This window comes from Levilactobacillus yiduensis, assembly GCF_024718525.1.
GTDB lineage: Bacteria > Bacillota > Bacilli > Lactobacillales > Lactobacillaceae > Levilactobacillus > Levilactobacillus yiduensis.
Genome location: NZ_JAMXAZ010000021.1, coordinates 1 through 47,906 on the forward strand (window position 1 = coordinate 1; position 47,906 = coordinate 47,906).

A 47,906-nucleotide genomic window follows, 5' to 3' on the forward strand; every position below is an offset into this window, starting at 1 on the left:
ATCAAGCTTCGATTGATAATTCCATGGTAAATAAGCTTCCAGATCTTCTTTTTTCGCAAAATCTGGGAGTTGTGGCACTTCATTTAATAGGTAAGTCACGTAGTCGCGTGGATTGACGCCATTAGCCTTAGCGGATTCAATTAGCGTCATCCAAATTGCCGTAGCTCCGGCAGGACTAGTACTAAAACATTGTTAAATTAACAAGTAACTTCTCTCTATAAAAAATTTTACTTAACTCGATAATAGTAAGATACAACTGGTTTCTCACCAAATGATTTGTATGCCCACCCGTCATCACGCAAGGCTTGACGCTTCTTGTGGGTGACCCGCTTCAGATGCCAACGCTGACCCATTACATTTCTGCCGATAAATGTATATCCCTTTTTATCTTTCTTAATGTACATTGGTTTCCCGTTAAATGGATTGGTTGAGTGTTTATCTTTCTTGTCGCCAACCATCCAGCCACTACCTTCTACCTTTCCATTTTTGTAGTCGTTCACGCTAAAGGTGTACTTCGTGATTTTAAGTTTCTCAACTCTATTTTTTCCAAGACGAGTTTGCCAAGTTCCGCGCATGGACTTAGGTGCAACTGCCCGTTTAGCTGCCGCGTTAGTTGTCGGCGTGACCACGGTAATGCCCGTAATTGCGAATACTGTTAGTGTGCTGATACAAATTTGCTTAATATTCATCGTTTTCTTCTCCATTTCAAAATTCGTAGGTAAGCTTTCCTAATTCGTAACTTATTCGTTAGACACCGACTTACTTAACTCTCCCCGCGTAATAAGTAAGCTTTAACCATTTATGTTGACCCTCCTTAAAGTGTAGCTTCATCGTCAACTTATGATGCCCCCTCCTGGTAAGAACCATTCGATCGGCCCCTAAGTACCATTTATTGTTTTCTTTCTTAGTTGCTTTGAAATAGTATTTATGATGTCCAATCACTTTATAGCGGATGGAACCATTGTATGAGTTAGATGGATTAAATGGACCGTTTTTCCACCGACCATTAACTTTTCCATACATATCGGTATCTTGAACACTTTTAGTGTAGTGATACTGCATGGCCAAAGCCGAAGTTCCCTTCCCCATATACATATGCCAATATCCACGAACAGCTTTAGGAAAACTCCCATGATGCCAAGCTGACGCGTTCGCAGTCGTCCCACCGGCCAAGCCAAAGGTCGTAGCCAGTACTAGTAATAACCACATTTTTCTCATATCTTTCCTCCTTTATTTATTTAATTCACAATGTTATCGAATAACCACCGCCCGCGCATGCCGGTTCTTATACACAGACATGACTTTCTTAGTGGCGAACCACTTAGTCTTGCCTGGCCAACTTTGCTTCATATAGGGATCTGCGACCAAGAAATGCCCCTTCTGATAGCCAACCAATGCCAAGACGTGATACGGGCGATAACTATCCATATTCCACGCACCAGAGAAAACCACCGCATTACCATGCTTTACTTCACTAATGAGCTGATTCTTTGAAGCTCCCGTGATGTTTGCCACCTCTTTATCATAGGTCTGCGCATATTTAATCAATGGCTTAGGATAGATTGTCCATACGACTCCCTTAGGACTGTCCTTGTAAGGATTTCCTACAAATCCCTTATTCGGGTCATTCTTACTCTTAGGCATGTCAGTAATGATCTTCTTGAGACTTGTATTCAATGCAATCCCTTTTACAGACAGTGCCATCTTGAGACTTGCTGCTTCACAAGCAGTAGAATGATACACAAATAACTGACGATAATAATGTAAATTTAACCAAACTTCTCTTTTTCATTAAACCGCTCCTCACTTAAACTCAATGCAAATACCCCCGTTAAAGTTCTCCAACAAAATCCAACAAGTAATTATGCAACGTTTTCAACCTATTAATGTCAGATGACCTTGCACTAATTCTATGATTTCGTCCAGATGAAGTTTCAAACATAAGACATCCATACGTCCCCTTCTTAAACCATGCGTATACCCTGTAGACACCAATTCCCAATAATACTATTCCAACCAAACTAACCATCCCTGATATACCAAAGAACAGGACTACAAGAGCTATTAGAATACTCCAGACACTTCCTTTGGGAAAAGGAGTTCTAAAAAAGCTGAAGATCAATAGCATTAACTTTTCTCAAAGGGATGCTTCCATCATCAAACTGAATAAATCTATCAGTTACTTGAATTATTTGTTCATGTCCATCAGCACCTAGAATTCTATCATTATAAAATTGTTTATCCACGTATTTTGACCCCCTGTAATATTAAATCCATTACGTTTAAGTACTTGAATGTAGTATCAAGACATACCTAACTTAAACAAACAAAATTATACCACATGAAAATCACATTATTAAATCAACTCAATATAAGTATGAACTGATTTAATTAATATAAGTTGTTAAACATTGCACTAAAAGTACCTATATTCAGGATATCAACATCACTATATAGTGGGGTACTGTGAACATGGATATTAATTTCGTTATTGGAGAAAACATTAGAGCCAGACGTAAACAATTAGGTCTAAGCCAAGAAAAACTGGCAGAATATAGTCATCTTTCCACTAACTTCATTTCAAGACTAGAACACACCAATCATCAAAATATAAGCATTCAAAAACTCAATCAGAACGCTCATGCACTTGATACTGACGTTTCACAACTATTAACAAACACAAGTACTGAACAAGATTCTGCTTCACTTCCACCCAATGTAAATTATTTGCTTAAACAGCTTGGAAATATGAATCCAAGTAAGGCCAATAGATTCGCAAAACATTTTTCAGACATTCTAAATGAAATATAAAAAGTGCCTCGTATTTTTCATATTGATCTTCTCCTTTAAATTACTTTTGCAATGGAGCATCTGAAGAGATGATCACAACGTATGCTTCATTTTCACCATTGATGTTCTTTCGACTAGAAGTTCCAACAGCATAATACTTTAAATCATTATTCAATAACATGTCTTTATGACCATCACCATTAGGTTCATCATAAGTAATCATACTATATAGTCCGTTGACCAATCCACTCTCAATTGAATCATCAGTAATCTTTCCATATCCATCTTTGAGGTCTCCTAATTCACCAACTGATTCATTAGAATGAGTTAACATCGAATTTTTCCAAGGATTATTAAGAAAACCTAGATCATTTTCAACTTTATTGAACATTGGCATCTTAGTAGATGAATTTGGATAATAGACAAATTCATCTGTATCAGGATTTGTATAATGACTTTGATTATCTAATTTAGCTAACTGTTCAGCACGAATATCAGCAACTTGTTGATCACCACTATCATGAATCCAAACTGGAACTCCAGCCTTAGCACGCTCACTATTCACAAAACTGATGAATTTACTCTTGGCAATATCTACACCTTTTGAATAACTATAAGATTTGATATTCTTATCAGGATTATCTTGAGAAACAATTGAATCAATGTAGTCTTGACCTTCTAATTGTTGTTGGTTATCATTTGCTGTTGAATTGTCCTTATTACTCTTCTTGTATTTCTTCAGATTAGAATTATGAATCCAACCACTCTTTTTAGAATGACTGATATCTTTTACGTATAGATAACGAGAATTATACGCCTTACCACTCTTCTTGTGCTTACGGACAGTTTCTTGTTTTGTCACATACAACTTATCTTTCTTGATCTTCTTAAGTGTGGTCCGCTTCTTAGAAAGATTTGCTTTACTATAAACTGGACCATTATGTTTATAGGAAACTCGATACTTCTTTAGTTTCTTAGTCTTAATAACTTTATACTTCTTAGCAGCCATAACTGTTGTTGTGGCTGTTTCATTTACAGCGGTAAATCCAACTCCTAAAGATAACGCAGCAACCGAAATCAATAACGATTTCTTCAGTCTTTTGTTCATATTGACCTTCTCCTTTAAGTATTTTCACCCCTGATTAGGTGAATTATATAACTGACTCAGTTGAACCTTCGTGTATGCTGTTCTTCAAATACTACCCCACAATATAAAAGCCTATGACTGCCCCATACATGGCGTATGAACTCTACAGCCTAGTCTCTAACCACATTCCTTTAATAAAGCTTTCATACTCAAATAAGGGATAACAGAGGCCTTTAGGGCTCATGAATTGTCTTCTTACATATTCACTGCTAAAGTCAATTGTATTAATATTTTTCAAACAATATCATACAAACAAAATTATACCACACCGCAAGCAATTATATTCAAAAAAATCGAATATATATGTTCGATTTCAATCAGGTACTATAAGTTGTTAAATAGTGTATTGAAAGCAACTATATTCAAGATATACACATCAATTTATAGTGGGGTATTGCGAATATGGATATTAACCTTATCATTGGGGAGAACATTCGAGCTAGACGAAAGGTGTTGGGATTAAGCCAAGAAAAATTAGCAGAATATAGTCACCTCTCCACTAACTTCATCTCAAGATTAGAACATACGAATCATCAAAATATTAGTGTTCAGAAGTTAAATCAAATCGCTCAAACACTTGATACCGATGTCTCTCAGTTGTTAAAAAGTACAGATGTCGAAAACATAACCCCAGAGCTTCCACCCAACGTAAATTATTTGCTTAAACAATTTGAGAACATGAATCCAGTTAAGGCCGACAAAATTGCAAAATCCTTTTCCGACATTCTAAATGAAATATAAAAAATGCTTCGTATCAAAATAAACGATACGAAGCATTTTTACGTCGACATTGGTTTGTCTTTGGCAAACATTTGGCAAACAACTATGTCGTTTTATCTATCTTTTCGGTGTATTAACACCCAGTAGAATCCTTGATTCTCAACAATCTCTATCTAAGTGGGATATAAAATCTATTCCCATTCAATAGTCGAAGGCGGCTTACTCGTAACATCATAAAGGATGCGGTTTACATGATCCACTTCATTTACGATACGGACAGAAATGTCCTGCAAGACGTCCCACGGAATGCGGGCGAAGTCGGCGGTCATGCCGTCGATGGATGTTACGGCACGGATGCCGACTGCGTAGTCGTAGGTCCGGCCGTCGCCCATGACACCGACACTCTTGATGTTTGGTAAGACCGTAAAGTATTGCCAGATATCGCGGTCGAGGCCGGCCTTTTTGATTTCTTCCCGCAAGATCAAGTCACTATCGCGAACGATTTGTAACTTCTCTGGGGTGATTTCGCCTAAGACCCGAATGCCCAAACCAGGACCCGGGAACGGTTGCCGCCAAACCAAGTCGCTTGGCATCCCCAGCTTTTCGCCCAGTTCCCGCGCCTCATCCTTGAACAAGGAGCGCAGTGGTTCGATCAATTGGAAGTGCATGTCTTCTGGCAACCCACCCACGTTATGGTGAGACTTGATGGTTTGCGCCGTGTCCGTCCCACTTTCGATTACGTCGGTGTAGAGCGTCCCTTGGGCCAAGAAGTCGATACCATCGAGCTTTTGGGCCTCGTCGTTAAAGACTTGGATGAACTCGTTGCCGATGATCTTCCGCTTCTTTTCGGGCTCCGTGACGCCAGCCAGCTTGCTCAAGAAACGTTCCTGAGCATCCACCTTGACGATGTTCAAGCCGAACTTGCCTTCCAGGCTGTCCATGACTTGCTTGGCTTCACCCTTACGCAACAGGCCATGATCAACGAAGATGCTGGTCAGTTGCGTCCCAATGGCCTTGTGCAAGAGCACGCCCACGACGGAGGAATCGACCCCACCGGACAGACCGAGGAGTACGCGCTTGTTACCGACCGTTTCACGGATGTGTTCGATCTGCAGATCAATGAAGTCATCCATTGACCAGTTGGCTTCTGCGTGGCAGACGTCAAAGGCAAAGTGCTTCAAGATGTCGTTACCAAATTCCGTGTTGCGGACTTCCGCGTGGAATTGGATCCCGTAGAAGTTCCGGTCAACGTCTTGCATGGCAGAAATCGGGCAATTTTCGCTCGTTGCCACGCGTTCGAACCCATCCGGCACTTGGGTGACCAAGTCACCGTGGCTCATCCACACCGTTTGTTCCTTGGGTGTGCCGGCAAAGAGCTTGGCGTCATCACTTAACACGGTGATGTCCGCGCGGCCGTATTCCCGGTTATCGGCGGATTCAACTTTCCCACCGGTCAAGCTGTGAGCCATCAGTTGCATCCCATAACAGATGCCCAAGATTGGAATTCCCAGCTTGAAGATCTCAGGGTCGACGTTAAAGGCCGAGCTATCGTACACACTGTTTGGTCCCCCGGAGAAGATGATCCCCTTGGGGCCCCAAGCCTTGATCTCGGCGGCACTCATGGTGTGCGCCTTTAATTCAGAGTAAACGCCCATGTCACGAATCCGGCGCGTAATCAATTGATTGTATTGACTTCCGAAGTCCAAGACGATAATTTTATCGAATTTGGACATATCAACGTTTGCCAAGCCATTCACCCTTTCTTTTCTTTTCAACATTGGTTATATCATACAGATTTCTGCCACGCTGGTCAATGCCATTTGGCCCAAATCGCACCAGAATCAGTTCACCCGGTTAGTTAATTTGGGGCGTCAGCTTTAAGCGTAAATGGTAGTACGTCTGCCGGTCCAAACGCCGACGGGCAGTGGCCACGAAGCCAAATTCGGTGGCCAGACTGGCCAGGGCACTCCCCGGGCGGACGTCCATCCCAATGACGGGTGCCCCGCTCAACCGGGCGCGGTGAATCGCGTCGCCCAGCAGCCATTCATCGAACCATTTCTGCTGGTAGGTCTTGCCCTTAGAGCGGTTACGGACCGTTAACAAGTCCAAATACCACTCGTCTGGTAAGGCCCGTGGGGTCACCACGTCCTGTTGGGGCGGCGTCAGCTGTTGGCGGGCAAATAAATTGGCCCACCGGTTATCCAGCGTGGCCTCGACCGCAGCCGGGTAGCCATACGCCACGCCCACCGCGACACCTTGGTTTTGGTACACCCGCGCCTGCGGATAGCCGTAGCGAAAGGCCGGCTGATGGTAGCCGACAAATAACATTTGTGAGAGTTGTTCCTTACTGACGCGGCGTAACCGGCGCAGCTGTCGCCGTTCCAGTTCATGGAGCACCAACAGCGCCACGGCATCCGCATCAACGCGCGTCGCATCCCGCAGCATGGTTCCACCCCCTAGTATTTCCGCAGCAACAACCGATCAATGCGGTGATGGAACGTCTTATGCAGAATCATATCCGCCCGGTTGCGCGTCGGTAAAATGTATTCTTCCAAATTCTTCAGGTCAATGTCGCGCCAGACCTGCTTGCCCTTGGCAATGGCCTCGGCGTGGTCGACGATGGTATACGGATAATAGTAGTTGGTCGGGTCCTGAAAGGCCGTCTCTAGCAACAACTCAAACCGTTCCAAGAACCAGCTCTCAATCAGCGTCGGGTCAGCGTCGACGTACAACGAAAAGTCCGTGAAATCACTGACATAAATTTGTTCATTGGTCGGCAATTGCAAGGTATTGATCCCCTCAACGATCAAGACGTCCGGGTGCACGATGTACTCGAACTGGTCTGGCACGATATCGTAGACCTTGTGGGAGTATACGGGGGCCTTAATCAGCTCCTGGCCGGCCTTAACGTCGTTTAAGAACTGAATCAAGGCTGACATGTCATAACTCTCCGGGAAGCCCTTACGCGCCATGAGATTGCGTTTTTTCAGCTCCTCATTGCTGTACAGGAAGCCATCGGTCGTAATCAGCTGAATGCGTTTGCCCTCAAAATAGTGATTCAACAAGACTTCCAGTAGCCGGGCCACGGTACTCTTGCCGACCGCCACACTCCCAGCAATACCAATGATGAAGGGCACTCGCCGCGGCCGCTGCTGCAAGAAACTGGCCTTGTCGCGCTGGAGCTGGCGATAGTGGTCGAATTCTAAGTGTAATAAATGCACCAGCGGAATGTACACGTCTTGAACATCTTGCAGGGAAATGCGGTCGTTAAACGCTTTGATCTGCCGCAAACTCTCCTGGGTCAGCGGCAACGTCGCGTCATCGGAAAACGCCCGCCACTGCGCCCGGGTAAATGCATTGTAATTGATGGGATCACTCATGGAGACACCTCTACTTTGATTTCTAAGTACACAGCGTTGTGGCCCCCGCCCGCGCCGGCAAACTCACGGCGCCGCGATTTGTTGTGGTCCACAACCTCTGACACAATTAAGTCCTATTATACCGCAGATAAGGCTACGGCCAAATAAGTTTTCTGCGGCGGACGATTGTGGTTACTGGCCGCCTACCGTTCGTCAACTATGGGACTGGAACGCGGTGGGCGGACCGGTCGAGCCACAGTGCGGTCTCGCCCTCGCTTTGAGCCGAAATGCACGTCTCAAAGACGCCAGTTTCCTAAGCGCCATGGCCCGCGCCGCTAAGGGAACTCCCACGGCTGAGCCCATAGTTGACGAACTCTCGGCTACGATTGGTGATTGCCAAGCTAATTTGGCTATCCCTACCGTTATACTGTTCCAGGGGAATATGTGACTACCACTAACCAGTGAATTTCTTGACGAGTCAATGACTCTAGCTAGCTTGATGGTCAACAATAGTGTCAGCTTCGCGCTAACGTACAGAACCTTTAGCCGCTACTACACAAAAGGAGTAGCCCGGTCACTGACAAACGTGACTAGTAGCTACTCCTTGAGACTCGTTAAGGTTCAAGCGACTCGTATTAGCGGTCACACACCCCAGAGACGGGCACGACTCCTGATGTCAGCCTAAACCATCTCATACTCATTTTCTGGGACATCCGCCAGCAACGGTGACAGCTCGCCCACGCCGATTACGCTCAAGCGGTGCATGGCCCGTGAGCAAATCGTGTAGAGCAACTGCCGTTCGTCTTCGGCGTGGTAACGACTGGCCGAAGCGTGCCAGACGATGACGCCGTCGAATTCCAGTCCCTTGGCCAGGAAGGACGGCACCACGATGGTCCCTGGTGCCAGCCGCTGGTTTTCGGATTGAATCAGCGTCACGGCGACCCCGGCGTCCTTCAGGCGCTGCGTCAACTCACGGCAATCCGCCAGGTCCTTGCCGATGATGGCCGTCGTTTCGTCCTCTTCTTCGTTTTGCTTGATCTGGGCAATCACCTTTTGCAGGGCCGCTTCTTCGTTTTCCGCGACCGCCATGGTTGGCAGTTCCCCTTCCCGAGCGAAGGCCGTGACCGCCTCACCGTTCTTCAAGATGTGCTTGGTGAAGTCGGTGACCTGTTGCGTCGACCGGTACGACTGGGTCAACTGAACGACCCGTGTCTTGTCAGGATCGAACATGGTACTCAATTCCTGCAGCAGCGTACGGCTATTTTCTTTGGTGAAAATGGCCTGGTTCAAGTCACCCAACATGGTGAAACGCGCCCGCGGGAAGCTGAACTTCAGGAAGGCCAGTTGAAAGGCGTTGTAGTCCTGAATTTCATCCATGAAGACGTAGCGCATGTCGCGTTCGCCGGATTTCCCGGTCATCTTGTCGTACAAATACAGGTACGGCGTGGTGTCGACCAGTTGCATCCGGTGGTCGCGTAACTTGGCCACAGATTCTTCCACGCTGGCGTTCCAGTCGGCCGCCGTGATGTGATACTCACTGAGGTCAATGCGGTTCGGCATATCGCGCAGCATGTGAACGTATTGGTTATTGATACTTAGGAACCGCGCCCGCACAATGGCCTTACGAATCGGTTCGAAGGCCTTCATGACGATCTTGCGCGACAGGAATTGCGTTTCCTTTTCGGACGAGTCGAATTCCCGTGGGTCATCCCCGTAGAGCGAATCCAACTCTTCCTTACTCAGGTCCTGGATGGCGTCTTCCACCCAGCGCGTCTTCATTTCACTACTGATGCGCCGGTTCAAAATGCGAATCAGGGCTTCTTTGGTAGCCTGCAGGCGGTTCCCCAAGTGGTAGTTGCGGTTGAAGCTGTAGTAAATTTCTTGAATTTTTTCTTTAGTGATGAAAATCTCACCCTGGAACTTGATATTCCGGAAGACCATATCGGTGCTTTCCAAATGGTCCGCATAGGCCGTCACGGCATCGAAAAATGCCAGGCTGCCCTTCATCTGGTTGATCTTCTTTTGTGCGGGCGTGTTGGTCTCGCCAAAGCGTTGGGCCAACGTTTCCACTTCAATCTTCGGTAAGCGACGACCCGCGTACTGGTAGTAGGTCATCTGGACCATGTTGTGCTCGCCCAATTCTGGGAGCACCTGGTCGATATAGTCGTTGAATAATTGGTTCGGCGAGAAGAGCATGACCTGACCCGCGTTCAAATGGCCCCGGTAGCGGTACAGCAGGAAGGCGACCCGTTGTAAAATAGCCGCCGTCTTCCCGGAACCCGCGGCCCCCTGCACGAACAGGAGGTCCGAACCGGTGTCCCGAATGATTTGGTTTTGTTCCTTTTGAATCGTGGTGACGATGCTCTTCATCTTGGTATCAGAATGTTCACTCAACGCGGACAGGAGCATTTGGTCCGTCACGGTTTGGTCGGTATCGTAGAGGGTCACGATCGTCCCGTCTTCGATTTGAAATTGCCGTTTTAATTTCACATCCACAGTCTGTTCGCCATCGGGTGTCTGGTAGCTGACATTGCCCAGTTCACCGTCGTAATAGATACTCGAAATGGGTGCCCGCCAGTCGTAGATCAGGAAATGGTCTGGCGAATCGGAAAATGAGCCCAGCCCAATGTAAATGGTCTCGACCTTGGCCTTGGGGCCCTCTTGAAAATCGATTCGGGCGAAATAAGCCTTCTTCTCCAGTCGCTGCAACGTACTCAGTTCCGTGGTGGCGTGTTGCCAACTGTTCTGCCGTTCAGCCAACAACTGTTGCTGCTGCCGCACGGACAGGGCTGTTTCCAGCAAGCCTTCGTAACTATCCGTCTTGATGCGCAAATCGTTGACGAAGTTCTTGCGGATCCCGGCTTCGTCACTTTCGGCAACGTCGATCCGTTCCTTAGCTTCCTTTTCGGCGGTCTTGATCTTTGCGACCACCGCGTCTAAATGTTCTTGCTCGTGGGCCTTGATTGAATCTGGCAAGCCAATCCCTCCTCAAATAACTGGGCAAACTACCCTGCTGCGAATTATCAGTCTTGTGCTAACCTTTCACCGTTCTGTCACGGTTGGTTACACTGTCCGTGCTGGCCGCCTTGCCGTTCGCGCGAGCCAGTCGCCTACGGCTGCCAGGGGTTCCGCCTGCTATGGGGGACACCTTCAGCCTGAGAAACGGGCTTCCGGTTCGCTTCAAAGCCTCGCCAAACCCGCGAGTCTTCGAAGTCGCCCCACGCTGTAGGCTGGTAAAAAACACCAGCCAACACCGTCGACACAGCTGGCTACACTCCTGGCCTCCTCCGGCACGATTGTGGCTCACCACAACACAGTAGCCAACTCTCACAATTCACGCCAGCGTTGGTGGTGATCACTACCGGAGCCGATAGTTCGCTAGGTATGAGTTCAGCCGTGGGAGTTTCCTAAGTAGCGGTCTTTGCTGGTTAGGAAACTGGCAGCTTGGAGACGCGATTTACCGGCTCCAAGCTGAGGGTCGAGACCGCACTTTGGCTCGGCCCGTCCGCCCACAGCGTTCCGACTCATATCTAGCGAACGGCAAGGCGCCCAGTACTGACTACGTTGCCAATTACAATGTGCAATCAATGGTGGCGGTAACAGGTTTTAGCACAATAATTCGACTTACCATTCTACACTCATTCAGCCTATAAATAAAGTAAAGTGCCCGTCGTCAAATCACTTATTTACCAGCATCTTTGCTATAATGGAGGGGACTTTTTGCGGGGGTGATTCTATGGATCAATTTTCCTTATTAATTATTTTAACTGCCGCCCTGGTGACGCCGTTAGTGATGGCCAAATTCAAGCTGACCGTCCTGCCGACCGCCGTGGTGGAGATTCTCGTGGGTATCCTGTTAGGGCCCAGTGTGCTCAACGTTGTTCACGCCAATTCGACGCTGTCCTTACTGTCGAACACCGGCGTGATCTTCCTGCTGTTCTTGAGTGGGATGGAGATCGACTTTAGTCTGTTCAACCGGCGTAAGAAACCGCAGACGCCCCTGGCCGCCAAGGTGGCTGGTAGTGCGCCGAAGTATTCGCCAGTCTTTCTGGCGGTCACCAGCTACGTGGCCATCATGGTCACGTCCCTGCTACTCGGCTTCATTTGCCAATGGACTGGGCTGTTCAAGGATCCGTGGTTAGCAGCCATCATCTTCATGACCATTTCGTTAGGCATCGTGATTGCCACACTCAAGGAAAAGGAACTGTTAAGCAAACCCTTTGGCCAGACCGTCTTGTTGATTGCTGCTCTGGGTGAAATCGTGCCGCTGTTTTCCCTGACCGTCTACGCATCAATCTTTGGCAACAACAGCCAATCCCTATGGCTGCTGTTACTGGTCTTCCTGGCGGCCGGTGTGTTATTCCGCCGGTTCAAGCCATTCTTTACCTTCTTTGAAAGCATCAACAAGTCCACGACCCAACTGGACATTCGCCTGGCCTTCTTCCTGATCTTCAGCCTGGTGGTCATCGCCGAATCCGTGGGAGCCGAGGGTATTCTGGGTGCCTTCGTGGCCGGCATCGTGATGAAATTGCTGCAACCGCACGAGGACACCATGGTCCGACTCGACGGCATCGGCTACGGCTTTTTCATCCCCATCTTCTTCATGATGAGCGGCGCCGAGTTGAACCTGCGCACCCTGCTGGCCGACCCGGCAACCCTGTTGCTGATTCCCGCCTTCTTCGTGGCCTACCTGTTGGCCAAGGCGGCCGTTTACTTCGTGCTACGCTTACGTTTCAAACGGGGCAACGCCTTTGCCGGCACCGCCATTTCCGCTGCGACCATCACCATGGTCCTGGCTGTCTTGCAGGTCGCCAAATCCATGAAGGTCGTCACCAGCCAACAATCCGGTGCCTTTCTGCTGGCCGCCATTTTGACCTGTGTCCTGGGTCCACTGCTGTTTAACACGGGCTATTCCGCCGAAGCCGAGGACCTGAAGAAATCGACGGTCCACTTCATCGGCACCAACTTGCTCACGGTGCCCGTCGCCCAACAGTTGGCCAAGAGCTGGTACGATATCACCATGTACACCGACAAACCGGCTAATTTCAAAACGTACAACTCGGAGGTCAATGCGAAACTATTGGATTCCTTAGATGCCGATTACGTCGAGGATCAAAACGCCTTCGATGCCGACATCGTGGTCTTGGGACATTTCAACGCCACCAAGAACTACGAGTTGGCCAAGGCGGCTAAAGCCTATGGGGTCAAACGCGTCATCGTGCGCTTCGAGGACCGCAACGTCTTGGACGCCCGTGAAGACGAGCTGACCGACCTGGGCATCGAGGTCTACAACACGCCAAACGTCAACATTGCCATGCTTCGGAGCCTGATCGAGGCACCAACGACACTGCGCCTACTGACGTCCTCGACCTCGGCCGTCTACGAAGTGGCCCTGCGCAACCGCCGTTACACGGAACAGGAGATTCACAGCCTGCCGTTCGTGCAAGACATCACCATCAGTCAGATTTTCCGCGAAGGCCATTTTGTCCGGCCAACCGGCAGTACCACCTTAAAATTCAATGACCGCATCATTTTCACCAGTAGTCCCGAAACCGCTCGTGAAATTCGGCGCGAACTAGGCATTCTGAATTAGAACTGTTACACTGGTGAAGACCGTTAAAACGGTAAGATCCTTATGAGAGTGGGAAAAAAGGCGATTAGCTGGCGAGCATTAAGGCTGATAATCAAATAATTCTGAACTTGGATTGTTTGATTATTAGTTTTAAGCGGAACCAGCTGCCTTTTGTCCCAGGTTTCAACACCAGATATCCGGAGACACAAAGGGTCCGAAAATTTTGTCCCAGACCCGCGTATTTTGGTTTTAAGCAAAGGAGAGATTGAGTGATGGCAACAGTTGAACTTTATTTGGTGCGTCACGGCCAAACGTATTTGAACAAGTACCACCGGATCCAAGGCTGGTCCGACTCCCCACTGACCGCGAAGGGAATCGCCGATGCCAAGCGTGCCGGCGAGCGGTTAGCGCACGTGAAATTTGCGGCCGCCTACGCCAGTGATACTACGCGGGCCCAAAACACGGCCAAGAACATCTTAGCCGCCAACCAAGCCCCCGTATCACTGACCACGGAACCCGCCTTCCGCGAAGAAAACTTTGGTTACTTCGAAGGACTCGACACTGGCTTCACCTGGCACACGCTGGGCACACCGGTGGGCCTGGACTCTTTCAACGCCATGATTGCCAAATTGACGATTGAAAAGACCAAGGACATGTTCCACGCCCAAGATCCATTTGGCGACGCGGAAGACAATGACGCTTTCTGGGCGCGCGTTCAACCCGGTTTGGACCGCGCAATCGTGGCAGCCAGTGACGGCGACCGCCTGTTGATTGCGACCCACAGTACGACCATCCGCAGCATCGTGTCCAAGTACTCGGACATCGACGTTTCCGTACCGGTCGACAACGGCAGTATCACGAAGATCACCGTGACCGATGGTAAATACAAAGTTAATGATTACAACAACACGACGGGTAAAGTGAAATAGCCTAGCCATTGCTGGCAACGAGATTGGGGCGCGTCCCTGGTCTCGTTTTTTTGAGGACTCACTATTACTAACGAAACTTTCTGGTGATTTGTAACCCCTCCAGAACTTTTTTTTACGAAACTTTTAGAATCATAGGTACTGTCGCCTATAATTATTTTTGTTAAGCCTTCTGTTTAGTCTCCCGCCAAGAATGTGCTATATTAAGCATAGCAAAAGCCGGCGCTAGAACACCGGCCTTGCAAACCGCTTTATGAGCGGAGACAGTTACGACAAATGGGAGTCGCCCGACTATCAAAGTTGTGAGGGGCGGCTTTTTTAATTACTTTCTATTGTGATGGCAATCGATTAAAATCATCAACGCGGCGAATACCAGCGCTAGCCGACCCCACGCACAAAAGTACCTTCCCCAGAACAACCGGGAAGGTACTTTTTTAATCTCTCAATTTTTAACTGGCAGTTTATCAACGGCCACAGGACACAGGCAATTACTCACGCCTGAAACCCGGCAAAGAGATCCGCAAAGGCGCTGTCGGCGCGGTAGAACACCGGTGGCATCCCCACTGGTGCGGCAACCGTGACCGTTTGCTGGCCGTCGAAGCGCTCACCGCTCCACAGATGGAGCCACTCGCCGCCGGGCAGATAGAGCTCGCGGGTCGTTTGGTTCGGCGCTAAGACTGGTGCCACCAACAGGTCACTGCCCAGCGTGTAACTGGTCTGGTTCTCCCAGGTCTGGGCGTCTTCTTCATCGCTCAAGACCAGCGGCCGCATCACGGGAAGCCCAGTCGCGGTATTTTCCTGCATGACTGCACGCAAGTACGGCGCCAATTGTTGGTGCACGCGCGTCAGCCAAGCGACCTGGCGCATCGTCGCCGTGTCGTCATAGTACTGGAAATTTTCACTCGGCCGATTCCCCTCATGCGTGCGCATGACTGGGGTAAAAGCACCGAGTTCTAGCCACCGCAACCACAGTTCCTTGGTCCGGTCGTTGCCAAACAGGCTGGTGTAACCCCCGATATCCGGGTGATTCAACCCGCTACCGGTCAAGCCCGCCGTCAGCATGCCCGTCAGCGCGGATGGCAAGCCATCGTCTGGCGTCCAGTCGACGCTTTGGTCACCGGCCCACAACAGGGGTGCGTACCCCTGGCTGCCAGCGCCACCAGCGCGGAAGAACGGCACGACCTCGCCCAATTTGCCCGTATGCTCGAGGGCATCCCGGTTGAGCTTAGCCCAAAGCACGGGCCATTGGTTGTGCGCCAGCATGGGGTCGGCCTTGCCGTAGAGCTGGACGTCCGTCGGCAAGTACTCACCGAAATCAGCCATCCACCCACTCATGTCAAAGTCGATCAACCGCTCTTCGACGATGCCTTGATACCAGCTGTAGGCTGCGGGATTCAAGAGGTCCACGACCCCACAATTGAATTCGCCAAAGTCGACCAGATAGACGCTACCATCGGCCTGAGTAGCCAGGTAACCGGCATCCCGTGCCGTCGCAAAGAGCGGTCCGTCATCGACCACGTAAGGATTGATGTAGCCCAGGAAACGAATCCCCTGTTGCCGCCACTCCTTGATCAATTGGTCCAAGCCGGGATAAAAGTCCTGGTCCCAGTGCCAATCCCAGTGGAGGCGTTTGCCAAAGCTCGTGATCAACGGGCCTTCCCAGTCCTGGAGCCAGACACCGGCCACGTTGATGCCGGCGCGCTGGGCAGCCGCGACACGTTGCCGAACCACTTCGGTACCGCCCTGTAGGCCCAGCACGATACCGTCACCCAGCCATTCTGGCAAGACTGGTTGGGTACCGAACCAGTCTTTGGTCAGCCGCACCAGCCCGGTCATTGTCGGGGCTGAGGCCAGCCAAACGGCGGTCGGAATCGCCCAGGCACTGAGCTCGGTGTAGCGCTGATCCGTGAAGTCCAGTACCGCGTAAGCCGTCGTGTCCAAATGTACCAGCTGATGGCGACTCGTCAGATACGTTGCCTGCGGGAAGTTCGAGGTGTAATAGTCCCCACCCCCACCGTTGTTGCGGTCCGCCGCCTGCGTAATGGCCGTTTGTTTGTTGCGGCCAACCCCCGGTTCGGAGGTCCAGATAGGGAATTTCCGCCCGGCCAAGTTGAGGTAGCTCATTTGCTCGCCCCCACCGTAGAACCGGTCGCTGGGTTCGGCCACTAGTCGCAACCAGAAGCGGTTGAGGTTCGCTGCCAACGCCGTGAATTGTAGACGCCAGGCCTGATTCACGTAACGGAGCGTCACCCGCAGATAACTGGGGCTATCGCTAGTCGGGGCCAGTTCCAAGGTCGCCGAGTTCGTGGTATGGGCGAATTTTTTAACGTGGGGCAAATCGATCCGTTCCACCTGTGTATCGTGGAGCTGGAAGTTCCCCTGATTCATTTTGACTTGGCTCTGCCCTTCCCCGACCGCAATCGCCGGGTGTTGGGGCGTGCTGTGCAGACTGGCATCCGGCTGATGAGCCCAACGTAAGGACCAATCCGCCGTCACCGCTGCATCGCGCACGCTCAGGTGATCACCGTCTAAACAGATTTGCATGCCTAACCTCCTAGTATTGGGTCACGGGTAACCGGAGCCATTGCCCCAACCACTTGATGGCCGTGGTGTAGTCACCGTAGACCAGCGCAAAATGCGATTCGGCACCACTTTGGGCCAGGTCGTTGACCAATTCGGTGATTGGTAAGTCGACCTGCACCTTGCCGGAGAAGCCGTTGTATTGGTTCTCAACGGGCAAGGCTTTCCCGTGAATGCTGATCAAATGGTAGCCGTCCGTATCGTAATGGACCCGTAGTAACGTGACCTCGCCGGGCTTCAAGGAGCCATCGACACTCACGCCGATTTTGCGGTTCGGGTGAACGCCCGCCGTAGCCGGATAATCCGGGTTGGCCAGGTCGTATGGGCCGTAATCGTGCCAAATGGTCAGACTGTTGTCGGCCTCATCTAAGCGGCACAGGTCACCCAAGAAGACTGGTTGTTGATGCCCGTTCAAGGCTTGCAGGGCGTACATGGAAACGGCCCCGTGGATGTCGCCTTCTTCGGCCACCGGTGTCTTTTGGTTAGTCAGTTGTGAGAAGACACCACCGGGCGCACTGTCAAACTTCTCAAAGAAGTCTGGCCAGCACCGGGAAGCAAAGGCCCCCAGCCCATCGGTGTGGACGTGGTCTTGCATCACCGTCACGTATTGCGCCATCTTGATGGCCCGTGGGTCGGCAGGATCCAAGTCCTTCAGGTGTTCCTGCGCGTAGGTCAACTGGTCTTGGTATTCAGCTGGCGCGACCTTAGCCGCCGTCTTGAAGGCTTGATCGATACTGTAGTGTTTCAGCGAAACCCCGAGTTGGTCACGCAACTCTTGCGGATTGGTCCCGGAGAAGTTGAAACCAGGTGGGAACGTCCCCACCACGCCGACCGTCAAGTGTTGCAGGTCTTGATAAGCATCGACCGAGCTGATAAATTGCCGTACGGCCTTGGCGCCGGCTTCTTCGTCCACGCCACCAATGAATTGTTGGTAGACCTGGCCGTGCATGTGCAGGTAGTTGGCCGTACTCAACAGGCCGGTCATGGCGTTCAGATGCAGCCAGCCGTGTACGCTAGGTTCTTTTTCAATCAGTAAGAAGACGGGAACCGAGTAGCGCTTGACCAATTCAGTCACGAATTCTTGGCCGGTAAAGGTCAGTTGCTGGAAAATGATGGCCGTGGGTTCTTCTGCCAAGTTTTCAATGAAATCCAGCAGCTCGTTGGGTTCGCCCAACGGTGCTTGGGGAGCCACGATGTCGGGCGCAATCAGTTGTAGCGTCGCCAATGTGGTCTCAAAGCGTTTCTGAGCCAGCTCGGCGTCAAACTTCCGCCGGACGACTGGAATATAAACTAAACTCATGGCCTACGCCTCCTTTGGGGTGTTGTCCCAAGCGTTTTGGAACCGTTTCAACCCAAGATCCGTGTATGGGTGGTAGAAGCTATCACGGTAAACGTCTAAACCGGCCGTGACGATGTCGGCGCCGGCCTTGGCCGCTTCCACGATCTGATGACCACTGCGAACGGCGGCCACGATGATTTCCGTTTGATAACCGTAGTTGCGGTAGATCTGAGCGATGTCCTTGACGTAACCCATGCCGTCTTCGCCGTTGAGTTCCTTCCAGTTCACGAATGGTGAGGCGTACTTTGCCCCAATCTTAGCGGGCATGATGGCCTGGGCGGCGGAAAAGATCAGCGTGACGTTGGTCCGGATGCCCTCTTGTTCCAGATGACGGGCGGCAATGATGCCGTTTTCCGTGGCTGGAATCTTGATGGCGAAGTTAGCCGATAACTCGTGAATCTTTTCAGCCATGGCAATCATGTCGGCTGATTCGGTCAAATGCGGATTGATTTCAATGGAGATGGGAAAATCCGGCTTGTCGGCCGCAAAATCCGCCAACTTATGCACGGCAACCATGAACGGCTGGCCGCTCGCTTGAATGTGCTTGGGATTCGTGGTGACCCCGTCGATGCCGTAGTTTTCGTAAGCATAGGTAATTTCGTCCATTTTGGCACTATCTAAAAAATATTTCATCGTTCAATGACATCCTTTCAATTTTCAACAGAAGTGGCTTCGACCACGGCATCCTTGTCGCGGCGTTTCAACAGTTGGACCAAGACCTCGTGGTAACGTTTTTCGGTCAGTGGGTAGAGGTAATGCATGATGATCACGGTCATGATGGCCATGGCAGCTGAGTAGAAGAACATCAGCCCCCGGATCCCCAGTAAGGCCGTGGCGGTCTGTTGCTGGTTAGGCACGTAGCCGACCCAGGTCAAGATGATCCCGGGAATGAAGCCGGCAATGGCTTGGGATAATTTCCGGAAATACGTGAAGGCCGAGTAGACCATCCCTTCGGAACGAATCCCACTTTGCCATTCGCCGTATTCCACACAGTCGGAGACCAGCGCCCAGTTCAAGGCACTCGTGAAACCATTCCCCAGGTAGGCGATGCTGGTGAAGATGACCAACAGTAGTGTGTTGCTGGCGAAGAAGAAGCCGAGAATATCGGCGGTAGCCCAGATGATGCAGCCCATCGAGTAGACGGTCTTCTTGTCAAAACGCTTGGTCAACAGTGGCACCAAGGCGACCGCGACGAAGACCATCCCGATACTAAAGAAGCCCAGGTAAGAGACAGCCGTACTATCTTTCAAAATATACTGGCAGTAGTACACTTGCACGGCCAGCTTGAGGTTAAAGGCTGAGAAGGTAAAGAGGTTCACGATACACAGCGTGACCAGCGGCCGGTTCTTCAGTAAGGCCTTGAAACTCTTCTTCAGGTCTTCCTTAGTTGCCTTGGGCTTTGGTGCTTCCTTGTAGACTTCTTTGATGTTGAAGTAAGAAATCCACTGGCAAGCGACCCCGACAACGGCAAACCCAATCACGGCGACCGTGTAGCCCTCATGATCGGTCGGCAACATGTTCACGATTGGCATGAACCCAATCGTCGCCAGCATCAGCCCCAGGTTGGAACCGGCTTGCCGGAATGATGCTAGTTCGGAACGTTCCTGACTGTTTCGCGTCATCGTGGGAATCATTGACCCGAATGGCACGTTTGAGATCGAGTACACCGTCCCAAAAATCATGTAGGAGATGTAGGCCCAGATCATCTTGCCGGTTACCGAAAAGTCGGGAACGGAGAAGTTGGCAATCAACAATAAGGCTAAGGGAATCGCGGCCCACAGAATAAATGGCCGATACTTCCCCCGTGGGCCGATATTTTGTCGATTGTCGATCCAGGTCCCCACGCTCATATCCATGAACGCATCCCAGACTTTGGCAACCAAGAAGACGGTCCCGGCTAACGCTGCCGGTAGTGCCAGCACGTCGGTAAAGTATTTCAATAAGTATAGTTGTCCCATGTCAAACAGGAAGTTGTTCCCAACATCCCCGATGGCATAGCCCAACTTGTTCCGGAGCGTCGTGGTCCGAGGCGCAACCTCTTCAGTAAATGTTTCCGTGGTGCTTGCGGCGTTATCACTCATTCAACCGCCTCCTTATTTTGGATACACAACGATCTTGGCATTCATGAATTCCATGATGCCCATATCGCTCATCTCACGGCCGTAACCCGAGTTCTTGACCCCGCCAAATGGCAGTTCTGGAATCCCGGTCGACCCCTTGTTGATAAAGACTTGGCCAGTGGCCATCCGACTAGCAACGCGGTGAGCCCGTTCTTCATCAGCGGAGAACACGGCACCGGCCAGTCCAAATGGTGTGGCGTTGGCAACCTGCACGGCTTCGTCATCGGAATCGACCACGTACAGCTGTGCCACCGGCCCGAAGAATTCTTCTTGGCTAGCTGGGTTGTCAGGCGTGATGTCACCCAGCAACGTTGGCATGAAGCCAGTTGCATCGCCCACGGGGCCACCGGCAACAATCGCAGTGGCGCCATTTTGCACGGCCAAATCAACCTGTTGGGCTAACTTTTCCTGACCGCGTTTCGACGCCAATGGTGCCAACGTCGTCTTGGGGTCCATCGGATCACCCACGACCTGGGCCGTGAAGATTTGCTTAAGCCCCGCAACAAATTCGTCAGCGACTTCCCGGCGAACGATGAACCGCTTGGCCGAGGTACACGTTTGTCCAGAATTCCGTAACCGAGAAATAGCAGCCTCTTGAATGGCGTTGTCCATTTCGGCATCGTCTAAGATCAGACAAGCATCACTGCCGCCGAGTTCCAACGTACTCTTGGTCAGATTTTCCCCAGCTAAGCCAGCCAATTGCCGACCAACGGGTTCTGAGCCAGTCACAGCCAACCCTTGGACCCGGGGATCCGCAATCACGCGGGCCACTTGGTCATGGGTCAAGCAGAGGTTTTGGAAGGCTCCCACTGGCATCCCTGCCTCACGGGCGGCCTGCTGAATCAAATCAGCGCAGCCGGCAACGGAGCTAGCATGCTTCAAGATGACGGGGTTGCCCGCCAAGTAGTTCGGTGCCAGCACCCGAATCACCTGGGTGTACGGGAAGTTCCACGGCTCCACGCTCATGATGATACCGGTCGGTGCGTATTCCAATTGCGCGTGCGCGTCGTTGGGCCCGTACACGTAAGGCTTCGGCGTTAAGAAGGCCGCGCCGTTGTTGGCGTAGTAGCGGGTGATATTTGCTGCCGCATGGGATTCCCCCTGTCCTTCCTTAAAGAGTTTCCCCATATTGTGGGCCGCCTCTTCGGCAAATTTATCGGCTTGATCGTCGAAAATCTGCGCGAATTTTAAGAGATGTTGTGCCCGTTCAAAGCGGGTAGTTGGTTGTTCCTCAAAGTATTGCGCGCTCGTGGCCAAGGCTTGGTCGACCTCAGCATCAGTTGCGTCAGGATAAGACCGGTATTCGGCGCCGGTCAGTGGATCGATTACATGGTAAGACATAGCAGACACCAATCCTTTCAAAATTCGAAACTATCCCCATTATGCGAGTTGAATTTGTGAAAATTGTGAAGATAAATCCAATATAATGTTAAGGAATCTTCACATTTGCTTACGAAAGCTTATCGCCAACTTAAGGTAACCCTAATGTAAGCTTAAAGGCTGGTCTACAAGTTATGAAAGCGGTGCAGGTCGACGCACCCAATGAACCAGTCAAGCCCTAACCTTTATGCAAAAACCGAACTATGCCAGCCTATTTACCGGTCACCTTGTGCACAATTTATCATATCCTGCTGCCTGGCAACATGGTGGGCGCTGGCTGCCTTCCGCGGCGTCCCATATGAGCCGGAACGCGGTGGGCGGACGGGCCGAGCCACAAAGCGGTCTCGACACCTCGCCTTTGAGCCGAAAACCCACGTCTCAAAGACGCCAGTTTCCTAAGCGGCAAGTCCTTCCGCTAAGGAAACTCCCACGGCTGAGCTCATATGGGACGCCGCTCCTGGCTACGATGGTTCTAGTCAGGTACTGTGGTTGTGTCTTCCCTTAACGTTTTGACCGCGATTACCGGCTAGGGTGCCCGGATGTTTTACGACTCCACAGTGTCTACTGGTTAAACTGGTAGCCGTGAAAGCAGTCGCCGTAAATCGGAGGCGGCCAGGGATAACGATGGCATAAACCTAGCAGATGAAAACCACAGATTTGGCAAGATAGTATCATCCGTTAACCCGAAGACAGCAGGACCAGTCACCACCCTACGCTAGCAGTCGCTGGCCAACACTACCGTAGCCGAGAGTGAAGCGAAAATGGGCTCAGCCGTGGGATTGAGACCGCCCTTCGGCGCAATCCGTCCGCCCACCGCGTTCCGGCCCATTTTCGCGCAACGACTGGCGGCCAGCACGAACCACGCTGCCCTACCGCTACACAAAAAACGAGGACCAGCAAGAAAAATTCCTGCTGGTCCTCATCTATCTACTGAATTATTTGCGAATCAACGACGCTTCGTGCGCGCGTTGGGTGTACATGTCAATTTCATCGTCAGCGGCTCGTACCCAGTGACGCGGGGCAATCTCAACCAATTGACGTTCCTTGCCGTCATTTTCACCACTACCGTCGTAGGCAATCTCTTCCCGGGTCCGTTCGAACTCTGGGTCGGGAACGGGAACGGCTGACAACAGGCTCTTGGTGTAGTCGTGCAACGGGTGGGCATAGATTTCGTCAGAGTCGGCGATTTCTAGCATCCGGCCGTAGTGCATGACGCCGATCCGGTCAGAAATGTACTTGACCATCGACAAGTCATGGGCAATGAACAGATACGTTAAGCCCTGTTCGCGTTGCAGCTTCTTCATCAAGTTAACGACTTGGGCTTGAATCGACACATCCAAAGCGGAGATCGGTTCATCGGCAATCACGAACTTGGGATCCACGGCTAATGCCCGGGCAATCCCGATCCGTTGCCGTTGCCCACCAGAGAATTCGTGGGGGTACCGACTGGAGTGGTCCTTGTTCAACCCCACCGTTTCCAACAGGTCTTCCACCTGCTTGGTCCGGTCGGCGTCGTCCTTGGCCAAATGGTTGATGTCGATACCTTCCGCCACGATATCCTTGACCTTCATCCGGGGATTCAACGATGCATACGGATCTTGGAAGATCATTTGCATGTCTTGACGGAATTCCCGTTGGTCGTCCTTACTTGTGAAGTTGTCCACGTTCTTGCCGTTGAACAAGATTTCACCAGCAGTTGGCTCGTACAAATGGATGATGGCCCGTCCGGTCGTGGTCTTCCCAGAACCAGATTCACCAACTAGTCCAAATGTTTCTCCCTTGTAGATATCGAAGGAAATGTCATCAACGGCGCGAACCTCATCGGCCTTTCCCACGTTGAAGTATTGCTTGAGGTGCTTGACCTCGAGGATTTTTTCGGCATTTTCGTAATCCATTATTGCTGTTCCTCCTCTTCCTCAACTGGGATGCTTGGCCGTTGCTTGGCAACCAAGTCTTTTTGCATCGCAGCATATTTCTTTTGGCGCGCCACGATTTGTTCTGGTGGCGTCACCTTAGGCGCATCCGGATGGAGCAACCAGGTTGCCGCGTAATGGGTATCGGAGACCTTGAAGAACGGTGGTTCCTGTTCGGTATCGATCTTCAATGCATAGGCATTCCGGGCGGCAAAGGCATCCCCTGCTGGTGGATCCAACAGGTCTGGTGGCGTCCCTGGAATGGATGGCAACTCGTCACCGCTGGAATCCAACGTTGGCATAGAGCTCAACAGCCCCCACGTGTACGGGTGCTTCGGGTTGTAGAAGATTTCATCCACAGTCCCGTATTCCACGATCTTCCCGGCGTACATAACGGCGACCCGGTCGGCCATGCCGGCCACGACACCCAAGTCATGCGTAATGAAGATGATCGACGTCGAAATCTTATCTTGCAGTTCCTTCATCAAGTTCAAAATCTGAGCTTGAATCGTCACGTCCAAGGCGGTCGTTGGTTCATCGGCAATCAGGATTTCGGGATAGTTGATCAACGCGATCGCAATCACGATCCGTTGGCGCATCCCTCCTGAGAATTGGTGCGGATAATCATTGATCCGGTTCTCCGCATCAGTAATCCCAACTAATTTCATCATTTCCAAGGCTTGAGCCAACGCCTTTTCCTTCTTCATGCCCTTGTGGACCATCAAGGGTTCGGCGATTTGCTTACCGATCCGCATGGTCGGGTCCAGTGAGGTCATTGGATCTTGGAAGATTTCGGCGATGTCTTGGCCCCGAATACTTTCCATCTCTTGATCTGACTTTTTCAACAGGTCTTGGTCCTTGTACAGGATGGACCCGCTGGTAATGTCAGCGTTACGGGCGTTCAAGCCCATGATCGTCCGGGTGGTTACCGATTTACCGGAACCAGATTCCCCCACGATAGCCAGGGTCTCCCCTTTGCGAAGGTCAAAGCTCACGTTCCGGATGGCCTTAACGTCACCGGCATACGTTTTGAAATTAACCTGCAGGTTGCGTACTTCCAAAATATCTTTTTCGTTCTCCATGACGTTAGTTCACCTACTCTTTCGTCCGCGGATCAAAGGCGTCCCGTAAGCCATCACCCAAGAGGTTGAAGGCTAACATGATGATGGACAGAATCAGTGCTGGCCACCACATTTGATAAGGCAGGAACTGGAAGTTCTTTTGCCCATCGTTCAACAACGTCCCTAGTGAAGCCTGTGGTGAGGAAATCCCGATCCCGATGTAGGATAAGGTGGCTTCAAAGAAGATGGCGTTGGGGATCGTAAACATCGTGTTGATGATGATCACGCTGGAGAGGTTCGGTAACAGATGCTTGAAGGCAATCTTCATCGGTCGCTCACCCAGCGTTCTCGCCGCGAGAATGTATTCTTGCTCTTTTATTTCCATTGTCTGCGCTCGGACTAGTCGGGCCATGTTGACCCACGATGTCAGCGCGATGGCGATGATGATCGAGGTCATCCCGGGTTTCAGAATCAAAATCAACAGGACGATAACAACCAGGTTCGGGATGGACAGGATGATCTCAATGACCCGTTGCATGAACGTGTCAACGCGACCACCCTTCCAGCCCGAGAACATCCCGTACGTGACCCCGATGGTTAAGTCAAACAGGGTTGCCACTAACGCAATGATCAAGGAGATCCGTGTCCCGTAAAGGACCCGAGAGAACAGGTCCCGACCTAAGTAGTCGGTTCCCATGATATAAAATTTGCTGGAAGCCCCAGCCTGCTTATAAGCGTCGATTCGTTCGCCCGCTTGTACCAGTGTCCCGTTAAATCCGTTGATGTTCACACCAGGGATTTTTGAGGGCAAGTTGGCGTATGACGGGTTCACGGCGTTGGGGTCATGTGGTGAGACCACCAAGGACCCAAAGGCCATGATGAACACGATGGCCAACACGATCAAGGATACCCAGGCACCCTTGTTCTTCTTTAACCGCCGCCAAGCATCTTGGGCGAACGTTAAGGAAGGTGCGGCAATCTTTTCGCTATCGAGATTTGCCCGATCATCGGCGGAAATCCGCTTAAAGCTATCTTCAGGGAGTTTAACTGTATCTGCCATTTATTTACCTCCTAGTTAGCCTTGCCTGTGATCCGAATCCGTGGGTCAACGATTCCGTAAAGGATGTCGGTGATCAACAGAACGACACAGAGCATGAATGAATAGATGATGGTCAGGCCCATAATGGTTGGGTAGTCGTTCGTCAAGACGGACTTAACGAATTGTTCCCCAATCCCAGGGATGGAGAAGATGTTTTCCACAACCATTGACCCAGTCATGATGTTCACGGCTAACGGTCCCACAATCGTAATCAACGGAATCAAACTGTTCCGCAGCGCATGGTGGTAAATGACCCCCGTGCGACTCAGCCCCTTGGCCTTGGCGAGTTCAATGTAATCCGAACTCAGCACGTCGACCATTTCCGTTCGGACGAACCGCGCCGATTCGGCTAACGGCGTCGCTCCTAACGCAAGGGTCGGCAAGACCGTGTAGATGAAGCCGCCCCATTCGGCGATCGGGAACCAGCCGAGCTTCAACCCCAAGTAGTACTGGAGCAAAACGGCTAAGACGAAAGATGGGATGGAAATCCCGAGAATCGACACGATCGTTGCCGTGGTGTCGACCCAAGTATTTTGACGCATGGCCCCAAAGGCCCCGACGATGATTCCCAAAATGACCCCAAAGATCATGGCCTGCAGCCCAATCTGCAGGGATGGTCCGATCCGACTTGAAAGCAAGTAGGAAACGGGTTGGTCACTAAATTGGAAAGACGTTCCGAAGTTACCGCGGACAGCCCCTGCCAAGTACAGCAGGTACTGTTGCCAGACTGGCTTATCCAAACCATATTGTTCGTAGATCAGCGCAATCTGACTCTTGGACAACTTAGCTTGGTTGGTCAGTGGCGTCCCGGGTAACAACTTCATTAGGAAGAACGTCACGGTAATAACGATGAATAAGGTCAGGATCAGATAAAAGATCCGCTTTGCTAGGTACTTTGCCATTTGTTTACCTCTCAATCAGTAGACTTATTCGTTACCGTTAAGTTGTTAAACTTAACAAGAACTCCACAAAAACAACAAGATGATAAATGATTGCAATAATATCGAAAAGTAAGGACCAACTCGCGTTAATCCTTACTCCCCGATAAAGCTTATTATGTCAGATTTTCACCTGACGAGTAATAACTGAATTAATTCGTGGCTTACTTAGAAATGTAGGCTTCACTGAAGTCCCAGTTAGCGCCGGTTGGGAAGTAGATCAATCCCTTAACGTTAGACTTGACCAGTTGGGCTTTCCCTTGTTGGTAAATTGGGATGATCCCTTGGTCATTCAAGATGGCCTTTTGGGCACCGACCATGTCGTTCCAACGAGCGGCGGTGTTGTTGGCATCCTTACCAGTAGCAGCGGCGACATCCTTGTCGTAAGTCTTAGAAGCCCATTTCCCGTTGTTGTACGAGTTGTCTGACGTAAACAGTGATAAGAAGGAAATTGGGTCTGGGAAGTCAGCACCCCAAGCGGAGACAACGGCATCAAATTGGCCATTTTGTGAACGGCTCAACCGCGTCTTGAATGGCAAGTTACTGTTGGTAACCTTGATGTTGCCCAGCTTTGCCCATTGACTTTGAACGAACTCGGTAATGTTCTTACCAGCTGGCGTATCATCAGCCATTAAGGTGAAGGAGTAGCTTGAACGACCGGTTTCCTTCAAGGCTTCCTTCCAAAGCTTCTTGGCCTTCGTCAAGTCTTGAGAAGTTGCTGAAGGAACAGCTGCGTCCGTGTTGAAGTCCTTACCCTTGTAAGAAGCTAACCCGGTTGAAACCAGACCCTTAGCAGTCGTTGACCCATCGGCTAAGACCTTGTTGACGAATTGGTTCCGGTTGATGGCCAATGATAAGGCTTGACGCGCCTTCTTATTCTTCATCATGGAATCTTTCTTTTCGTTCAATTCGATGTAGAAGGTCGAAGCACTCTTCCGTTCAACGTATTGCTTAGAGTTCTTGTAGTTCTTTGGTTGTTGGCCACTCAAGTAAGTTGCATCCAGCTTGCCACTTTGGTACTGACTCAAAGCCGTTTGTGGATCCTTCATAGTTTTGAAGTTGATCTTCTTTAGTTTAACATTCTTCGCGTCCCAGTACTTAGTGTTTTTACTCATGGTCCAGTTATCGGACGTCCCAGTCCAGTATGTTAACTTAAATGGACCGTTGTAGACATTCTTTTGGGCGTTTGTTGCGTAACCCTTGCCGTACTTTTGAACGACTGACTTGTTTTGTGGGAAGAACATTGGACTAGCCACCAATGAAGGGAAGTAACTCGTGGCCCGCGTTAAGGTCACAACCACTTTGTACTGGCCAACAGCCTTGATACCCAAGGTTGAAACGGCCTTCTTCTTGTTCATGATCGCGTTGGCGTTCTTAACTGGCGCGTACATGTAAGCGTATTGCGAAGCGGTCTTAGGATTGACGGTCCGTTGCCAGGCAAACACGAAATCTTTAGCGGTTACCTTGTCACCGTTACTCCAGTTAGACTTCCGGAGATTAAACGTGTAGGTCTTCCCGTCTTTAGACTTGGAGTAGCTCTTCGCAACCCCAGGATGAATGGAACTGTTCTTGCCGATCCGTAACAGACCTTCACCGGTGTTATTCATCGTTTCCCCAGAAACAACGTCCGTTGCGGTAGATGAGTCCATGGAAGGTAATGCTGAGCTTTCCATCCAGTTTAACGTTTGCTTGCTGGCTTCACTAGAACTGCTAGAAGATGACCCACACGCTGCAAGTAAGACTGCTGCGAACGTTGCCACCGTCCCTAGTTTGACTGCCGAATTGATTTTCATTTTAAATCCAACCCCTCTTAGTTGTTGTTTGCGAAATAAATTGACAACCTCAAATTTGATATTGCAATTGTATATTAGAAAAAGATTAAAATCAATGGTAAAAGCTAATTTATTTTAAAAAAGTTTTGAAAAGCGTTGGTGTGACAGGGATTTAAATTAAAAATTAAAATCTGATGTCACATTTAGCAAGGCAAAAATTCACCGTTTTTGTATACGGTATACAGAAAAATGGCATAAAAATTAAGTCGCTACTCACCGTTTATTCAGCCTTCGAACCGCTTTCTAATTAGGTAAAACGCTTTATGAGAATTAGGCAAGACGATTTGGGTTACTGAGCAATCAATCTGATTCAGGCAAATTGGCCGCTAAAATCGCCGTCACGAAGACTTACGGGGTAACACGGGTAATTAGGGGCCCGCCCTTGTAGACGGCACTGACAGGCGTTTTTTCTGAAGATGAGCGGTAAACAAAATGACATCCCCTCATTTTTCAAGGGAATGTCATTTTCTAATATTTTGAAAGCTGAAGGTCTAGTCAAACCATAGCCCCACCAGTTGACACTAACTAATTGTCAGGCTAGCTGTCAATTGACGGACTCTCTGTAGCCGAGAGTCCGCCAAATATGGGTTCAGCCGTGGGAGTTACCTTAGTAGCGGTCTTAAGCTGGTTAGGTAACTGGCGTCTTTGAGACGCGACCTTCGGCTCAAAGGCGAGGCGTCGAGACCGCCTTGTGGCTCGACCCGTCCGCCCACAGCGATCCGACCCATATTTGGCGGACGGTAGGCGGCCAGCTCATACCGTGTAGCTGTCCAATGCTGCTGTGTTTACTTGCCAATATAAGCCTTGCTGAAGTCCCAGTTGGAGCTAACTGGGAAGTACACGATCCCCTTGACCTTAGATTTCATCAGCTGTGGCTTGCCACTCTGGTAGACCGGAATGATCCCTTGGTCCTTCAACAGAACCTTTTGGGCGTCGATCATATTTTGCCACCGGGCAGCCGGCTTGTTGGCGTTGGTCGTCGTGGCTTCCTTGATCAGCTTGTCGTAGGTCTTGTTGGACCACTTCCCGTTGTTGTAGGAATTGTCAGACGTGAACAACGACAGGTCGGTGATTGGGTCAGGGAAATCAGCCCCCCACAGGGTCACAACGGCGTCAAATTGGCCGGAAGCCGAACGGGCTAACCGTGTCTTGTATGGTAAATTACTGTTGGTAACCTTGAAATTAGGCAGCTTAGACCACTGACTCTGCACGTATTCAGTCGTGCTCTTGCCTTCAGCGGTGTCATCGGCCATCAACGTCAATGAGTAGCTCTTACGGCCGGTCTCCTTCAACGCTTCGTTCCACAATTTCTTAGCCTTGGCAACGTTGTGTTCCGTCGCAGCAGGAATCGATGCCTCGGCTGCGAAGTCCTTGCCATCACGGACAGCTAAGCCAGCGGTAACGATACCGTTTGCCACCTTCGACCCGTTGTCCAAGACCTTGTTGACGAATTGCTTACGGTTCAAGATCAGCGACAGGGCTTGGCGCGCCTTGACGTTACGCATCATAGAGTCCTTCTTCTCGTTGAGTTCCAGGTAAGCGACCCGTGAACTGTTACGTGCGTGGTATTCCTTGGAATTCTTGTAGTTCTTTGGCTGTTGCCCACTCAGGTAAATAGCGTCCAGCTTGCCACTCTGGTATTGGCTCAACGCCGTTTGGGGATCCTTGACGGCACTGAACTTGATGTGTTGCAGCTTCACAGCCTTGGCGTTCCAGTACTTGCTGTTCTTGCTCAGGGTCCAGTTGTCAGACGTTCCCGTCCAGTAGGTCAACTTAAAGGCCCCGTTGTACACGTTGTTTTGGGCGTTGGTTGCGTACTTCTTGCCGTACTTTTCAACGACCCGTTCATTTTGCGGGAAGAACGCCGTTTGGGCGACCAGCGTTGGGAAGTAATTGACTGGGTGAATCAATGAAACTTGGACCTTGTAGTCCCCCAGTGCCTTGATACCCAACGTGGAGACGGCCTTCTTCCCGTTCATAATGGCATTCGCATTTTTCACGTCCGCGTACAGGTAAGCGTACTGCGATCCCGTCTTGGGATTCACGGTGCGTTGCCAGCCATAGACGAAATCTTTGGCGGTTACCTTGTCACCGTTGCTCCACTTGGATTTCCGCAGGTTAAACGTGTAAGTCTTCCCGTCCTTAGACTTGGTGTAGCTCTTGGCCACGCCAGGATGGGTGCTACTGTTCTTGCCAAATTTCAACAGGCCCTCACCCGTATTGTTCAGCGTCTCACCAGAAACGACATCGGTCGCCAGCGAATTGTCCATCGTGGGCAGCGCTGAGCTCTCCATCCAATTCAAGGTTTGATTTTTGGCCTGACCCGTGCTCGACGAGGTGGTCCCACACGCCGCCAACGCCACCGTTGTCAGCGCAGCGACGGTCCCTAATTTTAAAATCGACTTTACCTGCATAGCATTTCAACCCCTCTAATTAGTTTGCCTAACCAATTGGTTATTGCAGACAACTATATATTAAAATTAAATTAGAATCAATAGCAAATATTAATTAATATGAGTTTAGCTTATTATTCAGGCACTCCCGACTATTTTTTTCGGCCAAAATTGGGAAATTCAGTAATAATAAGATCCAACGGTCACCGGCGCTCTCATCATATTATCATTTACGCAACTTAACGGTTCACCACCTCGTTAATTTTCTGAAAACTCCCGTCAGTGTCAGCTAATCCTGCAACGTTTGGCGGTTGGCATGTTATACTTGGCACATAGACTTTAAAGGAGGGTGATCTTTTGGAAGAAACCCCACGAACACCGGTCATCACGATTGGCTTAAACGCCGGTCAGGCCACTTTTGGCTACTCGATGACCGAACTGAAAAACTTGGTGGAAGCCAACAACATGACGGTGGTTGAAGAAATTCAGCAATCACTACCCAAGCCAAACCCGGGCACTTACTTCGGGACGGGAAAGGTCGAGGAATTGGCAACCATTGTGATTGACGATGGCGTCGATACCATTGTGGTCAACGATGAGCTGACCCCTAGTCAGATTCGGAACCTCGAAGCTGGCACCAAGGCCCGCATCATCGACCGAACCGGTTTGATCTTGGAAATCTTCGCCAACCGGGCGCAATCCCGCGAAGCCAAGCTCCAGGTTCAATTGGCCATGTTGCAATACCAACTGCCTCGGTTGCACACCAGCGCCTCACAACGGCTGGACCAACAAACTGGTAGCGGTGGCGGCGGTGGCTTTACCAACCGTGGTTCTGGTGAATCACAAACGGAAATGAGTCGCCGGACCATTCAACGGTCCATCAACCACGTCAACCACGAACTCAAAGAAATCAACCAAGCCGCAGCCACGCAACGGCAACAACGTGAACGCAACGAATTGCCTTCCGTAGCGCTGGTCGGCTACACCAACGCCGGTAAATCCACGCTGATGAATGCGTTGGTTCGTGAATTTGGTAAGAGCGAGGAAAAACAAGTCTTCGTCAAGAACATGCTGTTTGCCACGCTGGATACCAGCGTCCGCCAGCTGACCTTCCCCGACCAAAAGAAGCTGTTGCTCAGCGATACGGTTGGGTTCGTCAGTCAGCTGCCAACCCAACTGGTCAAGGCCTTCCGTTCCACGTTAGCCGAAGCCGCCAACGCCGACCTCTTGATTCAAGTCGTCGACTACGCGGATCCGAACAAGGAAGCCATGATGGCCACGACGGAACAGACGTTAACGGACATCGGCGTTACCGACGTGCCAATGATCACGGTCTTCAACAAGGCCGATCTGACCGAGGCCCACTACCCGAACCGTGTCGGCGACCAGCTGATCTTATCGGCCAAGGATCCGGCTTCCATTGACGCATTAGTTCAGGCCGTTAAGGAAAAGGTCTTCCACAACTACGTCACGGCCAATTTCTTGATTCCATTTGCAGACGGCGATGTCGTGGCCTACATGAACGACCACGCCAACGTCTTGGACACCAACTATGAAGCAGACGGCACCGCGCTCAAGGTAGAGCTACAGTCGGCCGACTTCGACCGCTTCAAGCAATATGTCGTTACCGAATAAATCCTGATTTAGCCACTCGCGGCCCGCTGCGAGTGGCTTTTTTTAACACAGGTTTTAGCTGGCCGCCTACCGTTCGCTAAATATGAGACTGGATCGCTGTGGGCGGACGGGTCGAGCCACAGGGCGGTCTCGACGCCTCGCCTTTGAGCCGCAACCCACGTCTCAAAGACGCCAGTTCCCTAACCGGCCAAGCCCACCGCTAAGGGAACTCCCACGGCTGAGCTCATATTTAGCGAACTCTCGGCTACAGTAGTGGTTGGTGGCAACTACCAGTCGGTGCGTACGCTGACAGCTGGCAATACGTTGAAGCAACATGTAAGTAACGCGATTGCTTGGCCGGACCACGGGCCAGTATCGCCAGGCGCTGACGATTAATACAAACTGGATTGTCCCGCACTGTTGACTGAATCCACTATCGTGCCGGAGGAGGCCAGGGGTGGAGCCAGCTGTGTCGACGGTGTTGGCTGAGGTTTTGTCTCAGCCTACAGCGTGGGGCGACTTGGGAGACTCGCGGTTCTGGCGAGGCTCTCAAGCGAGGTGGAAGCCCGCTCTTTGGCTGGAGCCGTCCCCCATAGCAGGCGGAACCCCTGGCAGCCGCAGGCAACTGGCATGATCAATGTTGTGGTGAGGCGGACATCTAAACTCCATGTTGCCAAAAAACGCCCAACCACTCTGGTTTAGACCAGGCTGGTTGGGCGTTTGAAATCGTGTTAAGTTGCGCTAGGCTTGGCGCTTTTCCAGGTAACGGGCGAGCACGGACAAGCAGTAGCAGACGACGAAGTACATCAAGGCAATCGCCACGAACATTGGAATAATATAGTTGGTGTTTTGCCCATAAATAATCTGTGACCGGTACAACATTTCTGGCAAGAGAATGATCGTTGCCAGTGACGTGTCCTTGACCAGTGAGATGAATTGGCTAACGATCGCCGGAATCATCTTGACCATGGCTTGAGGCAACACGATGTACCACAGACCTTGCCAGTAAGTCAGCCCGTTGGCGCGGGCCCCTTCCATCTGGCCGGGGTCGACCGCTTGAATCCCGGACCGCACGATTTCTGCCAGCATGGTCGATTCGAAAATCGTCATGGCAAGAATCGCTGCCGGAATGATTTCTGGTTTGACCCCCAGGTTAGGCAATCCGAAGTAAGTAAAGAACAGAATTAAAATCAGTGGCAGGTTCCGGATGATATCGATCACCAGACCCACAATAGCCGATACGTATTTAATCTTCACGTACCGAATGACCCCGAGAATCGAGCCAATAATGAAACTCCCAATGATGGACACAATCGATACTAAAATCGTAATGCCGAGCCCACCGAACAGGTAGCGTAAGTTATCTGGGGAGTAGGCATCAATAAAGTTTTGTAACATAATTTAGTCCCCTCCCCTTTAAGCTAACCGCTTTTCCAAGTAGCGCATGTAGTAACTGATCGGCATGGTGATGACCAAGTACAAGACCCCGACCGCCGAGTACGCCGCAATGGTTTCCAGCGAACTTGATGCGATGACGTTGCCTTGGTACATCAAATCAAAACCACCCACGAAGGCCAGCGTTGAAGAGTTCTTGACCAGGTTCACGAACTGGTTACCCAGTGGCGGAATCACGTACCGAAAGGCCTGAGGCAAGATGATGTAACGCATCGCTTGCCAGAAGGATAACCCGTTGGAACGGGCCCCTTCCATTTGCCCAGGGTCAACGGACTGAATCCCAGCCCGCACCGTTTCAGCGATAAAGGCTGAGGTGTAGAGCGTCAACCCAATCGTCCCGGCCGTGAACCCGTTCATCTTGATGACGTACAGCGGGAAGACCACGTAGAAGAACATGGTGATGACCAGCAATGGGATGTTCCGGAAAATTTCAATGTAGACCCGGGCAACCCCGCGCGCAAACTTGCTTGGTGATTCTTCTAATAGAGCAAAGAACGTTCCTAAAATTAAGCTGAAAATTAATGCGAGTAAGCTACAAAGCAGCGTTTGGCCAAGCCCATACAACAGGGTGCCACCGTAGTCTGAAAAGATATGAATCATTCTTTAGCCGCCTCCTTGTAGTCAAAGCCCTTCACGTTGTGGAACCACTTGTGTAAGAGCTTGTCGTAGGTCCCGTTTGCCCGCAACTCAGTTAAAGCCTTATTGGTTGCGTTTCTAAACGGCGTCTGGTTCTTGTCCATCGCGATCCCATAAGGTTCGGAAACGAACGTCCCCCCGGTCACTTCATAACCCGGGTTTTGGACAGACATCCCGTACAGGATCCCGTTATCGGTCGTCAGCGCTTGGCCTTGACCAGATTTCAATGCCGTCATGGCTTGCGCGTAGTCGGTCAATTGTAAGACCTTGGCCTTAGGCGCCACCTTGGCCACGTTTTCCACAGAGTCAGAACCAACGACCCCGAGGACCGTCCCCTTTTGCTTGTTCAAATCCTTAACGTTCTTAATGCTACTGCCACGCTTGACCAGCAATGACTGGCCGGCGTAGAAGTAGGTGTTGGAAAATGCGACTTGCTTGCGGCGTTCTGGCGTGTTGGTCATAGTCGCAATAATGGCGTCGATGTTCCCATTTTTCAGCATCGGCATCCGCGTCGAACTCGTGACCTGAATGAACTTGGCCTTGGCGTTCTTCCCCAGCATTTGCTTCGTCAGTGCCGTGGCGAGGTCGACTTCAAAGCCTTTGATCTTCCCATCCTTGGTGTCTAGCAGCCCAAATAATCGGGTATCCGCTTTGACCCCCCAAGTAATTGTCTTGGATTGTTTGTCAGTCTGATACACGTTCCGTTCTGACAGCGGCTTGCTGCCACACGCACTGATAATCACCGTCAAGGCAACCAGGGAGAGTAGCAGGCCCAAACTGCGAATTAATTTTTTCATCGTGAGCATACCTCCCTGTGATTAGTGTGTCAAAATCTTGCTTAAGAATTGTCGTGCCCGTTCGTTGCTTGGTTCGCCGTCGAAGAACTTTTCCTTGGAATCGTCTTCCAAAATACGACCGTCCGCCATGAAGATAACCCGGTTGGCCACTTCACGCGCAAAGCCCATTTCGTGGGTCACAATCAACGACGTCATACTGGAGTCCCGGGCAATGGTCTTCATAACGTTCAACACATCATCGATCATTTCAGGATCCAAGGCACTGGTTGGTTCGTCAAACAAGAGGCACTTAGGCTTCATCGCCAGCGAACGCGCAATGGCGATCCGTTGTTGTTGCCCCCCGGAGAGTTGTGATGGCATCTTCGGTGCTTGATCTGCCAAACCAACGCGGTCCAGCATTTCCATAGCGACCTTCTTGTTTTCTTCTTCACCCCGGTGCAACACGATCCGCGGTGCCAGCATGACGTTTTCCAAAATCGTCTTGTTGGCATAGAGATTAAAGTGTTGGAACACCATCCCCACGTTCTTCCGGATCCGGTTCATATCCGTCTTCGGGTTGGCCAGGTCTTGGCCGTTAACGATCAGTTGGCCGTGACGAATCTGTTCCAGCCCATTGACGGTCCGAATCAGGGTCGACTTCCCGGAACCAGAAGGCCCGATCAAGACAACAGTTTCTCCGGCATCGATCGTTAAATTAATATTGTGCAGCGCGTGGAAATCGCCGTAATACTTTTCCACGTTGTGAAATTCAATCATTGACATAAGTATTCCCTCCACTAGTGATTTTTTGCCGTGCTTGCGGCGACTAGCGCCCCATCCAATCCCTTGAGACTGGATTTTAAAGTGTCTAAAGTAAAGTTTAAACCAAAAAAATTACCCGGTCAAAATAAACATCCTTGGGTTGGCCACTCCTACGGAACGTTTTAGGGGTCAAAGATTAGGTGTACCACGGGTCTACTCGTCCTGAAAAATTTTTCATCAGCAGTGATCCGCGTCGACTTGGTCGTCTCCCATTCTTCATGACCACAACCATTTCAACTGGTAAAACGATTTTTGCCATGATTTGTCAAATTGGGGTGACAAAAGACGGTTGGATTTCGTTAGTAAGAGTAGAGGGTGGTACAGACATTGTCGGGATTCGCTACATGGTACGAACTGGCCGCCTTCCGTCCGCCAAATATAGGTCGGAACGCGGTGGGCGGACGGGTCGAGCCTAAGGTCGGTCTCGACGCCTCGGCTTTGAGCCAAAAATCGCGTCTCAAAGACGCCAGTTCCCTAAGCGGCAAGAATCGTGCCACTTAGGGAACTCCCACGGCTGAACCCATATTTGGCGAACTCCCGGTTACGGTGATGGTTGTCCGCAACGATTGGTGTCAGTCGCTAACCCAATCCGACGATAATTGCGACTTTCACGCCCCTTCTCACGACATCAGTTAGAACCACGTACACCTGTATTTGTTCTAGAAACTCTTTGTCATCCCAATAAAAAAAGCCGACCCCAGTAACGGGCCGACGCAATGATTTTGAATTTAAAGCTAGTTGATACGACTCCGCACCGCATAGTTAGCGAACTGAAGATGTCAGGCATCTTCACCAGTGACGCAGGCAATCGTAAATCCACTAATCTTAGTGATGGTAGCGCGAGGTACGCGTCATTGGTTCATCACTGGTTGACGTGGTGTCGTAGCGGGCCTGGCGACTGGTACCGGTGGTTGTGGTACCACGATTGGCGTAGCGCTCCGCCGCCGGTCGGTCATCATGGTGCTTGTAAGCCAACTGCACCGCGACCTGGAAGTCGTTGGGTTGTTCGATCAACGACGTGCGGCCCAGGACTTTGAATGGGCCACCGACCAGCGTGGCGTTGGCCAGATACAACTCAAACTGGTCACGGACGTCGGCGACATTTTGCAAGCCAACCGTGCTGACCACGCCGACACGTTGCTTTTCAGCCTGGTTGATGCCGGCATAAACGACCAGTTGCTGGCCCTCCGTTTGCATCTCGAAGTAAGGAATCAAGACCGCGGGCCCCGAGGCGTAGACGGGTTTACCCGTCTTGCGCGTCTGTTCCATGATTTCCCGGTCGCCTAACCCAGAGTAATCCAGTTGGAGCAACTGGTTTTGTTGTAGACGCGTCGCCAAGTTTTGCACGTTACGGGCGTCGCTGTCACTGGCGGTTAATTTCCCGGGTAATATTTTCTTTTCGTCGAAATACCCATTGGCCGGAATGTTGCGGCCGCCACGTGCGACTGGCTGGTTGCCCTCTTCTGCTTCCTTGGGCTTAATGTGCAGTAACTTTTCAATCTTGGGTGAAATGTCAAATGGTGCCTTTTTCTCCGTGAAGTAATACACCGTGTTCAAATAAACAAAATATAGCAGAATCAGTGCAACTAACAGAATCAATAAGCCCCAGAATGGGTGGCCATTTTGGAGATACCGAAACCCGATGTAGAACAGGTAAAGGTCCCCCAAAGCGCCAATGATGACGTAGATGCGGTTCTTAATTTTTGCGTTGACGTTGATGTACCCTAAATAGTGGTTGACCATGTCAAGAAAGCTTAACATTGTCGGTCCCCCTTCCTTCGTTATTGATTCGTGTCAGTCGTGTGGCTGTACGTGCTAGCACCATTATCGGTCGTGTCCGTGGTGTCATTAGCCGTATCAGCCGTACTGTTGTCGGTCGTTGTGTCATCATTCGTCGTCGCCGATGAACTGACGGCGCTAGATGAGGTCTTCTTTTTCTTAGACGTGGTGGTGCCAGTTGTGCCGGTACTCCCAGTGGTCCCTGTCGTATTAGCGGCGCTGGATTCCGTCGACGAGGTCTTCTTCGCTGAAGAACTTTCTGTATCCGTGGATGAACTATCTGAAGACTCATCACTACTGCTATCGGAGCTACTCTTGGACGAATCGGAATCCTTCTTCTTGCTATCGTCACTAGCCTTCTTCGAATCGCTCGAGAAGCTGCTGACTAACGACGAGCTCGTATTTGAGACCCGTGAAGCCCCTTCGTTGGTCTTCGTGACGGTGTTCGTCACCACGTTAGTTGCTCCGAGAGCCAGTGCCATCGACACAATTGCGAATGGCGTAATCAAGGGCGGTGTGCGATACCCCATGCGTCATTCCTCCTTCCGTTTACCTAATTAAACTCATTGTCGCATAGGAAACTCAAAAATCTGTCAAATTTCTCTTAATTTTTCACTAAGTCTTGTTCCTGAACACCGGCCGCTTTGCACTCGGCACACAAGCCGTAAAGTTCAAAGCTGTGGCCCGCAATTTCACAACCCGGCAGTTGATCCGTGAAGAAATCCATCGGGCACATTTGCAGTTCGATCACCTTGCCACAATTTTGGCAGACAAAATGATGATGGTGTTGGTGGTGCAGGTCACACTGGTACTTGACCCGCGCCCTTTCTTGTTCCGTGTTCTGCTCGACGATACCGACTTCCTCGAATTCCTTTAGATTCCGGTAAACCGTGTTGTGGCTCATCCCCGGGAATTCCGTGCGCATGTATGCGTCGACGGTCACCACATCGGTGTAATGGGCCTGGTTCGTCAGCAAAAACTCTAGTAGTGCGTGCCGCTGCTTTGTCATCTTTAACTTATTCTTCTTTAAAATCGCCACGGCGGTGCTTAAAGATTCTGCCATGATGGGTGGCCTCCTTGTGTTATTTTTTAGTCAAACGATATTTCATAAAAATTGGATGGAACTGGCCGCCTACCGTCCGCCAAATATGGGTCGGAACGCGGTGGGCGGACGGGGTGAGCCAAAGGGCGGTCTCACCACCTCGTCTTTGAGCCGAAGAACACGTCTCAAAGACGCCAGTTCCCTAACCGGCAAGGAACGCCGCTAAGGGAACTCCCACGGCTGAACCCATATTTGGCGGACTCTCGGCTACAGGGTGATTGCTAATCGACAACGCGCTTAACCCTTAGTACCAACTGATTTTACCATTGGTTTTGGACTAACATACAATCACTGATAAGTAGCAATCCGCCGGAGTCAGCCAGCAGTGCAGCCAGCTGTGTCGACCCAGTTAGCTGGCGTTTCTTGCCAGGTTACTGGGTGGGACGCCTTGAAAGACTGACGGTCCTTGTCAGCCTTTCAAGCGAGCCGGAAGACCGCTTCCCAGGCTGAAGGCGTTCCCCATAGCAGGCGGAACTGCTGGCTGACGGAGGCATTTAATCACTTCAACCTGCAGCAGCACTCAGATAATGCCAGCTACATCTAGCTTAAACGGTAGGCGGCCAGCAAGCTCTACGTTGCCGAATTCCCTGTTAGTTTATCATACTTACTGCGAAACTCAACTATACAATGCCTCAATCCCGTTGGAGCCGTGTCATGAGGTCGTCTAACTTGAGCTGCGTTTGTTGCCAATCATCATTGTTCAGCTGAATGGCCTTGCCCCGTAATGCCAGTGGCATGGTCAAGTCACGCCGATACTCGGCACTGGCCAAGCGCTGGGCCATCATGTGTTCGTCATCGCCCCGTTTGCTCAACCGATGGGCCAATTTATCCGGCTGACTGACGGTGAGAAAGATGATCACGGCCTGATCGCCCAGCTCCTTGGCGTAGGTGACGGCCCCCGCACTATCTAACACGATGGCGTCAAAGGGTGCCCGTTCAAAGCCACGCGCCAACCCTTCCTTGGACGAGCCGTAATGATACCCCGCGTACACGACCGATTCCAGGTAATGGTTCTTGGGAAAGCTTGCCGGCGTTTCAAAATAGTAGTCCACGCCATCGACTTCTCCTTGGCGTGGGGGCCGCGTGGTGTGGGTGATGACCTTGGTGACCGGATAGTGATTGACCAGGTATCTTTGCACCGTAGTCTTGCCCGTCCCGGTTGCCCCGGTGATCACTAATACTTTAGGCGTCATGCTGATCCTCCAAATAGGTATTGGCTTGAACCAACAAGCCTTTCAAATTCTCGTAGCTTAACGTATCTTTGGCCGTGGCGTAGTCGAACCAGCCAAAGTCACTGATCTCTTCGACTTGACGCGTAATCTGACTGTCCGCGGGAACCAACGCGGTGTACAGGACCACGTGCTTGTGGTGCCCATTGGCCATATCGTAATTCAGGTCGGCGTGAAATTCTGGATTGATGGCGACCACTAAACTGGTCTCTTCGCGAATCTCACGAACTGCCGTGGCGATGTCACTTTCGTCGCCCTCGACATGGCCCTTGGGGAATCCCCAGAAATGACTAGTCGCACTCTTTAATAGTAGATATTGGATCTGACCGTCGACCAACCGGTAAACGACCGCTCCGCTAGCTTTTTCGGTAATCATGTTGTGTTTCCTCCTCGGCGTAAAACTAAACTCCTTCTATTCTAAATCGAAACGCCCGCCAACGGGGAGAATTTGCGCACCTTTTTCCGAAAACTGCCCGGAACTCTCATTGACTTTTAATTTAATCTTAGGGTACACTATCTGCAACATCATCATTTCGCGGGAAAAACCGCCGAAACTGCTGAAACCTGCGGGCACAATGTGTATTATCAGTATATGGGGTTGCTGCGTCACTTGCCGGTTGTCTTGCCGCCTTGCCGTTCACTAAATATGAGCCGGAACGCGGTGGGCGGACGGGTCGAGCCAAAAAGCGGTCTCGACGCCTCGCCTTTGAGCCGAAGAACACGTCTCAAAGACGCCAGTTTTCTAACCGGCGATTCCGCCGCTAAGGAAACTCCCACGGCTGAGCTCATATTTAGCGAACTATCGGCTACGTTAGCGAAAATCAGTAACGTTGGTATGATCATTAAGCCGGTCAACCTTACATCACTACGCTATTCACGCCAGTTGCTAACCGATATTATGGGGGAGACCACCAATAATCCACCCTCTCAGCCGTGAGTGAAGCGAAATCTAGGCTCAGCCGGGGAATTTAGGAGCGTTCTTCGCTGCTAAATTGGTGACTTTGAGACGGTGAATTTCCGGCTCAAAGCAAGGGGTGAGACCGCCCTTTGGCTCACCCCGTCCTCCCCCAGCGTTCCAGCCTAGAGTTTCGCGTAACGGTAGGCGACCAGCACCAATAACATTGCACCATCGTGTTTCATCTATTATATTAGGAGGCTTTTTATGGGACTTGCGCGTATATTTCGTCGCGAACGCTTAGATAACTACTTGCGAAGTGACCAACACTTTGCCAAAACAATGACGGCCAAGGACTTGATGTCGTTAGGGATTGGGGCCGTCATTGGGACCGGGATCTTCATTTTACCCGGCACCATCGCTGCGCAGTACAGTGGTCCCGGCATCGTCTTATCCTTTCTGATAGCCGCCATCGTCTGTTCCACCGCGGCTATGTGCTATGCCGAATTTGCCTCCGTCCTTCCCGTCGCTGGCTCAGCCTATTCCTACGGTAACCTGGTCTTCGGCGAAATCATTGGCTGGATTCTCGGTTGGGCGTTGATCTTGGAATACGTCCTGGCCGTTGCGGCCGTGGCCAATGCGTTCGGCGCCTATTTCAAATCATTTCTAGCCGGGTTCGGGCTCAACTTGCCCAATGCCATCAACCGGCCCCTATGACCCTGCGCACGGCACCTATGGCAACCTGATTGCCATTCTGGTGGTCTTCTTCATCAGCTGGCTGCTGAACCGCGGGATGCGCGAATCCATGCGTATCAACAATGCCATCGTCATCGTGAAAATTGCCATTATTATTCTCTTTGTGGCGGTCGGCATTTTCTACGTGCGGCCCAGCAACTGGCAACCGTTCGCACCGTTCGGGTCCAAGGGGATTCTGCGGGGCGCCTCAACCGTGTTCTTCGCTTACCTCGGGTTCGACGTGGTCTCCGCGTCCGCCGCTGAGGTGAAGAACCCCAAGAAGAACATGCCTATCGGGATCATCGGCACGCTCATCGTGGCGACGGTGCTGTACATGCTGGTCGCCATCGTCTTGACCGGGATGGTGCACTACACCAAGCTAAACGTGGCGGACCCCGTCTCGTTTGCCCTGACGCTGGTCCACCAAAACTGGACGTCCGGCATCATCTCCCTGGGGGCGTTGGCCGGCATGTTTACCATGATGGTCACCATGATCTACAGTTCCTCGCGGCTGATTTATTCCGTCGGGCGTGACGGTCTGTTGCCCAAGTTCTTGGGTAAGATCGACGCGCAAACGGGAACGCCCAAGCACAGTCTGGCCGTCATCACCGTGGTCATCGCTCTGCTGGGCGGCTTTGTCCCCCTGGCACAACTGACTAACCTGGTCAACATTGGGACGTTGGTGGCCTTCCTGTTCGTCTCATTTGGGATTCTCCGGTTGCGTCACCTGCCGGACTTGCCCCACAACACCGGCTTCCAAGTACCGCTGTATCCATACTTGCCGATTGTGTCCGGCCTGCTGTGCTTCTACATGATGCTGCAACTGCCAGCTGAAACGTGGATCGCCTCGTCCATCTGGTTCGCATTGGGCCTGGTGATCTACTTCGGCTACGGTCTCCGTCACAGCCGGCTCAACGACCAATCCTAGGTTCTAGGTAACGACTGGCAGAGCTGATTGATGATTGTCGACCATAACAATAGTAACAGCGTTTTGCCTCAAACAATCGTTACTGACAACTACCACTACAGCCGCAGTTCGTCAAATATGGGTTCAGCTGTGGGAGTTCCCTTAACGGTGGTTTTTGCCGCTTAGGGAACTGGCGTCTTTGAGACAGCGGGGTTCTGGCTCAAAGCGAGGCCGAGACCGCTTTTTGGCTCGACCGGTCCGCCCACCGCGTTCCACCCCATATTTGACGAACGGAGGCGCCCAGCCCCACACCACGTCACCCATCGACACCCTGTTTTTCCAAGAAACGTTGATTTAAAAAAATTGATAAGGTAGGCGAAGTTTTATGCGTAACCAACAATTTGCCATTCGGCCCACGGCACCCGCCCAGGCCCTTGACGAACTTCAACGGATTCACTTTTTAGATGAGAAAAATGCTGACCTGAGTACCCCTAGTCTGCTGCTACAAGACTTCTACGACCGGAGCTGGCCGGAATTCAAAACGCCAGACGTCATTCACCAACAACTGGCCAACCTGATGGCCACGCCAGATACTGATGGCTGGGACTTCTTAAATAGCCACAACAACGTTCCGGTCACGGTCTTTTATAACCTGGCGTTACAACGACTTGGGTTTGCCGTGGACCTCGACTTCACCTTAGCCGACCCACTGGCAGCCATGGCCAAGATCCAATTGCCGGTAGCCGACCACGCTGGTGCTGATTTCACCGTCGCCGAGCTGAAACAGGCTTGGTACCAGCTGTTGACGACCCACTCGAAGAACGGCCAGACCTTCTTAGACCAATTGACCACTCACGGCTACTTCGACCCCCTCGTTCACGACCCTAACGTCGAAAAACCGTTGATCTTCAACGGCAAGTCCCAAGCTGTCTTTGATACGACCCGCTTGATTCGCGAAGTCGTGTACGTCGAAAGCCCACAGGACACCGACCATGACGGCCAACGCGACCTATTGAAGGCTGAGATCATCCGCCCCGCTGAAACGGAAGCGGGGTTGCAAGTTCCCGTCCTCTACACCGCCAGTCCCTACAACCAGGGCACCAACGATGAGGCCGGCGACCAGATGATGCACAAGGTCAACGTGCCACTACAGCCTAAACAGCCCAATGACGCGACTTTAGCCGACGTAACCGCGCAACCCGATACCACACCGGTGCCCGCTCCTCGGCCCGTCACGGCGACGACCAAGGATGCCGAGCAGACCTTTGCCCGTGAGCAATCCTACACGCTCAATGACTACTTCTTAGCCCGCGGCTTTGCCGTCGTTTACGCCGCTGGTATCGGTACGCTGGATTCCGATGGCGTCCGGGCCACTGGTGATCCCGAGGAAACAACCTCGACGATTGCCATCATCGAATGGCTCGCTGGCAACCGCACGGCCTTCACCAGCCGCGCCGCCACCCAGGCCATCCCCGCTTGGTGGAGCAATCACGCCGTTGCCATGACCGGCCGCTCTTATTTGGGCACGTTGGCCACGGCCGCCGCAACCACTGGTGTCGCCGGTCTCAAGACAGTCATTTCCGAAGCCGCCATTTCCAACTGGTACGATTACTACCGTGACGGTGGCCTGGTCATTGCCCCCGGTGGCTTCCCTGGTGAAGACGCCGACGTGCTGGCCGAGGAAACGTTTAGCCGGCAACGCCAAGCCGGTGACTATCACCGCATCCAGGCCAAATGGCAGGCTGACCTCGCCGCCATCACCCATGACCAAGACCGGGTCACCGGGAACTACAACCGTTTCTGGGACGCGCGCAACTATTTGAAGAACGCCAAGAATATCAAAGCTGACCTGTTGCTGGTTCACGGCCTCAATGACTGGAACGTCAAGCCACGCAACGTCAATAATCTTTGGAACGCCGTGCGTGACTTGCCCGTCGCCAAGAAGCTGATCTTGCACCAAGGCCAACACATTTACATCAACGCCTTTCGGTCGATCGACTACACCGACATCGTTAACCTGTGGCTGACCCACGAGCTGCTAGGCGTCGACAATCAAGCCGAAACGCTGTTGCCAAATGTGATCATCCAAGACAATGTGCAACCGGAAACCTGGAACGCCTACCCCGACTGGGATGCGCCGACCAATCCAACGCGCAGTTTCAACCTGCAGCACGACGAACTGGTCGACCAGCAGACGCACGAGCCGTTGCCATACGCCACGAGCTTCAACGATCAACTGCCAGTTGAACAGTACAACCACTACACCCACCACATTGCTGCTTGGCAACAAGACCTGTTGGGTGACAAGCACAACGACATGTTCAATCACCGCTTGATTTTCAAGTCCGCGGTCCTGACCGACGACCTGTTGTTGGACGGCAAACCGGTCATCGACCTGCGCGTGGCCGTCAACCAGCCCGTGGGGATGCTGAGTTTTCAAATCGTGGATTACGGGGAGGCCAAACGCTTGGGCGTCTCGCCAACCATCCTGGCACGCAAGGCCCTCGACGAAGGCTACCGTTGGCGTGAAGACGACCTGCGTGAATTTCAGCCGGCCGCAACCACACCATTTAAGATGATCACCAAGGGCCACCGTAACCTGCAAAACCGGACCAACGCTTATCACGTCGATGCGTTGAAGCCTAACGAGTTCTACGACCTGAGCGTGACCCTGCAGCCAACGCACTACCGGTTATTGGCCGGGCACCAGTTGGGGCTGGTCATCTACGCCACCGACTTTGGCATGACCGTCCGTGGTAACCAGGACCTGCAATACTCCATCCAGCTCGGCAACTCCGCCTTGCACCTGCCTTACTTGGCAGAGTAACTGTGGTTGGTACTTGACGAACGGGGTGTGTGCTGGCCGCCTACCGTTCGTCAACTATGGGTCGGAACGCGGTGGGCGGACGGGTCGAGCCAAAATGCGGTCTCGACACCTCACCTTTGAGCCGAAGTTCACGTCTCAAAGACGCCAGTTACCTAAACGGCATGAACCATGCCGCTTAGGTAACTCCCACGGCTGAACCCATATTTGACGAACTCTCGGCTACGGAATGGTTGCTCAACGGCATCCAGGTTAAGTCTCGGTAGCTACCGATTCATTAGCAACTGGGGCTAATGTGGTATTCCCTCAAAGGTGCCCATACACCCTAAAGGTAGTGGCCAAACACAATCGCGCTGAGCCTGGCTTTCTCTCCACTATCGACTCTGATAGTTCATGTCAGCACAACTGGCTAGTTCTGTTCCAAGACACCACCAACCGCTATTAACCAATTAATACAACCGCTGATATGCCACGCAATCTTAGCCGGAGGAGGCCGAGAGTGGAGCCAGCTGTGTCGACGGTGTTGGCTGGGGTCTTTTCTCAGCCTACAGCGTGGGACGACTTTGGAGACTTGCGATTTAGGCAAGGCTTCAAAGCGAGCCGGAAGCCCGCTTTTTGGCTGTAGGCGTTCCCCATAGCAGGTGGAACTCTCGGCAGCCGCAGGCGACACAGCTACCACCACGTCACACGAATCTCTGACTAGTCAAAGGTTAAGTGTTTAGAAATGTGGCTAACAGTGATAAACTATTAATAACTCATTAGAAACGGGGGAATTTTTCATGAAACAAGGTACCACGATCATCACCTTAGACAACGGCTACCACCTTTGGACCAACACCCAAGGCACTGGTGACATCCACCTGCTCGCACTGCACGGTGGCCCTGGTGGCAACCACGAATACTGGGAAGACACCGCCAAGCAACTCGCCGCACAAGGCCTGAATGTTCAGGTTCACATGTACGACCAACTGGGGTCTTGGTACTCCGATCAGCCCGACTATAGCGACCCAGAAATCGCCAAGAAATATTTGACTTACGACTATTTCTTGAATGAAGTTGAAGAAGTTCGGCAAAAGCTGGGCATCGACAAGTTCTACCTGATTGGCCAATCTTGGGGTGGCGCTTTGGTTCAAATGTACGCTGCGAAATTCGGCCAACATTTGAAGGGAGCAATCATTTCTTCCATGGTTGATAACATCGACGAATACGTTGAAAGCATCAACCACATTCGGGAAACGGCACTGTCCGCTGACCAAGTGGCTTACATGAAGAAGATCGAAGCTAACGGCAACTATGACGATCCGACCTATCAAAGCTACGTGGACATCTTAAACGATGGCTATGTGGACCGGAAGAAGCCCGCTGCCATTTCTCATTTGATCAGCACCATGGCAACCGACGTTTATGGTGCCTTCCAAGGTGACAACGAATTCGTCATCAAGGGCAAGCTGGCCGAATGGAATTTCCGTGATCATCTGAAGGACATCAAGGTGCCAACCCTGTTGACCTTTGGGGAACACGAAACCATGCCACTGGCAACTGGTAAGAAGATGGCTGAGTTGATTCCACACTCCCGCTTCGTCACAACGCCAGAAGGTGGTCACCACCACATGATCGACAACGCGCCAGTTTACTACGATCACTTGGCAACCTTCATCCGCGACGTGGAAAACGATAATTTTAACGCTTAATCTTTAAACGACTAAGGCCTTCGCCACCCCACTGGGAATTGGCGAAGGCCTTTTTGTGACTGATAATCTGGGCCTAGCTTCACCCATTCTCGGGACCATGGCCACTTCCGACTCGGCTGGTAACGCTAAACGCCGGCTGACTCTGGTATATTGGTGCTTGTCGGTGACACTAGATTCAATTAACGCTAGCTGGTGGTAAGCACCTAATAACTGACCGTATTGAAATATAATTTAAAAAGAGATGGCCCGTCCTCGTTTTTTGAGGACGGGCC

Annotated in this window: 36 protein-coding genes and 2 pseudogenes; 8 read left to right on the forward strand and 30 right to left on the reverse strand. The window is 51.2% G+C overall.

The annotated features are described in order from the left end of the window. The 5 genes and pseudogenes from NGM66_RS10910 to NGM66_RS10930 all read right to left on the reverse strand — a co-directional run. The coding region (locus NGM66_RS10910; protein WP_258115672.1) for a transposase domain-containing protein at positions 1-150 on the reverse strand (150 nt) is incomplete at its 3' end. Positions 151-227: 77 nt separating this feature from the next. After that, a complete protein-coding gene (locus NGM66_RS10915; RefSeq protein ID WP_258115666.1) occupies positions 228-704 on the reverse strand; it encodes a hypothetical protein in 477 nt (158 codons plus the stop codon). A gap of 55 nt (positions 705-759) precedes the next feature. Then, complete coding sequence (locus tag NGM66_RS10920; protein ID WP_208909126.1) at positions 760-1,218, reverse strand: hypothetical protein; 459 nt, start codon at positions 1,216-1,218, stop codon at positions 760-762. A gap of 33 nt (positions 1,219-1,251) precedes the next feature. After that, a pseudogene (locus NGM66_RS10925) lies at positions 1,252-1,761 on the reverse strand (C39 family peptidase); the annotation flags it as partial. A gap of 341 nt (positions 1,762-2,102) precedes the next feature. Then, the gene (locus NGM66_RS10930; RefSeq protein ID WP_208909124.1) at positions 2,103-2,246 is read right to left on the reverse strand and encodes a hypothetical protein; all 144 of its coding nucleotides are present in this window, start codon (positions 2,244-2,246) and stop codon (positions 2,103-2,105) included. A 226-nt stretch (positions 2,247-2,472) separates the two neighbouring features. Between NGM66_RS10930 and NGM66_RS10935 the strand changes: the two genes are divergently transcribed. Further along, positions 2,473-2,811: a helix-turn-helix domain-containing protein gene (locus tag NGM66_RS10935; RefSeq protein ID WP_245155320.1), complete on the forward strand. Its 339-nt coding sequence runs from the start codon at positions 2,473-2,475 to the stop codon at positions 2,809-2,811. A gap of 40 nt (positions 2,812-2,851) precedes the next feature. Here the strand turns inward: NGM66_RS10935 and NGM66_RS10940 are convergent, their stop codons facing one another. Further along, the gene (locus tag NGM66_RS10940; RefSeq protein WP_208909123.1) at positions 2,852-3,898 is read right to left on the reverse strand and encodes a hypothetical protein; all 1,047 of its coding nucleotides are present in this window, start codon (positions 3,896-3,898) and stop codon (positions 2,852-2,854) included. Positions 3,899-4,339: 441 nt separating this feature from the next. On the opposite strand from NGM66_RS10940, the gene NGM66_RS10945 reads away from it, so the two are divergent. Next, on the forward strand, positions 4,340-4,678 hold the full coding sequence (locus tag NGM66_RS10945; protein ID WP_208909122.1) for a helix-turn-helix domain-containing protein: 339 nt from the start codon (positions 4,340-4,342) through the stop codon (positions 4,676-4,678). A 170-nt stretch (positions 4,679-4,848) separates the two neighbouring features. On the opposite strand, the gene guaA is transcribed toward NGM66_RS10945, so the two are convergent. From guaA to helD, 4 genes are all read right to left on the reverse strand, one after another. Next, positions 4,849-6,390 (reverse strand): glutamine-hydrolyzing GMP synthase, encoded by a 1,542-nt coding sequence (gene guaA / locus NGM66_RS10950; protein WP_373418490.1) that lies wholly within the window; start codon positions 6,388-6,390, stop codon positions 4,849-4,851. Between the two features lie 121 nt (positions 6,391-6,511). After that, complete coding sequence (locus tag NGM66_RS10955) at positions 6,512-7,102, reverse strand: hypothetical protein (RefSeq protein ID WP_208909120.1); 591 nt, start codon at positions 7,100-7,102, stop codon at positions 6,512-6,514. Positions 7,103-7,113: 11 nt separating this feature from the next. Beyond that, entirely contained in the window at positions 7,114-8,037 is a 924-nt protein-coding gene (coaA, locus tag NGM66_RS10960) for a type I pantothenate kinase (protein WP_208909119.1), read from the reverse strand. Positions 8,038-8,697: 660 nt separating this feature from the next. Further along, positions 8,698-10,992 carry an RNA polymerase recycling motor HelD gene (gene helD / locus NGM66_RS10965; RefSeq protein WP_258115667.1) on the reverse strand — a complete coding sequence of 765 codons (2,295 nt, stop codon included), beginning with the start codon at positions 10,990-10,992 and terminating at the stop codon, positions 8,698-8,700. Positions 10,993-11,752: 760 nt separating this feature from the next. On the opposite strand from helD, the gene NGM66_RS10970 reads away from it, so the two are divergent. Together NGM66_RS10970 and NGM66_RS10975 are read left to right on the forward strand one after the other, a co-directional pair. Beyond that, complete coding sequence (locus tag NGM66_RS10970; RefSeq protein WP_209280004.1) at positions 11,753-13,609, forward strand: cation:proton antiporter domain-containing protein; 1,857 nt, start codon at positions 11,753-11,755, stop codon at positions 13,607-13,609. A 251-nt stretch (positions 13,610-13,860) separates the two neighbouring features. Further along, positions 13,861-14,517 carry a histidine phosphatase family protein gene (locus tag NGM66_RS10975; protein ID WP_258115668.1) on the forward strand — a complete coding sequence of 219 codons (657 nt, stop codon included), beginning with the start codon at positions 13,861-13,863 and terminating at the stop codon, positions 14,515-14,517. Positions 14,518-15,006: 489 nt separating this feature from the next. Here NGM66_RS10975 and NGM66_RS10980 read toward each other — a convergent pair whose 3' ends face one another. The 11 genes from NGM66_RS10980 to NGM66_RS11030 all read right to left on the reverse strand — a co-directional run bounded on the left by NGM66_RS10980 (position 15,007) and on the right by NGM66_RS11030 (position 31,190). Then, complete coding sequence (locus tag NGM66_RS10980) at positions 15,007-17,058, reverse strand: alpha-glucosidase (RefSeq protein WP_258115669.1); 2,052 nt, start codon at positions 17,056-17,058, stop codon at positions 15,007-15,009. A gap of 10 nt (positions 17,059-17,068) precedes the next feature. Next, positions 17,069-18,394, reverse strand: a complete 1,326-nt coding sequence (locus NGM66_RS10985) for a hypothetical protein (RefSeq protein ID WP_258115670.1) — start codon at positions 18,392-18,394, stop codon at positions 17,069-17,071. 3 nt (positions 18,395-18,397) lie between these two features. After that, positions 18,398-19,066: a transaldolase family protein gene (locus tag NGM66_RS10990; protein ID WP_208909112.1), complete on the reverse strand. Its 669-nt coding sequence runs from the start codon at positions 19,064-19,066 to the stop codon at positions 18,398-18,400. A 17-nt stretch (positions 19,067-19,083) separates the two neighbouring features. Further along, positions 19,084-20,514 (reverse strand): glycoside-pentoside-hexuronide (GPH):cation symporter, encoded by a 1,431-nt coding sequence (locus NGM66_RS10995; protein ID WP_208909111.1) that lies wholly within the window; start codon positions 20,512-20,514, stop codon positions 19,084-19,086. Between the two features lie 12 nt (positions 20,515-20,526). After that, positions 20,527-21,894, reverse strand: a complete 1,368-nt coding sequence (locus tag NGM66_RS11000) for an aldehyde dehydrogenase family protein (RefSeq protein ID WP_258115671.1) — start codon at positions 21,892-21,894, stop codon at positions 20,527-20,529. Positions 21,895-22,868: 974 nt separating this feature from the next. Continuing rightward, positions 22,869-23,828: an ABC transporter ATP-binding protein gene (locus tag NGM66_RS11005; protein ID WP_208909109.1), complete on the reverse strand. Its 960-nt coding sequence runs from the start codon at positions 23,826-23,828 to the stop codon at positions 22,869-22,871. Continuing rightward, on the reverse strand, positions 23,828-24,928 hold the full coding sequence (locus NGM66_RS11010) for an ABC transporter ATP-binding protein (RefSeq protein ID WP_208909108.1): 1,101 nt from the start codon (positions 24,926-24,928) through the stop codon (positions 23,828-23,830). Before NGM66_RS11010 ends, NGM66_RS11005 begins: the two co-directional genes overlap by 1 nt. Positions 24,929-24,941: 13 nt before the next feature. After that, positions 24,942-25,967, reverse strand: coding sequence for an ABC transporter permease (locus tag NGM66_RS11015; protein WP_208909107.1), 1,026 nt, complete (start codon positions 25,965-25,967; stop codon positions 24,942-24,944). A gap of 11 nt (positions 25,968-25,978) precedes the next feature. After that, positions 25,979-26,908: an oligopeptide ABC transporter permease gene (gene opp3b, locus NGM66_RS11020; RefSeq protein WP_208909106.1), complete on the reverse strand. Its 930-nt coding sequence runs from the start codon at positions 26,906-26,908 to the stop codon at positions 25,979-25,981. A gap of 200 nt (positions 26,909-27,108) precedes the next feature. Next, positions 27,109-28,737 carry a peptide ABC transporter substrate-binding protein gene (locus NGM66_RS11025; protein WP_208909105.1) on the reverse strand — a complete coding sequence of 543 codons (1,629 nt, stop codon included), beginning with the start codon at positions 28,735-28,737 and terminating at the stop codon, positions 27,109-27,111. A gap of 824 nt (positions 28,738-29,561) precedes the next feature. After that, positions 29,562-31,190, reverse strand: coding sequence for a peptide ABC transporter substrate-binding protein (locus NGM66_RS11030; protein ID WP_208909104.1), 1,629 nt, complete (start codon positions 31,188-31,190; stop codon positions 29,562-29,564). Between the two features lie 336 nt (positions 31,191-31,526). On the opposite strand from NGM66_RS11030, the gene hflX reads away from it, so the two are divergent. Beyond that, positions 31,527-32,804: a GTPase HflX gene (gene hflX / locus NGM66_RS11035; protein WP_208909103.1), complete on the forward strand. Its 1,278-nt coding sequence runs from the start codon at positions 31,527-31,529 to the stop codon at positions 32,802-32,804. 720 nt (positions 32,805-33,524) lie between these two features. Here hflX and NGM66_RS11040 read toward each other — a convergent pair. From NGM66_RS11040 to NGM66_RS11080, 9 genes are all read right to left on the reverse strand, one after another. Further along, the gene (locus NGM66_RS11040; RefSeq protein ID WP_208909102.1) at positions 33,525-34,181 is read right to left on the reverse strand and encodes an amino acid ABC transporter permease; all 657 of its coding nucleotides are present in this window, start codon (positions 34,179-34,181) and stop codon (positions 33,525-33,527) included. Between the two features lie 18 nt (positions 34,182-34,199). Next, positions 34,200-34,838 (reverse strand): amino acid ABC transporter permease, encoded by a 639-nt coding sequence (locus NGM66_RS11045; protein WP_208909101.1) that lies wholly within the window; start codon positions 34,836-34,838, stop codon positions 34,200-34,202. Next, positions 34,835-35,671, reverse strand: a complete 837-nt coding sequence (locus NGM66_RS11050) for a transporter substrate-binding domain-containing protein (protein ID WP_208909100.1) — start codon at positions 35,669-35,671, stop codon at positions 34,835-34,837. Before NGM66_RS11050 ends, NGM66_RS11045 begins: the two co-directional genes overlap by 4 nt. A 21-nt stretch (positions 35,672-35,692) precedes the next feature. After that, positions 35,693-36,433, reverse strand: a complete 741-nt coding sequence (locus NGM66_RS11055; RefSeq protein WP_208909099.1) for an amino acid ABC transporter ATP-binding protein — start codon at positions 36,431-36,433, stop codon at positions 35,693-35,695. Positions 36,434-37,297: 864 nt separating this feature from the next. Continuing rightward, positions 37,298-38,233, reverse strand: a complete 936-nt coding sequence (locus tag NGM66_RS11060) for a DUF6681 family protein (RefSeq protein ID WP_208909098.1) — start codon at positions 38,231-38,233, stop codon at positions 37,298-37,300. Between the two features lie 20 nt (positions 38,234-38,253). Further along, positions 38,254-38,781: a hypothetical protein gene (locus NGM66_RS11065; protein ID WP_208909097.1), complete on the reverse strand. Its 528-nt coding sequence runs from the start codon at positions 38,779-38,781 to the stop codon at positions 38,254-38,256. A 74-nt stretch (positions 38,782-38,855) separates the two neighbouring features. Then, positions 38,856-39,314: a Fur family transcriptional regulator gene (locus tag NGM66_RS11070; protein ID WP_208909096.1), complete on the reverse strand. Its 459-nt coding sequence runs from the start codon at positions 39,312-39,314 to the stop codon at positions 38,856-38,858. Positions 39,315-39,985: 671 nt separating this feature from the next. After that, positions 39,986-40,546, reverse strand: coding sequence for a nucleoside/nucleotide kinase family protein (locus NGM66_RS11075; RefSeq protein WP_208909095.1), 561 nt, complete (start codon positions 40,544-40,546; stop codon positions 39,986-39,988). Next, entirely contained in the window at positions 40,536-40,958 is a 423-nt protein-coding gene (locus NGM66_RS11080) for a bis(5'-nucleosyl)-tetraphosphatase (protein WP_208909094.1), read from the reverse strand. The genes NGM66_RS11075 and NGM66_RS11080 overlap by 11 nt, the downstream gene beginning before the upstream one ends. A gap of 786 nt (positions 40,959-41,744) precedes the next feature. Here NGM66_RS11080 and NGM66_RS11085 point away from each other — a divergent pair. The 3 genes and pseudogenes from NGM66_RS11085 (at position 41,745) to NGM66_RS11095 (ending at position 47,634) form a co-directional block, all read left to right on the forward strand. Continuing rightward, positions 41,745-43,140 (forward strand): annotated as a pseudogene (locus NGM66_RS11085) (amino acid permease). A 364-nt stretch (positions 43,141-43,504) separates the two neighbouring features. After that, positions 43,505-45,946: a Xaa-Pro dipeptidyl-peptidase gene (locus NGM66_RS11090; protein ID WP_208909092.1), complete on the forward strand. Its 2,442-nt coding sequence runs from the start codon at positions 43,505-43,507 to the stop codon at positions 45,944-45,946. 776 nt (positions 45,947-46,722) lie between these two features. Then, positions 46,723-47,634, forward strand: a complete 912-nt coding sequence (locus tag NGM66_RS11095) for a proline-specific peptidase family protein (protein WP_208909091.1) — start codon at positions 46,723-46,725, stop codon at positions 47,632-47,634. Positions 47,635-47,906: the final 272 nt, after the last annotated feature.

Coding starts and splice junctions, on each gene's coding strand:
- NGM66_RS10915 (WP_258115666.1), bottom strand. CDS start 704: ATGGAGAAGAAAACGATGAATATTAAGCAAATTTGTATCAGCACACTA.
- NGM66_RS10920 (WP_208909126.1), bottom strand. CDS start 1,218: ATGAGAAAAATGTGGTTATTACTAGTACTGGCTACGACCTTTGGCTTG.
- NGM66_RS10935 (WP_245155320.1), top strand. CDS start 2,473: ATGGATATTAATTTCGTTATTGGAGAAAACATTAGAGCCAGACGTAAA.
- NGM66_RS10940 (WP_208909123.1), bottom strand. CDS start 3,898: ATGAACAAAAGACTGAAGAAATCGTTATTGATTTCGGTTGCTGCGTTA.
- NGM66_RS10945 (WP_208909122.1), top strand. CDS start 4,340: ATGGATATTAACCTTATCATTGGGGAGAACATTCGAGCTAGACGAAAG.
- guaA (WP_373418490.1), bottom strand. CDS start 6,390: ATGTCCAAATTCGATAAAATTATCGTCTTGGACTTCGGAAGTCAATAC.
- NGM66_RS10955 (WP_208909120.1), bottom strand. CDS start 7,102: ATGCTGCGGGATGCGACGCGCGTTGATGCGGATGCCGTGGCGCTGTTG.
- coaA (WP_208909119.1), bottom strand. CDS start 8,037: ATGAGTGATCCCATCAATTACAATGCATTTACCCGGGCGCAGTGGCGG.
- NGM66_RS10970 (WP_209280004.1), top strand. CDS start 11,753: ATGGATCAATTTTCCTTATTAATTATTTTAACTGCCGCCCTGGTGACG.
- NGM66_RS10975 (WP_258115668.1), top strand. CDS start 13,861: ATGGCAACAGTTGAACTTTATTTGGTGCGTCACGGCCAAACGTATTTG.
- NGM66_RS10980 (WP_258115669.1), bottom strand. CDS start 17,058: ATGCAAATCTGTTTAGACGGTGATCACCTGAGCGTGCGCGATGCAGCG.
- NGM66_RS10985 (WP_258115670.1), bottom strand. CDS start 18,394: ATGAGTTTAGTTTATATTCCAGTCGTCCGGCGGAAGTTTGACGCCGAG.
- NGM66_RS10990 (WP_208909112.1), bottom strand. CDS start 19,066: ATGAAATATTTTTTAGATAGTGCCAAAATGGACGAAATTACCTATGCT.
- NGM66_RS10995 (WP_208909111.1), bottom strand. CDS start 20,514: ATGAGTGATAACGCCGCAAGCACCACGGAAACATTTACTGAAGAGGTT.
- NGM66_RS11000 (WP_258115671.1), bottom strand. CDS start 21,894: ATGTCTTACCATGTAATCGATCCACTGACCGGCGCCGAATACCGGTCT.
- NGM66_RS11005 (WP_208909109.1), bottom strand. CDS start 23,828: ATGGATTACGAAAATGCCGAAAAAATCCTCGAGGTCAAGCACCTCAAG.
- NGM66_RS11010 (WP_208909108.1), bottom strand. CDS start 24,928: ATGGAGAACGAAAAAGATATTTTGGAAGTACGCAACCTGCAGGTTAAT.
- NGM66_RS11015 (WP_208909107.1), bottom strand. CDS start 25,967: ATGGCAGATACAGTTAAACTCCCTGAAGATAGCTTTAAGCGGATTTCC.
- opp3b (WP_208909106.1), bottom strand. CDS start 26,908: ATGGCAAAGTACCTAGCAAAGCGGATCTTTTATCTGATCCTGACCTTA.
- NGM66_RS11025 (WP_208909105.1), bottom strand. CDS start 28,737: ATGAAAATCAATTCGGCAGTCAAACTAGGGACGGTGGCAACGTTCGCA.
- NGM66_RS11030 (WP_208909104.1), bottom strand. CDS start 31,190: ATGCAGGTAAAGTCGATTTTAAAATTAGGGACCGTCGCTGCGCTGACA.
- NGM66_RS11040 (WP_208909102.1), bottom strand. CDS start 34,181: ATGTTACAAAACTTTATTGATGCCTACTCCCCAGATAACTTACGCTAC.
- NGM66_RS11045 (WP_208909101.1), bottom strand. CDS start 34,838: ATGATTCATATCTTTTCAGACTACGGTGGCACCCTGTTGTATGGGCTT.
- NGM66_RS11050 (WP_208909100.1), bottom strand. CDS start 35,671: ATGAAAAAATTAATTCGCAGTTTGGGCCTGCTACTCTCCCTGGTTGCC.
- NGM66_RS11055 (WP_208909099.1), bottom strand. CDS start 36,433: ATGTCAATGATTGAATTTCACAACGTGGAAAAGTATTACGGCGATTTC.
- NGM66_RS11060 (WP_208909098.1), bottom strand. CDS start 38,233: ATGTTAAGCTTTCTTGACATGGTCAACCACTATTTAGGGTACATCAAC.
- NGM66_RS11065 (WP_208909097.1), bottom strand. CDS start 38,781: ATGGGGTATCGCACACCGCCCTTGATTACGCCATTCGCAATTGTGTCG.
- NGM66_RS11070 (WP_208909096.1), bottom strand. CDS start 39,314: ATGGCAGAATCTTTAAGCACCGCCGTGGCGATTTTAAAGAAGAATAAG.
- NGM66_RS11075 (WP_208909095.1), bottom strand. CDS start 40,546: ATGACGCCTAAAGTATTAGTGATCACCGGGGCAACCGGGACGGGCAAG.
- NGM66_RS11080 (WP_208909094.1), bottom strand. CDS start 40,958: ATGATTACCGAAAAAGCTAGCGGAGCGGTCGTTTACCGGTTGGTCGAC.
- NGM66_RS11090 (WP_208909092.1), top strand. CDS start 43,505: ATGCGTAACCAACAATTTGCCATTCGGCCCACGGCACCCGCCCAGGCC.
- NGM66_RS11095 (WP_208909091.1), top strand. CDS start 46,723: ATGAAACAAGGTACCACGATCATCACCTTAGACAACGGCTACCACCTT.